Origin of the sequence: Sphingobium sp. CCH11-B1 (assembly GCF_001556865.1) — a bacterium.
In the GTDB taxonomy this organism is placed as follows: Bacteria; Pseudomonadota; Alphaproteobacteria; order Sphingomonadales; family Sphingomonadaceae; genus Sphingobium.
In genome coordinates this window covers 1-43432 of the sequence record NZ_LSJY01000187.1, presented here as the reverse complement: position 1 = coordinate 43432, position 43432 = coordinate 1, and the positions used below count along the sequence as shown (strand labels likewise).

Sequence of the window (43432 nt, the reverse complement as noted above, 5' to 3'; positions counted from 1 at the left end):
AAAGGGGGTCCCTCTTCGACGCCGATCGGGGGTCCCTTTTGAACGCCGTTTGACACTCGGCTGACAATGAGAAGCGCGCCATGATCGGCAAGAAATGCTCGAAGGGCGCTCTTCGTAACAGGTTTAAGGTTCCCATCGGGAAGTCGCTCGACGCATGAGATGTCGCCGCTGGCGATCTGTTTCCGAAAGTCGTCAAGCGCCCGCAGATTACGCGCAAGCATTTCATCCGGCTCGGTGAGGATTTCCTCGATTTCCGGTTCATCGCGCACCTTGGCGCGTTTGCGCGCCCATATGAAGGTGCAGCCCCCGGCAAAAAGCAGAACCAAGCCGCCGCCGTGTGCGATCCGATCCTGAGCAGCGATCACGACCACAGCTAGCAATACGACGACCACCGAGGCCAATTGCGCAAGGTGAAGTCCGTTGCGACGTTTGCGCCCGCGCCTCGCCGCTGATGCCATCGCATCGCGAACGGTATCCGAAATGACGGATTGCAGGGACGTTCCTGCGGGTTGCCTCAGAAACGCAATGAAGCCGTCCCGAATTTTGACGAACTCGGCGGGGCGAAGAGGCAAGGGTTCTCGCATCTATCCGCTGGCATAAGCACCGGGAGGCGAATCTTCAATCCGGAGGGTGTCCGCGATGTTCAATATCGGCGCGTCATGATGCGCAGCGTAGCCGGTGTCGAAATTAAATTTGCACCACCAGCGCACCACCAGAGCGATTTTGGCGGCCCCCGGCGGGGTAAAAATATCGGCTAAGTCATTGAAATATTGGTCGGGACGAGAGGATTCGAACCTCCGACCCCCACACCCCCAGTGTGATGCGCTACCAGGCTGCGCTACGTCCCGACCGGAGGGCGCCCTTTAGAAGCAGCGGCACGAAGTTGCAAGGGCTGTTGTCGACGCCGGGTGCAACTCGGCCCGCGCCCTAATCATATTGCCTCTTGCCCCCTGTCTGTGTTAGCCGCCCGCGCTTGATGCGTGGATGCCGCATGGCCTTCCGCGACCGACAGAAAACAAGGCGAAAGTCCCACCCATGTTCATTACTCCAGCCCTGGCCCAGACTGCGGGCGGGCAAGCGTCCGGCGCCGGCATCCTGGTGCAGATGGCGCCGCTGGTCCTCATCTTCGTCGTCTTCTATTTCCTGCTGATCCGTCCGCAGCAGAAGAAGATGAAGGAACATAAGGCCAAGATCGACGCGGTGAAGAAGGGCGACCAGGTCGTCACCGGCGGCGGCCTTGTCGGCAAGGTGGTGCGCGTGGACGACATCTATGTCGACATCGAACTGGCGCCCGGCATGAAGGTGAAGGCGGTCAAGTCCACCCTGGCCGAAGTGATCGATCCGGCCACCGCCAAGCCAGCGAACGACTGACCGCACGCATGCTGAACTTTTCCCGCTGGGCGATCTTCGGGATCCTCCTGCCGCTGGCGATCGGCGTGCTGTGCGCCATCCCGACCTTCCTGCCAGAAGCGACGGTGGCGAAGCTGCCCGGCTTCATGCAGACGCGCGTCAATCTGGGCCTCGACTTGGCTGGCGGCAGCCATCTGCTGCTGGAAGCCTCGACGCAGGATGTGGCGAAGCAGCGCCTTGCCAACATGGAGGAGCAGATCCGCACGGAGCTGCGCCGGACCGACCCCCGGATCGCGATCGGCGACATTTCCGCGCGCGACGGCAAGTTGAGCTTCATGGTGCGCGACGCGAGCCAGGTCGATGCCGCGGTCGAACGCATCCGTCCGCTGACGCAGGGCGCGGGCCTGACCGGTCAGCGCGACTTCAATGTCGAGGTGGTGAACAGCACGACCATCGTCGTCACCCCGACCGATGCGGGCATCGACAATGCGGTCAAGAGCGCGATGGAAGTCGCGACCGAGGTGATCCGCAAGCGCATCGACGAAATGGGCACGCGCGAACCCACCATCCAGCAGCAGGGCAGCAACCGTATCGTCGTGCAGGTGCCGGGTCTTCAGGATCCCAAGGCGCTCAAGGACTTGCTGGGCCAGACAGCGAAGCTTGAATTCAAGCTGGTCGATGTCAACGCCAATCCGTCCGAAGTGGCGCAGGGCCGCGCGCCGGTGGGCAGCGAAGTGCTGCCTTATCCCGGCAATCCTTCGGGTGCGCCGGTGATCGCGGTCAAGCGGCAGGTGATGGTGTCGGGCGAGGACCTGACCGACGCGACGCAGGGATATGACCAGAACAACCAGCCGATCGTCAATATCCGCTTCAACGGATCGGGCGGCCGCAAGTTCGGGCAGGTGACGTCGCAGAACGTCAACCGCCCCTTCGCCATCATCCTGGACGGCAAGGTGCTGTCCGCGCCCAACATCAACGAACCGATCCTGGGCGGCAGCGCACAGGTGAGCGGCAACTTCACGGTGGAGAGCGCCAACCAGCTCGCGATCGCGCTGCGGTCGGGCAAGCTGCCGGTCGATCTGACGGTGGTGGAGGAACGGACCGTGGGGCCGGGCCTGGGCGCCGACTCCATCCGCGCGGGCCTGATCGCATCGATCATCGCCGTGGTCGCGGTCGCCGCCTTCATGTTCGTAAGCTATGGCCGCTTCGGCATCTACGCCAACATCGCCGTCGCCATCAACGTGGCTGTAATCCTGGGCGTGATGGGGATGCTGGGGGCCACGCTTACGCTGCCGGGCATCGCCGGCTTCGTGCTGACCATTGGCACGGCGGTGGATGCCAACGTGCTGATCTATGAGCGCATCCGCGAGGAAAGGCGGCGCGGCCGCAACGTCGTCGCGTCGATCGAGCATGGCTATAAGGAAGCCAGCCGCACCATCTTCGAAGCGAACGTCACCCACGCCATTGCCGGGGGCATCATGCTTGCGCTTGGATCGGGGCCGGTCAAGGGTTTCGCCATCGTGCTGCTGATCGGCATCGCGACCAGCGTGTTCACCGCCGTCACCTTCACGCGCCTGCTCGTCGCCCGCTGGGTTCGCACCCACCGCCCGACCGAAATCCATATTTGACGGGGCGGGAGAGAAACCTATGAAACTGCTCAAACTCGTCCCCGACAATACCAACATCGGCTTCGTCGCGATGCGCAAATGGGCGTTCGCGCTCACCGCCCTGCTGACGGTGCTGGCGGTGGGCGCGACAGCGCACCGGGGCCTCAACATGGGCGTCGATTTCGTCGGCGGCCTGATGATAGAGGCGAAGTTCCCGCAGGATGTGGAAACGGACAAGGTTCGCTCCACCATCGCGGCCTTGAAGGTCGGCGAAAGCTCGCTGCAACAATTTGGCGATCCCAAGACGGTGCAGATCCGCCTGCCCCTGCCCGAACAGGGCGGCGCGGGCGCCGCCAACGCGGTGGTCGAAAAGACCCGCAAGGCGATGGAGGCGCAATTCCCCGGCGTCACCTTCTCCCGCTACGACACGGTATCGGGCAAGGTGTCGGGCGAACTGATCCAGACCGGCGTGCTGGCGGTCATGCTGGCGGTGATCGGCATCGCGATCTTTTCCTGGTTTCGTTATGAATGGCAGTTCGGCGTCTCGACCTTCGTCGCGATCATGCACGACGTTCTGATGACGCTGGGCTTCTTTGCCATCACCCAACTGGAATTCGACCTCAACATCGTGGCCGCGGTGCTGACGATTGTGGGCTATTCGATCAACGACAAGATGGTGATCGACGACCGCATCCGCGAAAATATGCGCAAATATCGCAAGATGGACATGAAGGCGCTCATTGACCTGTCCGTCAATGAAACGCTGCCGCGCACGGTCATGACCTCGGTCACCATCCTGCTGGCGCTGGGCGCGCTGCTGCTGTTCGGCGGCCATGTGCTGCGCGGCTTCACCGCCGCGATGATGCTGGGCGTGGTGGTCGGCACCTATTCGTCCATCTACGTCTCGTCCTCGTTGCTGATTTCGCTGGGGCTCACCCCGGCAGCGGCAGAAAAGAAGGCGTCGAAGAAGGGCTATGCCGGCAATGCCGAGCGGGTCGGACCACGGGATGACGGGGCGCGGCCCTGAGCGACGCCACTTCCGGTTCGGGGGGCATGCAGCTCCGCCGCGACGATAGCGGGCAGGGGCCGATCGTCACCGGCTTTCAGGGCCGGGGATTCCGGGTGCGGGACGATGTGTTTCCCGACGGCCTGCTGCTCAGCCCCGTCCGCGCGCTGGCGTGGACAGGCGCGCCGGCGGTGGATGCGTTGACGCCCGAAGCGCTGGGCGACCTGCTGGTGCTCGATCCCGCCCCTGAATTCCTGCTGCTGGGCACTGGCGGCGGATTGCGCCAGCCGCCCCGCGCCTTCGTCCGCATGCTGGAGAACAGGGGCATCGGCGTGGAAGCGATGGACAGCCGCGCGGCCGCGCGCGCATGGGGCGTGCTGCGCGCCGAGGATCGCTGGATCGTGGCGGCGCTGCTGCCGCTCTGACGGGACCGCGCCCCGCCTGCCTTGCGCCCGTGGCGATATCCGCTTAAGCATGGGGGCAAGTTCCGGTCCCGTTTCGGGTCTGGCGATCATAGAAAGTTACGGCCCTGGTGCAGCATAGCCGCCCATCGCCGCAGAGTTCCGGCCCATCCGGCCTCAAGACGGGCAAGCATGCCCGCTCCGGTCCGGACAATGGGAGCAAGGCTGCGGCCAGTCCTCCCCCGTCGAAGCGGGGCCTTGGCGCTCATGGGCCGCGTGAACGGCGTTCCTACGCCGCCATCGACCTTGGCACCAACAATTGCCGCCTGCTGATCGCCAAGCCTTCCTCGGACGGCTTCATCGTCATCGACGCCTTTTCCCGCATCGTCCGCCTGGGCGAAGGACTGGCGGCGACTGGCCGGATCAGCGACGCGGCGATCGATCGCGCCATTGCCGCCCTGTCGGTCTGCGCCGACAAGCTGCGCCGCCGCCATGTGACGCTGGCCCGGTCGGTCGCGACGGAAGCCTGCCGCCGGGCGTCGAACGGCGCGGAATTCATCCAGCGCGTCTATCGGGAAACCGGCATCGCGCTCGACATCATCAGCGCGCAGGAAGAGGCGCGGCTCGCCGTGCTGGGCTGCCATGCGCTGCTGGAACCGGGCGAAGGGCCGGCGTTGATCTTCGACATTGGCGGCGGATCGACCGAGCTGGTGCTGGTGGACGCGCATGGGGACGGCGCGCCGCACATCGTCGATTGGGTGAGCGCGCCCTGGGGCGTGGTGTCGCTGACGGAAAGCGAGGCGTTCGACCATGGCGATCCGGCGGAACGGCTCGCCGCTTACGGCCGCATGCGCGCACGCGTGGCCGAAGCCTTTTCGCCGCTTGCCCGGCGTCTACCGCGCGAGGCGGAGGGCATCCGCCTGCTCGGAACGTCGGGCACGGTGACGACGCTGGCCAGCCTGCATCTGGGCCTGCCGCGCTACGACCGGCAGGCGATCGACGGACTGATCGTGCCATGCGAATCGATGCGCTCCATATCGAACCGGCTGTCGGGCATGAGCCTTGCCGATCGGCAGAAGCTGCCCTGCATCGGCACTGAGCGCGCCGATCTGGTGGTGGCGGGATGCGCCATATTGGAATCCATCCTCGACATCTGGCCGGCGCAGCGGCTGGGCGTTGCCGACCGTGGCATCCGCGAAGGCATATTGCGCGGCCTGATGGACCGCGACGGGAGGGTAATGTGAGAGGGGCGGGCGCGGGCAAGGTCCGGGTCAAGTCCGCCAAGGGCCGGACCGCGCAATCGGTGCGCTGGCTGGAGCGGCATCTGAACGATCCCTATGTCCGCAAGGCGAAGGCGGAAGGATGGCGCAGCCGCGCCGCCTTCAAGCTGATCGAGCTGGACGAGAAATTCCACTTCGTGAAGGGATCGAAGGCGGTCGTGGACCTGGGCGTCGCGCCGGGCGGCTGGGCGCAGGTCGTGCGCAAGATGGCGCCAAAGGCCGCGGTGGTGGGCATCGACCTGCTGCCGACTGACCCGATCCCCGGCGTCACCCTGTTCGAAATGGACTTCATGGACGACAAGGCGCCCGACCTGCTGCGCGAGGCGCTGGGACAGGAACCGGACCTCGTCATATCCGACATGGCCGCCAACACCGTGGGTCATGCCCAGACCGACCATTTGCGCACCATGGCGCTGGTCGAGGCGGCGGCTTGGTTCGCGGTGGAAAATCTGCGCAAGGGCGGTGCCTTCGTCGCGAAAGTGTTTGCAGGCGGCACCGATGCGGAATTGCTGGCGCTGCTCAAGAAGCATTTCACCACCATCAAACATGCCAAGCCCCCGGCCAGCCGCAAGGGCAGCGTCGAATGGTATGTGGTGGCGCAGGGATTCAAGGGCAGGCCGCAAGCGCCCGCCGATCCGGGCTGACGATTAAGGGGGCAGGGGGCATTTGGTCGCAACGGTTTCGACGGTCGCCTATCTCGGGCTGGAGGCGCGCGGGGTCGAGGTGCAGTGCCAGCTGGTCCCTGGCCTTCCCAATTTCATCCTGGTCGGATTGCCCGACAAGGCGGTCGCCGAAAGCCGCGAGCGCGTGCGCAACGCCATCGCCGCCATCGGCCTGTCCTTGCCGCCGAAGCGCATCACGGTGAACCTGTCGCCGGCCGACCTGCCCAAGGAAGGATCGCATTTCGACTTGCCGATAGCGCTGGCGTTGCTGGGGGCGATGGGCGTGATCGACGCGGAAACGCTGGCCGGCTATGTCGTCGTGGGCGAATTGGGGCTGGACGGCCGCACCGCGCCGTCGCCCGGCGTGCTGCTCGCCGCCCTGCATGCCGGGAGCCGCGATCTGGGACTGGTCTGCCCCGCGGCGCAGGGGAGCGAAGCGGCGTGGGCGGGGCAGGTGGAGGTCGTCGCCACGCCCGATCTTTTGAGCCTGCTCAACCATTTCAAGGGCATGGCTGCTCTCTCGCCGCCGAAGCCCGGCGTCGTCGAGGCCCCGGCGCGGACGGCGGACCTCAAACAGGTGAAGGGGCAGGAGGTTGCCAAGCGCGCCCTGGAGATCGCGGCCGCGGGCGGCCATAATCTGCTGATGGTGGGGCCGCCGGGCGCAGGCAAGTCGCTGATGGCAAGCTGCCTGCCGGGCATCCTGCCGGACATGACGCCGGCCGAGGCGCTGGAAAGCTCCATGGTGGCGAGCGTCGCGGGCACGCTGGAAGGTGGACGGATCAGCCGCGCGCGGCCCTTCCGCAATCCGCATCACAGCGCGTCGATGGCGGCACTGGTCGGCGGCGGGCTGAAGGCGCGGCCGGGCGAGGTCAGCATGGCGCATCTGGGCGTGCTGTTCCTCGATGAACTGCCTGAATTCCAGCGCACGGTGCTGGATTCGCTGCGCCAGCCGCTGGAAACCGGCGAAGTGACGGTCGCGCGCGCCAATGCGCATGTGACCTTTCCCGCGCGGGTGCAGCTGATCGCGGCGATGAACCCGTGCCGCTGCGGTCATCTGGGCGATCCGGCGCTCGCCTGTTCGCGCGCGCCGCGCTGTGCTGCGGATTATCAGGCGAAGGTGTCGGGGCCGCTGCTCGACCGCATCGACCTGCATGTCGAGGTGCAGGCGGTGACTGCCGCCGATCTCGTCCTGCCGCCCCCGGCGGAAGGGTCCGCCGAGGTGGCGGCGCGGGTGGCGGCTGCCCGATCGGTGCAGCATGCGCGGTACGCCGGCAGCGCGACCCGGACCAATGCGGAGGTGGACGGGGAACGGCTGGAGGAGGTTGCAGGGCCGGATGAGGCGGGGCGGCAGTTGCTGGCGCAGGCCGCGGCCGCGATGAAGCTGTCGGCGCGGGGCTATACGCGCGTTCTGCGGGTCGCGCGGACCATCGCCGACCTGGGCGGCGCGGAACGGGTCGGGCGCGTCCATGTCGCCGAAGCGCTCAGCTACCGCCGCCGCGCACCGGTGAACTGACCGGCTGTCCAGAGGGACATTGGCGCGCGTCGGGCGGGCATGTTAGGCTTGGTCCATGCCAGCCCGCCTCATTCTGCCACCCCTGATGTTCGGCCTAGTTGTCCTGGCGCTGCTGACGGCGGGGGACGCGGCCTTCTGGACCTTGCGGCATGCGCTCTACGAACTGCCGGCGCGCGCTATCACGGTGGCGGTGCTCGTCGGTCTCTGGCTGGTGCGGGCCTATAAGCGGCTGGACCGCTAGCGACGGCTTGCCTTCGCTGTCAGCCCCGGCCGCCCAGATCGGCGACGCGCGCGGTGGCGATCCGCTGGGTTTGCAGCGCGTCCGTGCGCGCCTCCAGGAAACGGCGTGGATTGATCGGCTGGCCGTTCAGCCGGACTTCGAAATGGAGATGGGTGCCGGTCGATCGGCCGGTGGAACCCATGCGCCCGATCGTGTCGCCCCGCGCGATCCTGGCGCCGGTGCGGACGACGAACCCGGACAGATGGGCGTAGCGGGTCATGAGGCCGTTGCCATGCTCGACCTCCACGACATTGCCATAGCCCTGCCGCTGGCCGACATAGGTGACGCGTCCGGCGGCCGCGGCGTTGATCGGCTGGCCGTAACGGCCGGGGAAGTCGATCCCGGCATGGAAGGCGGCATGGCCGTTGAAGGGATCGCGGCGATAGCCGTAGGAACTGGTCATCATCGGCGCGGCGGTGGGCTGGCCCGATGGAATGGCGAGCAGGCTGCGTTCCAGAAATTCCATCCGGCTCATGGCGTCCGCCAGATGCTCCAGCTCGCCCGACATCGCGCCCTTTTCTCCCTTCCAGGGCACGAACGGACCACCCTGCGCCCTCGCGGCGGTGCGTGCGAGCGTCTCGGGGTTGAGCCCGAAGCTGCGGATCGCGGCGGCGGCCTTGTCGGACCGGCGCTCGACCGCGCGGGTCAGCAATTGGGCGAAGCGGCGCTGCCTCTGCTCCAGCCTGACCAGCGGCGCGGCTTCCGGGGCCATGCTGATCCTGGTGTGGAGCGTCGCGCTTTTCTTCACTGTGCGCGCGTCGTCCTTCTCCGCGCCGATCAGGTCGGCGCCGGCATCCTTGCCGTCATCGCCGAAATGGGCGCGGTAGAGATCGTCCATGAAATCCTGCCGCGCTTCCAGTTCCTGCGCCAGCGCCTCGACGGACTTGCGATAGCCGGCCACCTTGTCCGCCGCCTTCGCGACGGACCTGCCCTCCCTGGCGAGCGCGGCGCGCTGCGCGTCGATCTCCGCGCTGTTCGCCAGCATCGCAACCGTCACGCCACCCCAGCCGATCAGGGCGGCCGACAGCAACCCGGCGCCGATGATCTGCGCGCGGCGCGATATGCGGATGAATTTGACTTCGCCACCGGATCGCAGGAAGATTTCCCGCTCAGGGCAAAGGGCGTTCAGCCGGTCCCGAAGGCCAGCCAGACCCTTCTTCTTCTGCTGCGACAAAATGACCCCATGACTCTTATGCGACGAGTCGGGGCGCTAGCAAAGCGCTGCCGCTCGCGCGAATCCGCCTGCGCGGACTCGTGACGAACGGGATCACTGGTGCGGTGAAATGAAGATGCGGCCTTTTGGTTCCCGGCCGATAAAAAAATTTCCCGTCACGCGCGGCATCGTGTGACATTGGCGCGCAGCGCCGCTTCCGCCTGCGTGGCCGGCACCGCTGCCCCGAAATGATAGCCCTGCCCGACATGGCATCCTCCGGCGCGCAGATAGTCGAGCTGCATGGGGGTTTCCACGCCTTCCGCCACGGTGCGGATGCCAAGGCTGTAGGCAAGGTTGAGCACCGTGCGGACGATCGCTGCGTCCTCCGGGTCGGTATGCAGGTCGCGGACGAACTGCCGGTCGATCTTGATCACGTCGATCGGAAACTGCTTGAGGTGCGACAAAGAGGCATAGCCGGTGCCGAAATCGTCGAGCGCGATGGTGAAGCCTGCGTCGCTGAAGCGGTGCAGCGCGCGGGCGACCCGGTCGGCGTTGCGGCCCAGGAACACCGACTCGGTTACCTCCAATTCCATCATCGACGGCGGCAGGCCCGCGGACGCCAGTCGTCCCAGCAACCAGTCGGCAAAGGCTTCGTCATTGAGGTCCGCGCCCGACACGTTCACGGCGACATGCCCGAAATCCAGCCCCGCGCGCCGCCAACGCACGCAGTCGCTCAGCATGCCCTCGATCATCAGCCGGGTGACGGCGGGCCCCAGTTCGGGATGTTCGAACGCTGCGGCGATGTCGCCGGGCATGATGACCCTGCCGTCTTCGGTCGGGCACCGGAACAGCGCTTCGAACCCGACGATCCTGCCGGTGTCGAGCGCGACCTTGGGCTGGTACCAGGGGCAGGGTTTTTCCTGCGCGATGACCTGGCGCGCCCGGTCGAGCATGGCCGCTTCCCGGTTCCAGTTGTCGAGCAGCGCGTCATTGAACAGCGTGGCGCGGCCGCGGCCGTTATTCTTCGCGTCGTACAGCGCGATGTCGGCATGTTTGACGAGCGTTTCGACGTCGCTGCCATGGTCGGGATAAAGTGCCACGCCCACGCTTGCCCGGCTGTCGATCGACCGGCCGCGATACTGGACCGGCGCGTGAAGCAGGTCGGAAATCCGGGTCAATATCCGCGCCACGACATCGTCGCCGGGAAGGGAGGTGAGCAGCACCGCGAACTCGTCGCCGCCCATGCGCGCGACGATGTCGCCGGGCCGTACCGCCTGTTGCAACCGTTCGGCGACGGCGCAGAGCAGGGCGTCGCCCGCATCATGGCCGGCGGTGTCGTTGACCCGCTTGAATTCGTCGAGGTCGATCAGCAGCACCGCGAAGCGGGACGGCCGCTCGCCCGCCGGTTCCGCCGGGTGGCAGGCGCGGGTCAGGGCACGCAGGAAATGCGCGCGGTTGGGAAGGCCGGTCAGCGCATCGGACAGGGCCAGCCGCTCCAGATGCCGCTCGCCCTCCTTTCGCTCGGTAATGTCCACCACGCTCGTCATCACGCATGCTTCGCCGTCGATCTGGATGGCGCGCGCGGACAGCAGCACGTTGCGGGCAAGGCCGTCGCCGCGACGGACGCGGCATTCAAATGCATCGATCGCCTCGCCCTGCTTCAGATGCGCGAACAGCGCGTCGCGCGCGGCCATGTCGACATAGGTGTCGCCCACATTGTCCAGCACGGCGCCGCTGCCCGCCGCATAGGCGTCCACGGCGGCGCGGTTCTGCCGGATCACGGTCCCGTCCTGCCGGGTGACCAGCAGCGGCACGGGCACAGCCATGAACATGCGCTCCAGCGTGTCGCGGCTGTTGGCGAGGGCAGCCTGTGCCTCCCGCGCTATGCGGCCGGCGGTCCACGCCCTGCGCTGCAGGCGGTTGCCGCGCGCGATGGCCATCCACATGCCGCAATGGAGGATTGCCACGGCCATCACCATGCCCGGCACGGTGGGGGAGAGGGGCGCGGGCACCGAATAGCCGATCAGCAGCAATATGCCGCAGCCAAGGCCGCCGCCCACATTGCCGCGAAAGCTGGTCGGAACCACCAGGTAGAAGACGAGCGGCAGCATGACGAGCACGAAGATGGCGATGTCGCTGCGCGAACTGACCAGGAAGGCGACGCCGACGGCGGTCACTAGCTGCCAGGCAAAGCAGATGCGTTCGACGGCGCGGAAACTGGTCATCCGGTCGGTCAGGGACAGGCAGAAAAGCGACCACAGCACCACCGCCACGCGCGCGGGCACGGCCACCCAGAAATGCGGTGTCCCGGCAAAACGCCAGTCGCTGATCAGGAAAAGGGCGTTCAAAAGAGCGGAGAGCATGAAAAGCAGCCGCGCATGGCGGCGGGATTCCGGCAGGTGATCGGCCTGAAACGCCGATTCCCTGGTGCGATTGCGGAACTCGCCGGTAAAGGAAGAAATCTGGGTCACGGGTCGCCTGTGCTGAAGTAGCGGAAACGCTAGGCCGGCATGGTTACCATTTCCCTAATTCATTGTATTTTCGCGGCTTGGCGCGTCGTCTGCGCCGTCGCTTGACCGTCTGCCCGCGCATCGCTATAGGCGCGGCTGCCCAGCGGCCTGCCGTGCGAAGACTCGTCTCCCTGCGACTATCGGCTGAGCGACATTAGAGCTGAACATTGCCGGGTGCTCTTGCGGCTCCAGGGGGCTTATGCCCACCGGGGCCTTTGCTGTTTGGAGGAATCCTCTTCCTCCGGGCGGCATGCAAACGCGGGAATGCCGGTAAAGTAACTGAAAAAGGTGAAGGGCTTCATGCCAACGATCAACCAGCTGGTCCGCAAGGGCCGCGAATTGCAGAAGACCAAGTCCAAGGTCCCTGCCATGGAAGCGAACCCGCAGAAGCGCGGCGTTTGCACCCGCGTCTATACGACGACCCCGAAGAAGCCGAACTCGGCGCTCCGCAAGGTGGCGAAGGTGCGTCTGGTCAACCAGCGCGAAGTCATCACCTATATTCCGGGCGAAGGCCACAATCTTCAGGAGCACTCGGTGGTGCTCATCCGTGGCGGCCGCGTACGCGACCTTCCCGGTGTGCGTTACCATGTGCTGCGCGGCGTTCTGGATACCCAGGGCGTCAAGGATCGCAAGCAGAGCCGTTCCAAGTACGGCGCGAAGCGTCCGAAGTAAGAAGGGGAGACCAGAAATATGTCACGTCGTCGTCGCCCCGAAAAGCGCGTCATCCTGCCGGATCCCAAGTTCGGTGATGTCGTGCTGTCGAAGTTCATGAACAGCATCATGCAGGACGGCAAGAAGGCCGTTGCCGAATCGATCGTCTATGGCGCTCTCGAAACCGTCGAGACCCGCGCCAAGAAGGATCCGATCGGCATGTTCCACGATGCGCTGAACAATGTGAAGCCGGGCATCGAGGTCCGCAGCCGCCGCGTTGGTGGTGCGACCTACCAGGTTCCCGTCGAAGTGCGTCCGGAACGCGCGCAGGCGCTGGCCATCCGCTGGCTGATCACCGCCGCGCGCAACCGCAGCGAAACCACGATGGCCGCGCGCCTGTCGGGCGAACTGCTGGACGCTGCCAACAACCGCGGCAATGCGGTCAAGAAGCGCGAAGACACGCACCGCATGGCGGAAGCGAACCGCGCCTTCTCGCACTACCGTTGGTAAAAGGGCGGGCGGGCACCTATATGTCCGCCTTCTCAATCAGGTTTCTGAAAGTCGGTCCGTTCGCCAAGGGTGCTACCCATGGCGGACGGATTGGTTTAGGGGCCTCGCGCACATCCTAAACGAATCCCCAACCGCCGGCGCGCCGGCAACGGAGAAGCATCATGGCCCGCAGCCATCCGCTCGAACGCTATCGCAATTTCGGTATCATGGCGCATATCGACGCCGGCAAGACCACCACGACCGAGCGTATCCTTTACTACACCGGCAAGTCCTACAAGATCGGCGAAGTCCATGACGGCGCCGCCACGATGGACTGGATGGAGCAGGAGCAGGAGCGTGGCATCACCATCACGTCGGCTGCGACCACCTGCTTCTGGAACGACCACCGGCTGAACATCATCGACACCCCCGGCCACGTCGACTTCACCATCGAAGTCGAGCGCAGCTTGCGCGTGCTCGACGGCGCGGTCGCCGCGTTCGACGGCGTTGCGGGCGTGGAGCCCCAGTCGGAAACCGTGTGGCGCCAGGCGGACAAGTATAAGGTTCCGCGGATGTGCTTCATCAACAAGCTCGACCGCACCGGCGCCAATTTCTATTATTGCGTGCAGACGATCATCGACCGCCTGGGCGCGACCCCGGCCGTCCTGTACCTGCCCATCGGCGCGGAAAGCGACTTCAAGGGCCTGGTCGACCTGGTCGAAAACCGCGCGATCATCTGGAAGGACGAGAATCTGGGCGCCGAATTCTCCTATGAGGAGATTCCCGCCGATCTCGCCGACAAGGCCGCCGAATATCGCGAGAAGCTGATCGAGCTTGCCGTCGAGCAGGACGACGAGGCGATGGAAGCCTATCTCGAGGGCAATGAGCCCGACGTCGCGACGCTGAAGGCGCTGATCCGCAAGGGCACGCTGGGCCAGGCCTTCACGCCTGTGCTGTGCGGCTCCGCGTTCAAGAACAAGGGCGTTCAGCCCCTGCTCGACGCGGTCGTCGACTATCTGCCTTCGCCGCTCGACATTCCCGACGTGCAGGGCATCAACCCCGACACCGAGGAACCCGACACCCGCAAGACCGCGGACGACGCGCCCTTCTCCGGCCTGGCGTTCAAGATCATGAACGACCCGTTCGTCGGCTCGCTCACCTTCCTGCGCGTCTATTCGGGCACCCTGACCAAGGGCAGCTACCTGAACTCGGTCAAGGACAAGAAGGAAAAGATCGGCCGCATGCTCCTCATGCACGCCAACTCGCGTGAGGACATCGATACGGCTTATGCGGGCGACATCGTCGCGCTCGCCGGGCTCAAGGAAACCACCACCGGCGACACGCTGTGCGCCGAGCGCCAGCCGATCATCCTGGAGCGGATGGAATTCCCCGAGCCGGTCATCGAACTGTCGGTGGAGCCCAAGACCAAGGCGGACCAGGAAAAGATGGGCGTCGCCCTCAACCGCCTGGCTGCCGAGGATCCGTCCTTCCGCGTCTCGACCGACCATGAATCGGGCCAGACCATCATCAAGGGCATGGGCGAACTTCATCTCGAAATCCTGGTCGACCGCATGAAGCGCGAGTTCAAGGTCGAGGCGAATGTCGGTGCGCCGCAGGTGGCCTATCGCGAATATCTCAAGAAGCCGGTCGACATCGACTACACCCACAAGAAGCAGTCGGGCGGCACCGGCCAGTTCGGCCGCATCAAGGTGAAGCTGACGCCGGGCGAGCGCGGCGCTGGCATCATCTTCAAGGACGAGATCAAGGGCGGTAACATTCCCAAGGAATATATCCCCGCGATCGAGAAGGGCATGCGCGAGACGGCGGCCACCGGGTCGCTGATCGGCTTCCCGATCATCGACTTCGAAATCCTGCTCTACGACGGCGCCTATCACGACGTCGACTCGTCGGCGCTGGCGTTCGAAATCACGGGTCGCGCCGCGATGCGCGAAGCGGCCCAGAAGTCGGGCATCACGCTGCTCGAACCGGTCATGAAGGTCGAAGTCGTCACCCCGGAGGAATATCTGGGCGACGTCATCGGCGACATGAACAGCCGTCGCGGCCAGATCCAGGGCACCGACACCCGCGGCAACGCGCAGGTGGTCGAGGCCATGGTGCCGCTGGCCAACATGTTCGGCTATGTGAACTCGCTGCGGTCCTTCACCCAGGGGCGCGCGAATTACTCGATGATCTTCTCGCACTATGACGAAGTGCCGCAGAATGTGGCGGACGAAGTCAAGGCGAAGATGGCCTGACGACTTTCTCCGGCCAGGCCGTGAAAACGGCTCGGTTAGGGGCTGGTAATATCGAAATTTGCTGCTATGGACGCGCCTTCGCAAGGCGCGGCCGAGCGGTCAAACCACACGGATTTGATTAGAAGGTAGGAAAAAATGGCTAAGGCTAAGTTTGAGCGGACCAAGCCGCACTGCAACATCGGCACCATCGGTCACGTCGACCATGGCAAGACCTCGCTGACCGCGGCGATCACCAAGGTGCTGGCCGAAACCGGCGGCGCGACCTTCGTCGACTATGCCAACATCGACAAGGCGCCCGAAGAGCGCGAGCGCGGCATCACCATTTCGACCGCGCACGTCGAGTATGAGACCGAAGCGCGTCACTATGCGCACGTCGACTGCCCGGGCCACGCCGACTACGTCAAGAACATGATCACCGGTGCCGCCCAGATGGACGGCGCGATCCTGGTCGTTTCGGCCACCGACGGCCCGATGCCGCAGACCCGTGAGCACATCCTGCTCGCCCGTCAGGTCGGCGTGCCGCAGCTCGTCGTGTTCATGAACAAGGTCGATCTGGTCGACGACGCCGAAATCCTCGAGCTGGTCGAGCTGGAAATCCGCGAGCTGCTGAGCTCGTACGACTTCGACGGCGACAACATCCCCGTCATCGCCGGTTCGGCCGTGAAGGCGCTGGACGGTTCGAACGACGAGATCGGCAAGCAGGCCGTTCTGAAGCTGATGTCGGCCGTGGACGAATTCATCCCGCAGCCCGAGCGTCCGGTCGACAAGCCCTTCCTGATGCCGATCGAAGACGTGTTCTCGATCTCGGGTCGCGGCACCGTCGTCACCGGCCGTGTCGAAACCGGCATCATCAAGGTTGGTGAAGAAGTCGAGATCGTCGGCCTGAAGAACACCGCCAAGACCACCGTCACCGGCGTGGAAATGTTCCGCAAGCTGCTCGACGAAGGTCGCGCGGGCGACAATATCGGTGCGCTGGTGCGTGGCACGAAGCGTGAAGAAGTCGAGCGTGGTCAGGTTCTGGCCAAGCCCGGCACCATCACCCCGCACACGGAATTCGACGCGGAAGTGTACGTCCTGTCGAAGGAAGAAGGCGGCCGTCACACCCCGTTCTTCGCGAACTATCGTCCGCAGTTCTACTTCCGCACCACGGACGTGACCGGCGAAGTCGTTCTCCCCGAAGGCACCGAGATGGTCATGCCCGGCGACAATGTGAAGCTCGGCGTCAAGCTGATCGCTCCGATCGCCATGGACTCGGGTCTGCGCTTCGCCATTCGCGAAGGCGGCCGCACCGTCGGTGCAGGGGTTGTCGGCACGATCTCGAAGTAATATAGGACCGCAGCGGCGCGGATCGCCTGATTCGCGCCGCTCGGTATTTCTGCCGCCCCGGATCGCCTTTCTCCGGCTCTGACGAGCTAGAAGGGCAAACGGGGCGGATATTTTTTGTTGGAGCATTTTCATAAATCATCGGCTGCTCCGGCTGATTTAGAAAATGTTCCAGGTTTTTGGCTCTTTCGCATCGGTACAGGAACAATGGACAGCAATATCCGCATTCGCCTCAAGGCGTTCGATCATCGCGTGCTCGATCAGGCGACCGGCGACATCGCCGACACCGCCCGCCGCACCGGCGCCCTCATTCGCGGTCCGATTCCTCTTCCGACGCGCATCGAAAAGTTCACGGTCAACCGTGGCCCGCACATCGACAAGAAGTCGCGCGAGCAGTTCGAGGTCCGCACCTACAAGCGCATGCTTGACATTGTGCAGCCGACGCCGCAGACGGTCGACGCGCTGATGAAGCTGGATCTGGCTGCCGGCGTGAACGTGGAAATCAAGTTGGCCTGACGCCGACAAGTCCCTGCCACCCGCAAGGAGGGCAGGGTATCGGGTATCGCGCCGAGGCGTGAGCTCAAACGACACTAGGGATACCGCATGGACCATCCGGTGAACCGGAAAGTCCATGGTCGCAAGGTCCCCCGTCGCCTTCCCCGAGAGGGGTCGGCATCCAACCCTGACGGGGTGATCGCATTATTTGGGTTGGACCGCGCGGGAGAGATTCCGAGCGGTTTTTTCGTTGGATACGCCCGCTGCTACGGCGGGCCTCTATGGGAGTAATCAGTGATGCGCACAGGCGTGATCGCTAAGAAAGTCGGGATGACCCGTCTGTTCCAGGAGGACGGACGTCATATACCGGTTACGGTTCTGGCCCTTGAGGGCAATCAGGTCGTGGCCCGCAAGGAAAGCGATCGTGACGGCTATGTCGCGGTTCAGCTCGGCGCGGGTGCCGCGAAGGTCAAGAATGTCGCCAAGCCGCAGCGCGGCCACTTCGCCAAGGCGGAAGTGGAGCCGAAGGCGCGTCTGGTTGAATTCCGCGTCGCCGAGGATGCGCTCCTCGATGTCGGCGCCGAGATCGCGGCCGATCACTTCATCGCCGGCCAGCTGGTCGACGTTGCCGGTCACACTCAGGGTAAGGGTTTCGCCGGTGCCATGAAGCGCTGGGGCTTCGGGGGCATGCGCGCCACGCACGGCGTGTCGATCAGCCACCGTGCCCACGGTTCGACCGGTAACCGCCAGGATCCGGGTCGCGTCTTCAAGAACAAGAAGATGGCGGGCCACATGGGCGACCGCGAGCGTACCCAGCAGAATCTGGAAATCGTGCGCACCGACGTCGAGCGCGGCCTGCTGTTCGTCAAGGGCAGCGTTCCGGGTGCCAAGGGCACCTGGCTGACCGTCTGCGACGCGGTCAAGGTCAAGCGCCCGGCCGACGTGCCGTATCCGGCCAGCCTGAAGCAGGCTGCCAACAGCAACAATGCTCCGGCCGAAACGCCTGCTGAAGAAGCAGCCGCTCCCGAAGCGACCGAAGGCCAGGAGGGCTAAACCATGAAGGTCAATGTACAGACCCTCGACGCCGCAGCCGCCGGTGAGCTGGAGCTGAACGATGCCGTGTTCGGCGTCGAGCCCCGCACCGACATCCTGCACCGCGTCGTCACCTGGCAGCTGGAAAAGCGCCGGGCTCCCGCCCGCGCCACCCGTGAGCGTTCGGACGTTGCCCGCACCGGCAAGAAATTCGGTCGCCAGAAGGGCGGCGGCACCGCTCGTCACGGCGATCGCAAGGCCCCGATCTTCATCGGCGGCGGTAAGGCGCACGGCGCCCGCGCCCGCGAGTTCGGCCACGACCTCAACAAGAAGGTGCGTGCGCTGGGTCTCAAGATGGCGCTGTCGGCGAAGGCCAAGGACGGTTCGCTGATCGTCCTCGACAATCTCGACGTGGCGGAAGGCAAGACCAAGGCTCTGGTCGCGCACCTCGCCAAGCTGAACCTCAACAAGGCGCTGTTCATCGACGGCGACGCGGTGAATGTCAGCTTCGCGAAGGCTTCGGCGAACATCGTCGGCGTGGACCTGCTGCCGGCCGTCGGCGCCAACGTCTACGACATCCTTAAGGCGGATTCGCTGGTGCTGACGCGCGCCGCGGTCGAAAAGCTGGAGGCGCGTTTCAATGGCTAAAAAGGAAGCCGCGACCGTGGACAACCGTCATTATGACGTCGTTGTCGCGCCGGTCATCACCGAGAAGTCGACGCTTCTCTCCGAAAACAACGCCGTGGTCTTCAAGGTCGCGAACGACGCGTCCAAGCCGGAGATCAAGGCCGCGATCGAAGCCATCTGGGGCGTGACCGTCAAAAGCGTGAACACGCTGGTCGCCAAGGGCAAGACGAAGCGCTGGAAGGGCAAGCCCTACAAGCGCAGCGACGTGAAGAAGGCGATCGTTCGCCTGGCTGACGGCCAGTCGATCGACATCACCGAAGGAGTGCGCTGATCATGGCGCTTAAGAGCTACAACCCGACCAGCCCCGCCCAGCGCGGCCTGATCCTCGTCGACAAGTCGAGCCTGCACAAGGGCAAGCCTGTCAAGGCGCTGACCGAGGGCAAGCGCAAGACTGGCGGCCGCAACAACAAGGGCCATGTGACCTCGCGCGGCATCGCCGGCGGTCACAAGCAGCGCTACCGCATCATCGACTTCAAGCGTCGCCTGTGGGACGTGGAAGGCACGGTCGAGCGTCTGGAATATGACCCCAACCGCACCGCCTTCATCGCGCTGGTCAACTATCCCGACGGCACCCAGGCCTATATCCTGGCTCCCCAGCGCCTTGCGCCGGGCGACAAGGTGATCGCGGGCAAGAAGACCGACGTGAAGCCCGGCAACGCGATGGAACTGGGCCAGATGCCGGTCGGCACCATCATCCACAATATCGAGATGAAGCCGGGCAAGGGCGGTCAGCTCTGCCGTTCGGCGGGCACCTACGCCCAGCTCGTCGGTCGCGATCGCGGCATGGTGATGGTCCGCCTGTCATCGGGCGAGCAGCGCTACATCCGTTCGGACTGCATGGGCACCATCGGCGCCGTGTCGAACCCCGACAACGCCAACACCAATCTCGCCAAGGCCGGCCGCAATCGCTGGCTGGGCAAGCGCCCGCTGACGCGCGGCGTGGCGAAGAACCCGGTCGATCACCCGCATGGTGGTGGTGAAGGCCGGACCTCGGGCGGCCGTCATCCGGTCACGCCCTGGGGCAAGCCGACCAAGGGTGCGCGCACCCGCCACAACAAGGCGACGGACAAGTTCATCATCCGTAGCCGCCACGCGAAGAAGAAGAGGTAAGCGAGATGGCTCGTTCCGTCTGGAAAGGTCCGTTCGTGGACCTCAGCCTTCTGAAGAAGGCGGAAGTGGCGCAGGACGCCGGTGGCCGTTCGGGTCCGATCAAGACCTGGTCGCGCCGTTCCACCATCCTGCCGCAGTTCGTCGGCCTGACGTTCAACGTCTATAACGGCCGCAAGCATGTGCCGGTTTCGGTGAACGAGGATATGGTGGGTCACAAGCTGGGCGAATTCGCCCCGACCCGCTACTTCCCCGGCCACGCGGCCGACAAGAAGGGCAAGCGCTAATGAGCAAGGAAAAGGCTCCCCGTCGCGTCGCCGACAATGAAGCGCTCGCCGTCGGCACGCAGATCCGCGGTTCGGCCCAGAAGCTGAACCTGGTCGCCACGCTCATCCGCGGTCGCAAGGTCGAGGACGCGCTGAACATCCTCGCCTTCTCGAAGAAGGCGATGGCGGTCGATGTGCGCAAGGTGCTGGCTTCGGCCATCGCCAATGCGGAAAACAACCACAATCTGGACGTCGACGCACTGGTCGTTGCGGAAGCATCGGTGGGCAAGAGCTTCACCATGAAGCGCTTCCACGCCCGCGGCCGCGGCAAGTCGACCCGGATCCTCAAGCCCTTCAGCCGCGTGCGCATTGTCGTGCGTGAAGCTGGCGAAGACGCGGAGGCGTAAGAATATGGGTCACAAGAGCAACCCCATCGGTCTGCGCCTGCAGATCAACCGCACCTGGGACAGCCGCTGGTTCGCGGAAGGCCAGGACTATGGCCGGCTTCTGCTGGAGGATCTCAAGATCCGCCAGTATATCATGAAGAACCTGCCGCAGGCCGCGATCTCGAAGGTCGTGATCGAACGCCCGGCCAAGCTGTGCCGCGTGTCGATCTACGCCGCCCGCCCCGGTGTCATCATCGGCAAGAAGGGCGCGGACATCGAAAAGCTGCGCAAGAAGCTGGGCAGCCTGACCTCTTCGGACGTCAGCCTGAACATCGTCGAAATCCGCAAGCCGGAAATCGACTCCAAGCTCGTGGCTCAGGGCATCGCCGACCAGCTGGAACGCCGCGTTGCATTCCGCCGCGCCATGAAGCGCGCGGTGCAGTCGGCCCTGCGTCTGGGCGCCGAAGGCATCAAGATCACCTGCGGCGGCCGTCTGGGCGGCGCGGAGATCGCGCGCGTCGAATGGTATCGTGAAGGCCGCGTTCCGCTGCACACGCTGCGTGCGAACGTCGACTACGCCGAAGCCGAAGCCCACACCGCCTATGGCGTGTGCGGCATCAAGGTCTGGATCTTCAAGGGCGAAATCCTTGGTCACGATCCGATGGCCACCGACCGGCTGATGCTGGAGGCTCAGACCTCCGGCGTGCGCCCGGCGCGCTGAGATAAGAAGGTACAAGCGTCATGCTGCAACCGAAGAAAATGAAGTTCCGCAAGGCCTTCAAGGGCAAGATCAAGGGCGACGCCAAGGGCGGTTCGGCCTTGAACTTCGGCTCTTATGGCCTGAAGGCCCTGGAACCCGAGCGCGTCACCGCCCGCCAGATCGAGGCGGCCCGCCGCGCCATCACGCGTCACATCCGCCGTCAGGGCCGGTTGTGGATCCGGGTGTTCCCCGACGTGCCGGTTTCCAAGAAGCCTGCCGAAGTCCGTCAGGGCAAGGGCAAGGGTTCGGTCGAATATTGGGCGGCCCGCGTGAAGCCCGGCCGCATCCTGTTCGAACTGGACGGCGTGCCCGGTCCGCTCGCAGCAGAGGCCTTCTCGCGCGCCGCGATGAAGCTGCCCATCAAGACGAAGGTCGTTGCCCGCCTCGGCGACACCTCGCACCTGGAGGGTTAAGCCGTGGCGAACGTCGCAGACCTCAAGACCAAGACGGACGACGAACTGTCGACCGAACTCAACAACCTGAAGCGCGAGCAGTTCAACCTGCGTTTCCAGGCGGCCACCAACCAGCTGGAAAAGCCCAGCCGGGTGCGTGAAGTTCGCCGGTCGATCGCGCAGATCAAGACCCTTCAGTCCGAGCGTTCGCGCTCGGCTGCGAAGTAAGAAGGAAATCACACGATGCCCAAGCGCGTGCTGACGGGAACGGTGGTTTCCGACAAGACCGACAAGACGGTGGTGGTTCGCGTGGAGCGCAAGGTTAAGCATGCGCTCTACGGCAAGATCATCCGCCTGTCGAAAAAGTATCACGCCCATGACGAGGGCAATGTCTACAAGGAAGGCGAGACGGTCCGCATCGAGGAAACCGCCCCGATTTCCAAGCTCAAGACCTGGAAGGTCATCGAGCGCGTGGACACGCACAAGTCGCCGGAAGTCTCCCACTAAGGGCAAGCCTTTCGGTCTTGTGACCAGTCACTGATCCTGCGGGATCGAAAAAGTTCGGACGCGGGCTGGCCTTTTCCCTTCGGAGAAGGTACAGGCCCGCGCTTCGCGCATTTCGATTCACCGGGTCGAGCGCATGAAATTCGGAACCGCCGGGAATTGTCCCGGTAGGCCAAATGAGAAGGAACCGGATCTATGATCCAGATGCAATCCAATCTTGACGTCGCTGACAACAGCGGCGCCAAGCGCGTCCAGTGCATCAAGGTGCTGGGCGGGTCGAAGCGCCGCTTCGCCGGCGTGGGCGACATTATCGTCGTCTCGATCAAGGAAGCCGCGCCCCGCGGCAAGGTGAAGAAGGGTGACGTGCATCGCGCCGTCATCGTCCGCACCGCCAAGGACATCCGCCGTCCCGACGGTTCGGTGATCCGCTTCGACGGCAACGCCGCCGTGCTGATCAACAAGAACCAGGAGCCGATCGGCACCCGTATCTTTGGCCCGGTGGTTCGTGAGCTGCGCGCAAAGCAGCACATGAAGATCATCAGCCTTGCTCCCGAGGTGCTGTAATGAGCGCTGCCAAGATCAAGAAGGGCGACAAGGTCGTCGTCCTGGCCGGCAAGGACAAGGGCCGTACCGGTTCCGTCCTTCAGGTGATGCCCAAGGATGACAAGGTGCTCGTCGAGGGCATCAACATCCATGCGCGCCACCGCAAGCCCGATCAGTCGAACCCGCAGGGTGGCATCGACCGCAAGCCGGCGCCGCTCCACATTTCGAACGTGGCCGTGGCCGACAAGGACGGCAAGCCGACCCGCGTCCGTTTCGAGGATCGCGACGGCAAGAAGGTCCGCGTCGCCGTCAAGTCCGGTGAGGTGCTGTAATGGCCGACAAATATATCCCGCGCTCCAAGGCGCTCTATGACGCCGAAATCGCCAAGGCGATGACCGAGAAGTTCGGTTACAAGAACGTCATGGAAGTCCCCAGGATCGAAAAGATCACGCTCAACATGGGCGTGGGCGAAGCGACCCAGGACAAGAAGAAGGTGACCTCGGCCGCCGAGGAAATGGAACTGATCGCCGGCCAGAAGCCGGTCATCACCAAGGCCCGCAAGTCGATCGCACAGTTCAAGCTGCGCGAAGGCATGCCGATCGGCGCCAAGGTGACGCTGCGCCGCGAGCGCATGTACGAGTTCCTGGATCGCCTGATCAACATCGCGCTCCCCCGCGTGCGCGACTTCCGTGGTCTCAACCCGAAGAGCTTCGATGGCCGTGGCAACTATGCCTTCGGCATCAAGGAGCAGATCATCTTCCCCGAGATCAACTATGACCGCATCGACAAGGTGCGCGGCATGGACATCATCGTGACCACCACGGCGAAGACGGACGATGAAGCGCGCGAACTGCTGCGCCTCTTCGGCTTCCCCTTCCCGATCGAAGAGAAGCAGGCGGCCTGAAGAGGCCCCGCTTCTCTCCCAAACGCTAAGCTAAGGAAGAGAACTTAAGTCATGGCGAAACTGAGTTCGATCAACAAGAACGAGCGCCGCAAGAAGCTGGTGAAGAAATATGCCGGCCGCTATGCGAAGCTCAAGGCGATCGCGAATGATACCGCGGCCGACGACAGCGATCGTCTGATCGCGCGTCTGAAGATGGCGGAGATCCCCCGCAACGGCAACCCGACCCGCATTCGGAACCGCTGCGAGCTGACCGGGCGTCCCCGCGCTTATTACCGCAAATTCCGTCTCTGCCGCGTGCAGCTGCGTGATCTGGCCAACAAGGGCCTGATCCCCGGCGTCACCAAGTCGAGCTGGTAAGGATCATTTGAGATGGCATTGACCGATCCCCTGGGTGATATGCTCACCCGCATCCGCAACGGGCAGCAGGCGAAGAAGGACAGTGTGGTTTCCCCCGCGTCCAAGCTGCGCGCCCGCGTGCTCGACGTGCTCCAGCGCGAAGGCTATATCCGCGGCTATTCCGAGGAAGCCCTCGGCAAGCATGCCGGCCTTCGCATCGAGCTGAAATATTTCGAGGGCCAGCCGGCGATCAAGCATGTCGCCCGCGTGTCGAAGCCCGGCCGCCGCGTCTATTCGGGTTCCAAGGAACTTCCGGTGATCCGCAACGGCCTTGGCATTACCATTGTCTCGACGCCCAAGGGCGTTCTGTCGGACGCCGAAGCGCGCGAGCAGAATGTCGGTGGCGAAGTGCTGGCGGAGGTGTTCTGATGAGCCGCACCGGTAAGAAGCCGGTCACCGTGCCTTCGGGCGTGACCGCATCCATCGCTGACGGGCAGCTGTCGGTGAAGGGGCCCAAGGGCACCCTCGCCATGCCGCTGGCCGATGAAGTGACCTACAGCGTCGAAGACGGCAAGATCGCCGTGCAGCCTGCCAACGACACGAAGCGCGCCCGCGCTTTCTGGGGCATGCAGCGCACGCTGATCCAGAACCTGATCACCGGCGTGACCGAGGGCTTCTCGAAGAAGCTGCTCATCACCGGTGTCGGCTACCGCGCCAACGCCCAGGGCAAGACCCTGAAGCTGCAGCTCGGCTATTCGCACGATGTCGACTTCGCGGTTCCGGAAGGCATCGAGATCAAGACCCCGGACAACACCACGGTGGAAATCACGGGCATCGACAAGCAGAAGGTCGGCCAGGTCGCCGCCGAAATCCGTCGCTGGCGCAAGCCCGAACCCTATAAGGGCAAGGGCATCAAGTATGACGGCGAGTTCATCTTCCGCAAGGAAGGGAAGAAGAAGTAAGATGGCAAAGCTTTCCCTCTTCGCGCGGCGTCGTCGCCGCGTCCGCACCGCGCTCAAGGCGGTCGCCGGCCACAAGCCGCGCCTCAGCGTCCACCGTTCGGGCCGTCACATCTACGCCCAGGTCATTGACGACGTCGCCGGTACCACCGTCGCCGCCGCCTCGACCCTGGACAAGGATGTGCGCGGCAAGACCGGCGCCACCGCCGATGCCGCTGCCGATGTCGGCAAGCGGGTCGCCGCCGCGGCGACCGCCGCCGGCGTCACCAAGGTCGTGTTCGACCGCGGTGGCTTCCTGTTCCATGGCCGCGTCAAGGCGCTGGCCGATGCCGCCCGCGAAGGCGGGCTGGAGTTCTGATTATGGCTGACGAAAACGAAATCCAGGCGCAGGCGGGCGCTCCCGCTGCCGTCGAAGGCGGCGAACAGCCGACGGAAAACCGTGGTCCCGGCCGTGGTCGTGGCAATCGCGGCGGCGGTGACCGCAATCGTGGCGAGCGCGGTGGCCGTGGCCGTCGCGACGATCGCCGCGGCGGCAACCGTGACGAGGAGCAGGGCGAGGAGCTGATCGAAAAGCTGGTCCACATCAACCGTGTCTCGAAGACGGTGAAGGGCGGCAAGCGCTTCGGTTTCGCGGCTCTGGTCGTCGTGGGCGACGGCAAGGGTCGTGCCGGCTTCGGCCATGGCAAGGCGCGCGAAGTGCCCGAAGCGATCAGCAAGGCGACCGCTTCGGCCAAGAAGGCCATGGTCCGCGTTCCGCTGAAGGAAGGCCGCACCCTGCACCATGACGGCAAGGGCCATTTCGGCGCTGGCAAGGTCACGGTGCGTTCGGCCCCGGCCGGTACCGGCATCATCGCTGGCGGTCCGATGCGCGCCGTGTTCGAAAGCCTCGGCGTCGCGGACGTCGTGACCAAGTCGAACGGCACGTCGAACCCCTACAACATGATCCGTGCGACTTTCGAGGCGCTGGGCGAACAGACCAGCCCCAAGTCGGTGGCGCAGCGCCGTGGCAAGAAGGTCGCCGACCTTCTGCGTCGCGGTGGCGCCTCGGCCGAAGTCGCGCAGGCCGACGCCGAAGCGATTGCGGAGTAAGACGACATGGCGAAGATCAAGATCAAGCAGATCGGTTCGCCGATCCGCCGCCCCGCAGACCAGAAGAAGATTCTGATCGGCCTGGGCCTTGGCAAGATGCACCGCGTGGTGGAGCTGGAAGACACGGCGGAAGTCCGCGGTGCCATCAAGAAGCTGCCCCACATGGTGGAAGTGGTCGACTGACGACCGTCATCCCAGCGCAAGCTGGGATCTCAGGCCGCTGGGCGCATCCCCTCACGGGATATGCCTGGCCCCACGAGGCCCCGGCATGCGCTGGGGCTCCGGCCCGATCCCGGTGGATCGGGCCTTAGCGCGAACATAGCGAAAGCGAGTGCACGACATGAAGCTCAACGAACTCAACGATAATGCCGGTGCCCGCAAGGGCCGGATGCGCGTCGGCCGTGGTATCGGCTCGGGCAAGGGCAAGACCGCCGGTCGCGGCCAGAAGGGTGCGAAGGCGCGTTCGGGCGTCAGCATCAACGGCTTCGAAGGCGGCCAGATGCCGCTCCACATGCGTCTGCCTAAGCGCGGCTTCAACAACATCTTCGCCAAGGATTACGCGATCGTGAACCTGGGCGCGGTGCAGAAGGCGATCGACGCCGGCAAGCTGGACGCCAACGCCACCATCGACCATGCAGCGCTCAAGGCCGCAGCCCTCGCCCGTGGTGGCAAGGACGGCGTGCGCCTGCTCGGCAAGGGCGAGCTGACCGCCAAGATCAACCTGCTGGTCGCCGGCGCGTCGAAGGGCGCGATCGAGGCGGTGGAAAAGTCCGGCGGCAAGGTCGAGGTGATCGAAGTCGTCTCCGCCGCCGAAAAGGCGAAGGCAAAGAAGGGCAGCACGCTCGCTGCCAAGAAGGCCGCCAAGCAGGGCTGATCCGCCTCGCCGAACGCTTGTAACATCGACCCCGCTGCCCGATATAGGTCGGCGGGGTCATGTGCGTTAAGGGGGTGTCGTTTGTCGCTTATGTGACAACTCCCGTTCGACATGGCCAATTCGTCCCGCTAAGGGGATGAGCGATTCCGACCGGAGCCCCGGCTTCCGGCAGAGTGATTTGAAGGGCAGCCACCATGGCATCGAGAGCCGACCAGCTCGCATCCAATCTCAGCCTGGCGAAGTTCAGCCAGGCGACCGACCTCAAGAAGCGCCTGTGGTTCACGCTGGGTGCGCTGATCGTCTTCCGGTTCCTGAGCTTCGTGCCGCTGCCCGGCGTCGATCCGACGGCCCTGTCGCAGCTCTACAGCCAGACCAACGGCGGCATCCTCGACATCTTCAACACCTTCTCGGGCGGTTCGCTGTCGCGCATGAGCCTCATCGCGCTCGGCGTCATGCCCTATATCACCGCGTCGATCGTGGTGCAGCTGGCCGCCAGCCTCTCGCCGCAACTCGCGGCGATCAAGAAGGAAGGCGAAAGCGGCCGCAAGAAGCTCAATCAATATACCCGTTACGGCACCGTGGGCCTGACCGCGGTGCAGGGATATTTCATCGCCGTCGGGCTTGAAGGCTTCGGCGCGCAGCAGGGGCTCCAGGCGGTGGTCGATCCCGGCCTGCTGTTCCGCCTGACGGCGGTCATCTCGCTGATCGGCGGCACGATGTTCCTGATGTGGCTGGGCGAGCAGATCACCTCGCGCGGTATCGGCAACGGCACCTCGCTCATCATCATGGCGGGCATCGTGGCGCAGCTGCCCGTGACGCTCAGCAACCTCTTCAAATCGGGCAGCGAAGGGTCGATCTCGGGTCTGCTGATCTTCGTGATCGTCGCCGCGCTCGCGGGCCTGGTGCTGCTGATCTGCTTCATGGAACGCGCCCAGCGCCGCGTGCTCATCCAATATCCCAAGCGCCAGACGCGCCAGGGGCTGATGCAGGCGGACCGCAGCCATCTGCCGCTCAAGGTGAACACCGCCGGCGTCATCCCGCCGATCTTCGCCAGCTCGCTGCTGCTGATGCCGCTCACCATTTCGCAATTTGCGGGCAACACCGTGGCCGGCGAAAGCAAATGGGGCGATTTCGTCCTGACGCTGAACCAGTATCTGGCCCATGGCACGCCGCTCTACATGGCGCTCTACGGCCTTGGCATCGTGTTCTTCTGCTTCTTCTACACCGCCGTGGTGTTCAACCCGGAAGAGACGGCCGACAACCTCAAGCGCAATGGCGGCTTCATCCCCGGCATCCGCCCGGGCAAGAACACCGAAAATTATCTGGATTATGTGCTGACGCGCATCACCGTCATCGGTGCGGCCTATCTGGCCTTCATCTGCCTGGTGCCGGAATTCGCGATCGCGCGGGCGGGCATACCATTCTACCTTGGTGGGACTAGCCTGCTGATCGTGGTCAATGTAACGGTCGATACCGTGACCCAGATCCAAAGCCATTTGCTTGCCCATCAATATGGCGATCTGATCAAGAAGGCGAAGCTGAAAGGGCGGCTGCGCTAGGCAGCGTCCTTTTACATAGCGCACGAACAGGGGAGTATGCGCGCGATGAACATCATTCTGCTTGGTCCTCCGGGCGCCGGCAAGGGGACGCAGGCGACACGTCTGGTGGAAAGCCGGGCCATGGCGCAGCTGTCGACGGGCGACATGCTGCGCGCCGCTGTCAAGGCGGGAACGCCGATCGGCCTCAAGGCCAAGGCAGTGATGGAAGCGGGTGAACTTGTCTCGGACGAGATCGTGTCCGGCATCATCGGTGAGGCGCTGGATGCGTTGTCGCCGGAAACGGGCGTCATCTTCGACGGTTATCCCCGGACGCAGGCGCAAGCCCATTCGCTCGACACGATCCTGTCGACGCGCAACCGCTCGCTGGACCATGTGATCGAACTGGACGTCGACGAGGACGCGCTGGTGGAACGCATCACTGGCCGCTTCACCTGCGCCACCTGCGGCGCGGGCTATCATGACAGCTTCCACAAGCCCAAGGTGGAAGGCGAGTGCGACAAGTGCCACGGCCATGAATTCAAGCGCCGGCCCGACGACAATGAGGAAACGGTGCGCACCCGCATGGCCGAATATCGCGCCAAGACCGCGCCGATCCTTCCGATCTACGAAGCACGCGGTATCGTGGCGCGGGTCGACGGCATGGCCGACATGGACGAGGTGACGGCAGACATCGCCGCCATCTTGGACGGCACACCGGCCTGAGCTATCTTCCTCCCTCACGAATGTGAGGAGGGGGCATATGCGCATCATGGCAATCCTGGCAGGGGTCGGAGCGGCGATGGCCGTCCCGGCCCCTGCGGCCGTTACGAGCAGTAGCGAGTGGGGCTTCGCGACCGAAAGCCAGGTGGAAATCGCGGCGGGGGCGGACGCCGTCTATGCCTTGCTGGCGCAGCCCGGTCGCTGGTGGGAGGACAGCCACACCTATAGCGGTGATTCGGCCAACATGACGATCGCCCTTCATGCAGGTGGCTGCTTCTGCGAGGCGCTGCCGGCAAAGACGGGGCCTGCCGGAACCGTCGAACATGCGCGTGTCGTCCAGGCCATGCCGGGGCAGCGGCTGCGCCTGTCCGGCGCGCTGGGTCCGCTCCAGGGCGAGGGGGCGACCGGCACGCTTGATGTAGCCATCGCTCCGTCGGGCAAAGGCGTCAAGGTCGTGATGACCTATGTCGTGGGCGGCTATATTCGCGGCGGTCCGGCGGCCATCGCGCCTGCCGTCGATCAGGTGCTGAAGGCCCAGTTGGCGGGCCTCAAGCGCGCTGCGGAAACGCCGGCGGACTGAGACGCGCCATATCGGCACAGAAAATGTTCCGCAGGCCCCGGATTAACCACGATCTTGGGGGCTTCATTGCTGTGTTGTTGCTATGACGTTTCCCATGGACGCGCTTCGTCATCGTCATGGCCGCCTGTCGGAACTGGACGCGTTGCGCGGCCTTGGCGCGCTGTGCGTGCTGATCTTCCACTATTCCACCCGCTTCCACGAACTGTTCCCTCAGGCCGCCCATGTGCCTTTCAGCTTCCCCGGCGGCAATTACCGGGTGCTGCTCTTCTTTACCATTTCCGGCTTTGCGATCTTCTTCACGCTCGATCGCATCCACACCGTGGGCGACTTCGTCGTCAACCGCTTCGCCCGGCTCTATCCTGCCTATCTGACGGCGATGGTGCTGACGCTGGGCGTCGAATATCTCGCCCACGCGACCCGCCTGCTGATCGGCCCGGCAGCGATCCTCGCCAACGTCACTATGTTGCAGGGGTTCGCCTTCATGCCCGAAGTGGACGGCGCCTATTGGACGCTGACGGTAGAGATCGCCTTCTATTTCTGCATGATCGGGCTCTGGAAGTTCGTTGGGCTGCGCCGCCTGGAACCGGCGCTTGCGGGCTGGCTGGCGCTGCGCTGGCTCTGGTGGCTATGGCCCGACATGCCCGAGCGGCTCATCATGCTGCTGGTGCTGCGCTACGCGCCCTTCTTCATCCTGGGGATGCTCGCCTACCGCCTCTGGTCGGGCCAGCGCACAGCATGGCAGCAGGCACCCTATGCCGCGCTTGCGCTTCTGTCGCTGGCGACGATGGAAACATGGGACGTGGCGCTGATGGGCGTCGTGCTGCTCGTCACCTTCCTCGCGCTGATCCGGGGACGGCTGCGCTTTCTGGCGTTTCGCCCGCTGCTCTGGCTGGGCGGGATCAGCTATTCCTTTTACCTGATCCACCAGCATGTCGGATTTGTCGTGATGCTGGAACTGGCGCAGGCGGGCTACAGCCCCTGGATCGGATTCGCCGCCGCCTTCCTTGTCGCGCTGTCATTGGGGTTTGCGATCAACCGGCTCGTCGAGCGTCCGGCGGCGGAGGCGATCCTGGGCTGGTGGAAGCGCCGTCGCCATGCGCGCCTTCAGGTCGCGCGGGCCCTGCCTACCGGGGGCTGAAGGATTGGGAGGCGCTGCCAGCCGGCCACGCCCCCCAAGCTCTTCCTTATTTCGCGACGGGTGCCGCAGCGGCGGCATTGTCGGGCAGGCCGCCCATCTGCGTCACCATCTTGGTATAGGCGTCCAGATAAGCGAGCACGATCACCTGGCCGATGTCGGTATTCTGGTAGCCGCCGCCGCCGACCGCGGCGAGGCCGCCCATCCAGCCCAGCCCGCCGCCGCCGCCGAAGCTGAGGTCGGACTTGCGGAAATAGCCCTCGGCCATCACTTCTTCCTCGGTGGTGCGCGCGTTCACCACCGACAACATGACATTGGCCTCGCTCTTCTTGATGGAGATGCCGCCCGCCAGCGCGCCAAGCGTGCGCCCGCCCAGGAAGCCGCCGACCAGGCCGCCGATGGAATTGCCGCCGCTATTCCGGTTGGTGGTGACGATGTCGGGCTGGATGAAATAGTCCGCCGCCTTCACCTGTCCCTTGCCCAGGTTCGACCCCGCCTGCAATTCGCCGGAATCGGCCATCGCGCGTTCCATGTTGCGGCTCGCCATGGATCGGCCGCGGTTGACGATGCCAAAGCAGCCGGACTGCTGCACGAACAGCTTGATGATCGCTTCCGGGCTGCCCAGGTTGAATTCGCGCCACCACTGATTGTCGGGTTCGACGATCGCGACCGTGCCCAGCCGCTTGGTGCAATGGGGGATTTCCATCTGTTTCTTGACTTGCGCCTGCCGGCCCGACGATCCTTTCTCGGCGGCCAGTACAGGCGACGTCGCCGTCGCGAAGCAGACCGCTGCCGCGGCCAGCATCTTCAATCCACGCATGATAAAAACCCCCATTTCCTTGTCTAGAAGGATGATTTGACGCGTCCCTTGTTATGAGGCCGGCCTACCATAAAGCGGCTTGGCTTCCAAGCGGCGCGCCGGCCCGCGCCGCGCGAGGGCGCAGGCGTGCGATCCTGCTGACAGCGCGCGGAATCGCTGCTATCGGCGCGCGATGACCGACCTCAGCCATATCCGCAACTTTTCCATCATCGCGCATATCGACCATGGCAAATCCACCCTGGCGGACCGCCTGATCCAGCGCACCGGCGGCCTTTCCGACCGGGAGATGAGCGCGCAGGTGCTCGATAACATGGATATCGAGAAAGAACGGGGCATCACGATCAAGGCCCAGACCGTGCGTCTCGACTATGTCGCGAAAAATGGCGAGACCTACGAGCTCAACCTCATGGACACGCCCGGCCATGTCGACTTCGCCTATGAAGTGTCGCGCAGCCTGGCGGCCTGCGAGGGCGCGCTGCTGGTCGTGGACGCGGCGCAGGGGGTGGAGGCGCAGACGCTCGCCAACGTCTATCAGTCGATCGAGCATGACCATGAGATCGTGCCCGTGCTCAACAAGATCGACCTGCCCGCCGCCGAACCGGAAAAGGTCCGCGCCGAAATCGAGGAGGTGATCGGCCTCGACGCGTCGGAAGCGGTGCTGGCGTCGGCCAAGTCGGGCATCGGCATCGACGAGGTGCTGGAAGCCATCGTCGCCAAGATTCCCCCGCCCAAGGGCGACCGCGACGCCCCGCTGGAGGCGATGCTGGTCGATTCATGGTACGACCCCTATCTCGGCGTCGTCATTCTGGTGCGCGTGGTGAACGGCGTCATCAGGAAGGGTCAGAACATCAAGTTCATGATCGGCGGTACCGAGCATCTGATCGACCGCGTCGGCTGCATGCGCCCGAAGATCGAGGCATTGCCGGAGCTTGGCCCGGGCGAAATCGGCTTCATCACCGCGCAGATCAAGGATATCAGCCAGACCCGCGTCGGCGACACCATCACCACGGTCAAGAACCCGGCCGCCGCGCCGCTGCCCGGCTTCAAGGAAGTGCAGCCGGTGGTCTTTTGCGGCCTCTTCCCGGTCGACGCCAATGATTTCGAGAAGCTGCGCGATTCGATCAGCAAGCTGCGCCTGAACGACGCCAGCTTCTCCTTCGAGATGGAAACCAGCGCCGCGCTTGGCTTCGGCTTCCGCTGCGGGTTCCTCGGCCTCCTCCATCTGGAGATCATCCAGGAGCGCCTGACCCGCGAATATGATCTCGACCTCATCACCACCGCGCCGTCGGTCGTCTATGACATGCACATGAAGGACGGGACGGTGAAGCATCTGCACAACCCGGCCGACATGCCCGATCCCAACCATATCGAGATGATCGAGGAGCCTTGGATCGAGGCGGTGATCTACTGCCCCGACGAATATCTCGGCTCGATCCTGAAGCTCTGCCAGGACCGGCGCGGCATCCAGAAGAACCTCACCTATGTCGGCGGCCGCGCGCAGGTGACCTATGAGTTGCCGCTCAACGAAGTGGTGTTCGACTTCTACGACCGGCTGAAGTCGATCTCGCGCGGCTATGCGAGCTTCGACTATCACCAGATCGGCACCCGTGAAGGCGACCTCGTCAAGATGAGCATCCTCGTCAACAACGAGCCGGTGGACGCGCTCAGCATGATCGTCCACCGCTCCGCCGCCGAAGCGCGCGGCCGCCACATGTGCGAGCGGCTGAAAGACTTGATCCCCCGCCACCTGTTCAAGATTCCGATCCAGGCGGCGATCGGCGGCAAGGTGATCGCGCGCGAGACGATCGCGGCGATGCGCAAGGACGTCACGGCGAAATGCTATGGCGGCGACATCACCCGCAAGAAGAAGCTGCTGGAGAAGCAGAAGGAAGGCAAGAAGCGGATGCGCGAATATGGCTCGGTCCAGATTCCGCAGGAAGCCTTCATCGCCGCGCTCCGCATGGGCGACGAAAGCTGATCCACCGGCGGCTTGACGGCCCTGGCCGCGCATGATGATGTCGGCATGACAACCTGAGGAGGCGGTTCTGAGCGACACCTGGCTGTATGACGAACATCCCGCGATGTTCCGGGCGCATCCTTTCCTCTTCCTGCTGTTGCTCGTGTCGGTGGTCGGCATCCTTGCCATCGGGGTATGGTGGGTGATGCACAAGGGGGAGCGGCTTGCCCTGTCCGACCGGGAAGTGCTGCTTGAACGGGGCCTGCTCGCCAAGCAGCGGACGGAAATAGCGCTTGGCTCCATCCGGTCCGTGCGCATCACCCAGACGCTGGGACAGCGTCTGTTTGGCGTTGGCCATGTGGAACTCTTCAGCGCGGGCGACATTGCCGAAATCGCCATCAAGAACATGCCCCGTCCCGACCGTATCCGGGCCATCGCGGCGTCCCGCAATCTCGACCTGCTGCCGCAACGCTGACCTGTCGGCAACGGGCGAACGCCTCACTGCGACACACTATTTCCATCAGCCCCTTGACTTTGGTTCATATATTCCAACGATAGCCGCAGCGGGCACCGGCAGAGGCCCGATCCAGGAGGACGCCAGAACAGGATCACCCGGTCGCAACGGTGCGGGCGGGGGCGAAAAGGGGTGTCGCCATGGTGGGCTTGCGAGTGATGCCGTCCGTGCCGGACTTGACGGCTGAGCAGCGCGCGGAGGTGCGTCACGCCTGCGGTTTCGCCTGCGTGCGCTGCGGCGTCACCATCTACCGCTATCTGCGCCTGCCCGACGGGCCGGGCGCGACGCTGCTGTGCCCCACCTGCCATGGCCTGGTCGAAGAAGGGCGGCTGACATCGACGCAGGTGCACAGCTTCCATGCCAATCCCGTCGTGCGGCAGCGGCATTTCGCGCGGGATCGCCTGCCTTTCTCGGCGGAGCTGCCGCAATTGATCGTGGGCGGATCGCGCATGTTGCGCGATACGCCGATACCCATCGCCCTCAATGGGGAGCCGATCCTGATCTTCTCGCCGCCACGCCGCTCCAACGGCGCCACGCGCATCAGCGTGCGGCTGGGCGCGCCGGACGGGGAGCCGATGCAGATCGTCGATGGCAATGAATGGATGCCGATGGACGGCGGCTGGCATTTCCTGCTGCGCGGCGACCGCTATTCGATGATGGCGGCGCGCGGAGACGGCCTGTGCGTCCTGCGCATCGTGGCGCGCAACCGGATCGCGGTGGAACATCTGCGCACCACCATTCGCGGGCGTCGGCTGGAAGTGACGCCCGATTGGCTGGAAATCGACGGCAAACGCTATGTCGATCGCATCGGCAGCGGCACGTTGGTGGGGCTGGAGCTTTAACGCTTCAGCTTGATCTCGAACAATTTGGGCCAGTTCTTGCCGGTGATGAAGATACGGTCCTTCGCCGCGTCATAGGCGATGCCGTTCACCACCGCTTCCGTATCGTCGACGCCCGCCGCCTTGCGCAGCGCGGCGACGTCGATCCAGTCCTTGACCGCGCCGGTGGCCGGATCGATCCGGGCGATCTTCGTGTCGTACCAGATATTGGCCCACACCTCACCCTTCACATATTCCAGCTCATTGAGCCGCTCTACCGGTCGCCCGTTCCAGGTGACGGTGACGCGCCGTTGTTCGGCCAGGCTTTCCGGGTCCAGGAAGCGCAGCTGCGCGGTCCCGTCGCTCATGATGATATGGCGGCCGTCCTGGGTCAGTGCCCAGCCTTCGCCTTCGTAGCGGAAGCTGGACAATGGCCTGAAATCGGCGAGCGACCAGACGAAGCCCTGCCGGTGCCGCCAGGTCAGGCTCACCAGCCGGTCCTTCCAGTTTACGATCCCCTCGCCGAAATAGCGGCTGTCCAGCACGCGCCGCTGCACGACCTTGCCGGTCTTGAGCGTCACCTTGCGGATGTCGGACTGTCCCTCCAGCCCGGTGCTCTCATAGAGCATGCCATCGAGGTAGAAGAGCCCTTCGGTAAAGGCGGCCGGATCGTGCGGATAGGTCGCGACCAATGTCCACGGCGTGTCGGCGCGCGCGGGGGATGACAGGAGCAGCGCGCCCGCCAGGGCGACGATCAGGCGCTTCATTCGGCGGCCTGCGCTGCAATCGCCGTTGCCAGCCAGCCCGGCAGCGCCGCCGGGTCCAGCGTCTCCACCCGCCGCAGTTCGATCGACAGGCCCATGTCGGCCAGCACAGCCCGCTGCCTTTTCTCGTCGGCCTGGTCCAGCGGCACCGCCACCAGCCGCCGGCTCACCTTGTTGCGATAGTGCATCCGCGCCGTATTCTCCTGCCCGACATAGCAGCCCTTGTCATAATCCACGCCGTTCAGTTCCTCGGCATTGGCCTCCAGCCACAGGACCGCGTCCTGGCCCAGTTCCGCCACGCCCTCGAACACGCCCAACGACAGGCGATGCGCGCGGAACGCGGCGGCACCGCCGGCCCCGTCCCGCTCGTCGCCGCCCGCCGCAGCGAGCCAGCGATGGCCGAGCGCCGGCAGGCGCGGGTCGAGCGGCTGCCCCTCTGCCTCCAGCGCCCAGTGCGCCGCCAGCGCCTCTTCCCGCGCGATCGTCACCTTGCGGCGCAGGCGATAGAGCGTCAGCCGCTTCGCCAGCCTATCGGCCTGATCTTGCTCGCAATCGATCAGCACGTCGTTGCCATCCGCCCACAGGATGAAATCGAACAGCGCCTTGCCCTGCGGCGTCAGCAGCCCGGTCCAGCGGGGCTGGCCTTCCGCCAGCGTCAGGACGTCGCGGGTCAGCAGTCCCTGGAGAAAAGGGCGGGCCTCTTCGCCCGAGATTCTGAGGAGAGCGCGGTCGGTGAGGGTGGTGCCGGTCATCGCCTTTAGGTAGGACGGCGACACGACTTAGCCAAGCCATTCGCGCAGTGGCAGCCGACAGGAGTTCCTCATGCCCCAGACCCTCGACCTGATCCTCAAGAACGGCACCGTCCACACTCCGGGCGGCGCGGAACGCGTGGATGTGGGGGTGCGCGGCGGCCGGATCGCGGCGATCGGCACGGCGCTGGGCGCAGGCTCAGGTGGGGCGGGCGAGGTGATCGACTGCACCGGACTCGATATCCTGCCCGGCTGCATCGACAGCCAGGTCCATTTCCGCGAACCGGGGCTGGAGCATAAGGAAGACCTTGAATCGGGCAGCCGCGCCGCGGTGCTGGGCGGCATCACCGCCGTGTTCGAAATGCCCAACACCAATCCCAACACCGACACGGCCGAGCGCGTCCATGACAAGCTCGCCCGCGCGCATCATCGCATGTGGTGCGACCATGCCTTCTATGTCGGCGCGACGGCGGACAATGCCGAACAATTGAAGGAACTGGAACGCATCCCCGGCACGTCGGGCGTGAAGATCTTCATGGGCGCGTCGACCGGCAGCCTGCTGGTCGACGATGACGACGCCCTGTCGCGCGTGCTGGGGTCGGGCACGCGCCGCGTCGCCATTCATGCCGAGGACGAAGCGCGGATGAACGCGCGCAAGGATTTTCGCGTCGAAGGCGATCCTTCGTCCCACCCCATCTGGCGCGACGATGAAAGCGCGATGATCGCGACGAAACGGATCATCGCGCTGGCCCGCAAGGCGCGCCGCCGCATCCATATCCTGCATGTGACGACTCCGGCCGAACTGGAATATATCGGTCAGAACAAGGATATCGCCACCTGCGAGGTGACGCCCCAGCATCTGACGCTTGCCGGTGAGGATGCCTATCCGCGCCTTGGCACCTATGCGCAGATGAACCCGCCGATTCGGTCCGCGGCGCATCGCGACGGCCTGTGGTCATGGCTCAACAAGGGCGTGCCGGACGTGCTGGGCAGCGATCATGCCCCCCATACGATCGAGGAGAAGGCGAAGGCCTATCCCGCCAGTCCCAGCGGCATGCCCGGCGTCCAGACGCTCGTGCCGCTGCTCCTGAACCATGTCGCGGAGGGCCGGCTGTCGCTGCGCCGTTTCATCGAACTCACCTCATCGGGGCCGCAACGCGTGTTCGGCCTGGTGGGCAAGGGGCGGATCGCGATCGGCTATGACGCCGACTTCACCGTGGTCGACCTCAAGAAGCGATGGACTGTGGGCAAGGACTGGCTCGCCTCGCGCTGCGACTGGTCGCCGTTCGACGGGATGGACCTGACCGGCAAGGCGGTCGGCACCATCATCCGCGGCAACCGGGTGATGTGGGAAGATGCGCTCGCCAACGCCGCGATTGGCGAACCCGTCCGCTTCGAAGCGACCGAGTTCAACTAAACGACACGCCTCAGGCCGCCGCCACCCGGTTCCGCCGGGCGGTGGCGATGCCGTCGCTGGCGAAGAGGATGAGGCCGACCCAGATCAGGCCGAAGCTCAGCATCTGTCCCAGACCCAGCCTCTCGCCGAACAGCAGCACGCCGCACAGGAATTGCAGCGTGGGCGCCATATATTGCAGCAGGCCCAGCGTCGCGAGCGGCAGCCTCCGGGCCGCGACCGCGAACAGCACCAGCGGCACCGTCGTCACCGCGCCCGACAGGATCAGGAGCGTGGTGGTCGGCGCATCCTTGCCGAAGCCGACGCCGCCATGGCTCATTTCCCACAGCAGATAGGCGATGGCGAGAGGCGTCAGCAGCGCCGTCTCCACGCCCAGCCCCGTCATCGGCGCGACCGGGGTCAGCTTGCGCACCAGCCCGTAGAAGGAAAAGCTCAGCGCCAGGCTGAGGCTGATCCACAGTGTCGTCAGCGCCGCCGCAGCCAGGATCGCCACTCCCGCCGCCGCCACGCCGATGGCCAGCATCTGCATCGGCCGCAATCTTTCCTTCAGTACCACCATCCCCAGCAGGACGACGATCAGCGGATTGAGGAAATAGCCCAGGCTCGCCGCCACCACATGGCCCTGGTTGACGGCCCAGACGTAGGTCAGCCAGTTGATGCCGATCAGCAGCGCCGATGCGGCCAGCGGCACGACCAGCTTGCGGTCGCGCATCGCTGCCGCAAAGGCCGGCAGGTCGCGCCGCGCCATCAGGACGAACAGGATCAGCACCAGCGACCACAGGATGCGCTGCGTCACGATCTCGGTCGGGTCGACATGGTGCAGCAGCCGGAAGAAGAGCGGCAGCAGCCCCCACAGGCCATAGGCCGCCGCCCCCGCGATCAACCCCTCGCGCGCCCGGCCTTGATCCTGCGTCAGAATATGCCTCCACCCAGGAACAGCCGCAACGCGCCGAAGGCGGCGACGATCAGGCAGAAATTCTGCCCCCCTTTCTTCGACGACATCAGCCCCACGAACGCGCCGAACAGCGCCATGGGCACCAGGATCCAGTTGAGCGCCCCCAGCAGCGGAAAGACCGCGGGGATCATGAGGATCAGCGTGACGAGGCCGATGAAGCCGGAAAGGATGTTGAGCATCCCCTGTAAATGACCTTCATTCCGTGCCAGGACAAGACAGGGAAGGAGGCCAGCCCGGAAAAGCTGGCCTGCCCGCCAAAAACAGGGGCGATTCACCAAATATCCTAACGCAATATTAACTTTCCCTCTTCATCGCTCGTTTACGAAGGAGTGAAGAATGGCCTCTCTGTCGTCTGTTGCCGCCACTATTGGCACATTGTCGCTGGCTTTCGCGCTCGCGGCCTGTGGCAAGGGCGAAAAGGAAGCCAATCTCGCCACGCTGGATGCGCAGCTCACCAACAATGCCGTCGATCCGGCGGTCAAGGGGGCGCTGGGCGATCCGATCGTCGTCGATCCGCAACTGGTCGGCCAGTCCAACCGCAACGCCGTGCGCTCCACGCCGCGCCCGGCGGACGGCGCGTTGCCGGTCCTTCCGGCCGATGCGGCAAAGGCGCAGGCGGACGCCGTGCGCCGCGCGGGCGGCAAGCTGCTGACCGCACCCGCCGCCACGGCCGGCGCGGCGCTCGATTCCACCGTCACGCTGGGCGCGGTGGCGCGGGGCAGCGGCAATGCGGGCTGCGCCAGGAAGCTGGTCTATGGCCCGGAATGGGCGCAACGCCTGCCCGAAGCCTTCGGGCTCTACCCCGGTGCGCAGCTGACCGAAGCGGCGGGCGCGGATCGCGACGGCTGCACCCTGCGCGCGGCCAGTTTCGTCACCGCCGCGCCGAAACAGGGCGTGATGGACTTTTACTACACGCTGGCTCGCCGCGCGGGCTATGACGGCGAGCATAAGGTCATGGGCGGCGATCATGTCCTGGGCGGCAATCGCGCCGCTGACGGCGCGGCCTATTTCATCCTGCTGACCGACGCGCCGGGCGGCCGGACCAGCGTCGACATCATCGCCGACAAGGGCCGCTAGGGCCGCGCGCCGCGTACCGCTGCCCCAGGCGGCGGGAATGCGGCCTTTCCCCATCGGCGGATTCGCGATAGGGGCTGGCCCATGACCAATATGTTTCTCGTGATGGGCGGGGGCGCGGTGGGCGCGGCCCTGCGCTATCAGCTCGGGCGCTTCGCCGGCCAGATCGCGCCGGGCACGGCCTGGCCCTGGGGCACTTTCGCCGCCAATCTGATCGGCGGCTTCGCCATGGGCCTGCTCGTCGGCTGGCTGGCGCGCGGCGGGCAGGGCGCGGGCGAACCGATGCGCCTGCTGCTGGGCGTTGGCGTGCTTGGCGGCTTCACCACCTTTTCCGCCTTCAGCCTGGAAACCATGCTGATGCTTCAGCGCGGGCAATCGGGCCTCGCGCTCGCCTATGTCGTCGCGTCGGTTGTTGGCGCGGTCGGTGGCGTGGCGCTGGGCATGGCGCTGGTGCGGAGCGTCGTCGCATGAAGGGCCGTCCACCCGGCAAGGGCGCCGGCCCCCGCGGCGCAAAGCCGTCCGGTTCGCGCAAGCCGTCGGCGCCGCGCAAGGACGCGCCGCCGCGCAGGGACGGCAAGCCCGCCTTCAAGCCAAGGGCGCCCGCCGCCACCAAGTCTGCCGCGAAGCCCGCTCCGGCAAAGGCCGCCGCGCCCGTCAAGCCTGGTCCTGCCAAGTCCGGTCCCGCCAGGGGCGTCTCGCTCGATGTCCGCCAATTCCGCGTCGGCGCGGACGATGACGGCATCCGCCTCGACCGCTGGTTCCAGCGGCATCTGCCCGATGTCGGCTTCAACCTCGTCTCGCGCTGGTCCCGCACTGGCCAGCTGCGCGTCGACGGCGCGCGCGCCGCGCCCGGCGACCGCATTGCCGAGGGGCAGATGATCCGCGTGCCGCCCGCCGAACAGAAGCCGGAGGCTGCCGACAAGCCCAAGCGCGTCCGCGTCGTCGATCTGACGCCGGACGAGATCGCCTATGCGCAGGAGATGGTGATCCATCGCGACGGCCAGGCCATCGTCATCAACAAGCCGCCCGGCCTCGCCACGCAGGGCGGGACGAAGACCGACGCCCATGTCGACAAGCTGCTCGACGCGCTGCTCTACGATCTTGAAAGCCGCCCGAAGCTCGTCCACCGGCTTGACAAGGACACGTCCGGCGCGCTGCTGCTCGCCCGCACCAGCCGCGCAGCTGCCCATTTCGCCAAGGCCTTCTCCAGCCGGACCGCGCGGAAGGTCTATTGGGCGCTGGTCATGGGTGTGCCCAGCATCGAAGACGGCATGATCGAACTGCCTATCGCCAAGCAGCCAGGCACCGGCGGGGAAAAGATGCATGTCGATCAGGAGGAAGGACTGCCCGCCCGGTCGCGCTATCGCGTGATCGAGCGCGCGGGCAACCGTGCCGCCTGGGTGGAATTGCAACCCTATACCGGGCGGACCCACCAGTTGCGCGTCCATATGGCCGCGATCGGCCATCCGATCGTTGGCGACGGCAAATATGGCGGCAAGGAAGCGTTCCTCTCCGGCACGATCAGCCGCAAGATGCACCTCCACGCCCGCCGCATCCGGGTCGATCATCCCGATGGCGGCCGTGTGGACGTGACGGCCGAGCTTCCCGCCCACTTCGCCAACAGCCTTGCCGAACTCGGCTTCGACCTCAATCTCGGCGACATGCCGCTCGACGACGAGATCGACCGGACCCCCACGCGCGAGGATGAGAAGAAAGCGGCGCGCCAGCATGCCAAGCAGATCCGCAAGGGCCGCAAGGGCGAACGCCGCGCCCGGGGAGGCGCGCGCCGGGCATGACCAATCGCCTCGTCGTCTTCGATTGCGACGGCACGCTGGTGGACAGCCAGCACAGCATCTGCGCCGCCATGACCCGCGCCTTCGAAGATGTGAAGCTGGCCCCGCCCGAACGCCTTGCGATCCTTTCGGTCGTCGGCCTGTCTCTGCCCAACGCCATGGCGCAGTTGCTGCCCAACGCGGAAAGCGATTTCCACGATCATCTGGCCGATCGCTACAAGCGCGCCTTTCAGGGGCTGCGCCGCGACCAGGGCGTGCAGGAACCGCTCTATCCCGGCATGGCCGACCTGATCGTGGAGCTGGACGCGGCCGGCTGGCTGCTGGGCGTGGCCACCGGCAAGTCTGACCGGGGCCTCAACCTCTGCCTCACCCATCATGGCGTCATCGACCGGTTCGTCACGCTCCAGACGGCGGACCGTCACCCGTCCAAGCCGCATCCCTCCATGCTGCTGACGGCGATGGCGGAAACGGGCGCAGCGCCCGAAACCACCGTGATGATCGGCGACACCAGCTTCGACATGGACATGGGACACGCCGCCGGGGTCCGTGCCATCGGCGTCGGCTGGGGCTATCACCGGCCCGACATGCTGCTCGCGTCCGGGGCGCAGGCCGTCGCCATGGACAGCGCGCAGCTTCGCGCCCATATCGGCGCGCCATGACTGACCGGATTCCACCTGTCGACCCCGACAAGGTCGCGCGCCAGCGCCACTTCGCCATCTCGCTCTTCCGCCTGTCGGGGGCTTTCATCGTCATGTTCGGCTTCCTGGCGATCATGCAGCGCTTTTCCTGGGTGCAGGGGACGAAGGCCAAGGCGTTCGGCACGATCATGGTGCTGACCGGCCTGTTCCAGTTCGTCCTGGTGCCGCGCCTGCTGCTGGCGCTGTTCCGCAAGGGGCCGCCGCAATGAAGCGCTTCTACAAGGATGCCGCCCTTGTCCCGGCGGAGGATGGCTGGTCGATCGGTCCGCACGCCGGCGCGCGCGCTCCTGTCGCTGCCGACACCCCGCCTTGCCGAGGCGGTTGCGGACGAATGGCGCGGGCAGGGGGATGAGGTGAACCCTGCCTCCATGCCGATGACCGGCCTTGCCAACGCGGCGATCGATCATGTCGCGACCAACCTTGCGGATTTTGCCGCGGGGGTCGCCCGCTATGCGCAGTCCGACCTGCTCTGCTACCGCGCCGACGGCCCCGAAGCGCTGGTCGCGCGGCAGGCGGCGGCCTGGGATCCGCTGCTCGATTGGGCGCGTGGGCGCTACGATGTGGGCTTTACCGTCACGCAGGGGATCATCCCCGTGCCGCAGCCGGACGAGACGCTGGCCCGGCTGGGCACGGTGGTCGCGGCGCTCGATCCCTTCACCCTCACCGGCCTTTCGACGCTGGTGACGCTCAGCGGGTCGCTCGTTTGCGGCCTTGCCGTCGTGGAGGGCGGCCACGACCTCGATGCCGTCTGGCAGGCGGCGGAGATCGATGAGGCCTGGCAGCTGGAACAATGGGGCGAGGATGCGGAAGCCGCTGCCCGCAGCGCCCGTCGCCGCGCGGATTTCGCCGTCGCCGGAGCCTTCTGCGCGATGAGCCGCATCCGAAACGATTAGGAACCCGGTCGCGGGTTCGGGCATTATCGTGAGTGAAAAAGAGGGCGGAGGATTCGCCCCGCCCTTTTCTGTCTTTCACGAGGAGATACGACGTTGGCCCAGTTGCTGACCAAGGCCGTTCTGCCCGCGCTGCTGCTTCTGGGCGCTGTGGCTCCGGTCCACGCCCAGATCGCCGATATCGAACCGCCCCAGGCCC

Annotated in this window: 53 protein-coding genes, 1 tRNA gene and 2 pseudogenes; 47 read left to right on the top strand and 9 right to left on the bottom strand. The window is 65.2% G+C overall.

Going from position 1 to position 43432, the window contains the following annotated elements; genetic code table 11:
• Positions 1-584 (bottom strand): annotated as a pseudogene (locus AX724_RS19155) (hypothetical protein); the annotation flags it as partial.
• Positions 585-771: 187 nt separating this feature from the next.
• Positions 772-848: transfer RNA gene (locus AX724_RS19150), tRNA-Pro, on the bottom strand.
• Positions 849-1035: 187 nt separating this feature from the next.
• On the opposite strand from AX724_RS19150, the gene yajC reads away from it, so the two are divergent.
• The 8 genes from yajC (at position 1036) to AX724_RS23690 (ending at position 8060) form a co-directional block, all read left to right on the top strand.
• Positions 1036-1371: a preprotein translocase subunit YajC gene (gene yajC, locus AX724_RS19145; protein WP_066769689.1), complete on the top strand. Its 336-nt coding sequence runs from the start codon at positions 1036-1038 to the stop codon at positions 1369-1371.
• Between the two features lie 8 nt (positions 1372-1379).
• On the top strand, positions 1380-2978 hold the full coding sequence (gene secD, locus AX724_RS19140) for a protein translocase subunit SecD (protein WP_066769687.1): 1599 nt from the start codon (positions 1380-1382) through the stop codon (positions 2976-2978).
• Between the two features lie 19 nt (positions 2979-2997).
• Entirely contained in the window at positions 2998-3984 is a 987-nt protein-coding gene (secF, locus tag AX724_RS19135) for a protein translocase subunit SecF (protein WP_066769684.1), read from the top strand.
• A 26-nt stretch (positions 3985-4010) separates the two neighbouring features.
• Complete coding sequence (locus AX724_RS19130) at positions 4011-4388, top strand: MTH938/NDUFAF3 family protein (protein WP_082733604.1); 378 nt, start codon at positions 4011-4013, stop codon at positions 4386-4388.
• 104 nt (positions 4389-4492) lie between these two features.
• Positions 4493-5608, top strand: coding sequence for a Ppx/GppA phosphatase family protein (locus AX724_RS19125; protein WP_066769681.1), 1116 nt, complete (start codon positions 4493-4495; stop codon positions 5606-5608).
• Positions 5605-6288, top strand: coding sequence for an RlmE family RNA methyltransferase (locus AX724_RS19120; protein WP_066769675.1), 684 nt, complete (start codon positions 5605-5607; stop codon positions 6286-6288). The genes AX724_RS19125 and AX724_RS19120 overlap by 4 nt, the downstream gene beginning before the upstream one ends.
• Before the next feature lie 22 nt (positions 6289-6310).
• On the top strand, positions 6311-7819 hold the full coding sequence (locus AX724_RS19115; protein ID WP_066769672.1) for a YifB family Mg chelatase-like AAA ATPase: 1509 nt from the start codon (positions 6311-6313) through the stop codon (positions 7817-7819).
• Positions 7820-7904: 85 nt separating this feature from the next.
• Positions 7905-8060, top strand: a complete 156-nt coding sequence (locus AX724_RS23690; protein WP_197421632.1) for a hypothetical protein — start codon at positions 7905-7907, stop codon at positions 8058-8060.
• Between the two features lie 19 nt (positions 8061-8079).
• Here the strand turns inward: AX724_RS23690 and AX724_RS19110 are convergent, their stop codons facing one another.
• The gene (locus AX724_RS19110) at positions 8080-9273 is read right to left on the bottom strand and encodes a peptidoglycan DD-metalloendopeptidase family protein (RefSeq protein WP_066769664.1); all 1194 of its coding nucleotides are present in this window, start codon (positions 9271-9273) and stop codon (positions 8080-8082) included.
• 155 nt (positions 9274-9428) lie between these two features.
• Complete coding sequence (locus tag AX724_RS19105; protein WP_066769656.1) at positions 9429-11723, bottom strand: putative bifunctional diguanylate cyclase/phosphodiesterase; 2295 nt, start codon at positions 11721-11723, stop codon at positions 9429-9431.
• Positions 11724-12062: 339 nt separating this feature from the next.
• Here AX724_RS19105 and rpsL point away from each other — a divergent pair, with 339 nt between their 5' ends.
• The 29 genes from rpsL (at position 12063) to AX724_RS18960 (ending at position 30790) form a co-directional block, all read left to right on the top strand.
• Positions 12063-12434, top strand: a complete 372-nt coding sequence (rpsL, locus tag AX724_RS19100; RefSeq protein WP_007686591.1) for a 30S ribosomal protein S12 — start codon at positions 12063-12065, stop codon at positions 12432-12434.
• An 18-nt stretch (positions 12435-12452) separates the two neighbouring features.
• On the top strand, positions 12453-12923 hold the full coding sequence (gene rpsG, locus AX724_RS19095; RefSeq protein WP_066769654.1) for a 30S ribosomal protein S7: 471 nt from the start codon (positions 12453-12455) through the stop codon (positions 12921-12923).
• A gap of 161 nt (positions 12924-13084) precedes the next feature.
• Positions 13085-15157: an elongation factor G gene (fusA, locus tag AX724_RS19090; RefSeq protein ID WP_066769652.1), complete on the top strand. Its 2073-nt coding sequence runs from the start codon at positions 13085-13087 to the stop codon at positions 15155-15157.
• 135 nt (positions 15158-15292) lie between these two features.
• Positions 15293-16483, top strand: a complete 1191-nt coding sequence (tuf, locus tag AX724_RS19085) for an elongation factor Tu (RefSeq protein ID WP_066769646.1) — start codon at positions 15293-15295, stop codon at positions 16481-16483.
• Positions 16484-16687: 204 nt separating this feature from the next.
• Positions 16688-16996, top strand: coding sequence for a 30S ribosomal protein S10 (rpsJ, locus tag AX724_RS19080; RefSeq protein WP_007686587.1), 309 nt, complete (start codon positions 16688-16690; stop codon positions 16994-16996).
• Between the two features lie 276 nt (positions 16997-17272).
• The gene (rplC, locus tag AX724_RS19075) at positions 17273-18028 is read left to right on the top strand and encodes a 50S ribosomal protein L3 (protein WP_066769644.1); all 756 of its coding nucleotides are present in this window, start codon (positions 17273-17275) and stop codon (positions 18026-18028) included.
• 3 nt (positions 18029-18031) lie between these two features.
• Positions 18032-18655: a 50S ribosomal protein L4 gene (gene rplD, locus AX724_RS19070; RefSeq protein ID WP_066769642.1), complete on the top strand. Its 624-nt coding sequence runs from the start codon at positions 18032-18034 to the stop codon at positions 18653-18655.
• Positions 18648-18965, top strand: coding sequence for a 50S ribosomal protein L23 (locus AX724_RS19065; RefSeq protein ID WP_066769640.1), 318 nt, complete (start codon positions 18648-18650; stop codon positions 18963-18965). The genes rplD and AX724_RS19065 overlap by 8 nt, the downstream gene beginning before the upstream one ends.
• A gap of 2 nt (positions 18966-18967) precedes the next feature.
• Positions 18968-19804 (top strand): 50S ribosomal protein L2, encoded by an 837-nt coding sequence (rplB, locus tag AX724_RS19060; protein WP_066700952.1) that lies wholly within the window; start codon positions 18968-18970, stop codon positions 19802-19804.
• A gap of 5 nt (positions 19805-19809) precedes the next feature.
• Positions 19810-20088 (top strand): 30S ribosomal protein S19, encoded by a 279-nt coding sequence (rpsS, locus tag AX724_RS19055; RefSeq protein ID WP_007686576.1) that lies wholly within the window; start codon positions 19810-19812, stop codon positions 20086-20088.
• The gene (gene rplV, locus AX724_RS19050) at positions 20088-20474 is read left to right on the top strand and encodes a 50S ribosomal protein L22 (RefSeq protein WP_066769635.1); all 387 of its coding nucleotides are present in this window, start codon (positions 20088-20090) and stop codon (positions 20472-20474) included. The genes rpsS and rplV overlap by 1 nt, the downstream gene beginning before the upstream one ends.
• A gap of 4 nt (positions 20475-20478) precedes the next feature.
• Positions 20479-21174 carry a 30S ribosomal protein S3 gene (rpsC, locus tag AX724_RS19045; protein WP_066769631.1) on the top strand — a complete coding sequence of 232 codons (696 nt, stop codon included), beginning with the start codon at positions 20479-20481 and terminating at the stop codon, positions 21172-21174.
• Between the two features lie 20 nt (positions 21175-21194).
• Positions 21195-21626 carry a 50S ribosomal protein L16 gene (gene rplP, locus AX724_RS19040; RefSeq protein WP_066769627.1) on the top strand — a complete coding sequence of 144 codons (432 nt, stop codon included), beginning with the start codon at positions 21195-21197 and terminating at the stop codon, positions 21624-21626.
• A 3-nt stretch (positions 21627-21629) separates the two neighbouring features.
• Complete coding sequence (rpmC, locus tag AX724_RS19035; RefSeq protein ID WP_013847759.1) at positions 21630-21833, top strand: 50S ribosomal protein L29; 204 nt, start codon at positions 21630-21632, stop codon at positions 21831-21833.
• A 15-nt stretch (positions 21834-21848) separates the two neighbouring features.
• Complete coding sequence (rpsQ, locus tag AX724_RS19030) at positions 21849-22112, top strand: 30S ribosomal protein S17 (protein WP_066700947.1); 264 nt, start codon at positions 21849-21851, stop codon at positions 22110-22112.
• A 192-nt stretch (positions 22113-22304) separates the two neighbouring features.
• Positions 22305-22673 carry a 50S ribosomal protein L14 gene (gene rplN / locus AX724_RS19025; protein WP_066769620.1) on the top strand — a complete coding sequence of 123 codons (369 nt, stop codon included), beginning with the start codon at positions 22305-22307 and terminating at the stop codon, positions 22671-22673.
• Entirely contained in the window at positions 22673-22984 is a 312-nt protein-coding gene (gene rplX, locus AX724_RS19020) for a 50S ribosomal protein L24 (protein ID WP_066769617.1), read from the top strand. The genes rplN and rplX overlap by 1 nt, the downstream gene beginning before the upstream one ends.
• Positions 22984-23556: a 50S ribosomal protein L5 gene (gene rplE, locus AX724_RS19015; protein WP_066769614.1), complete on the top strand. Its 573-nt coding sequence runs from the start codon at positions 22984-22986 to the stop codon at positions 23554-23556. Before rplX ends, rplE begins: the two co-directional genes overlap by 1 nt.
• 51 nt (positions 23557-23607) lie before the next feature.
• Positions 23608-23913 carry a 30S ribosomal protein S14 gene (gene rpsN / locus AX724_RS19010; protein WP_009820643.1) on the top strand — a complete coding sequence of 102 codons (306 nt, stop codon included), beginning with the start codon at positions 23608-23610 and terminating at the stop codon, positions 23911-23913.
• 12 nt (positions 23914-23925) lie between these two features.
• On the top strand, positions 23926-24321 hold the full coding sequence (gene rpsH / locus AX724_RS19005) for a 30S ribosomal protein S8 (protein ID WP_066700943.1): 396 nt from the start codon (positions 23926-23928) through the stop codon (positions 24319-24321).
• On the top strand, positions 24321-24854 hold the full coding sequence (gene rplF, locus AX724_RS19000) for a 50S ribosomal protein L6 (RefSeq protein WP_066769611.1): 534 nt from the start codon (positions 24321-24323) through the stop codon (positions 24852-24854). Before rpsH ends, rplF begins: the two co-directional genes overlap by 1 nt.
• Before the next feature lies 1 nt (position 24855).
• Complete coding sequence (rplR, locus tag AX724_RS18995) at positions 24856-25209, top strand: 50S ribosomal protein L18 (protein WP_066769608.1); 354 nt, start codon at positions 24856-24858, stop codon at positions 25207-25209.
• A gap of 2 nt (positions 25210-25211) precedes the next feature.
• Positions 25212-25940 carry a 30S ribosomal protein S5 gene (gene rpsE, locus AX724_RS18990; RefSeq protein WP_066769605.1) on the top strand — a complete coding sequence of 243 codons (729 nt, stop codon included), beginning with the start codon at positions 25212-25214 and terminating at the stop codon, positions 25938-25940.
• A gap of 6 nt (positions 25941-25946) precedes the next feature.
• Positions 25947-26123, top strand: a complete 177-nt coding sequence (gene rpmD, locus AX724_RS18985; protein ID WP_066769602.1) for a 50S ribosomal protein L30 — start codon at positions 25947-25949, stop codon at positions 26121-26123.
• A 157-nt stretch (positions 26124-26280) separates the two neighbouring features.
• Positions 26281-26814 carry a 50S ribosomal protein L15 gene (rplO, locus tag AX724_RS18980; protein ID WP_066769595.1) on the top strand — a complete coding sequence of 178 codons (534 nt, stop codon included), beginning with the start codon at positions 26281-26283 and terminating at the stop codon, positions 26812-26814.
• Between the two features lie 194 nt (positions 26815-27008).
• Positions 27009-28373 carry a preprotein translocase subunit SecY gene (gene secY / locus AX724_RS18975; RefSeq protein WP_066769593.1) on the top strand — a complete coding sequence of 455 codons (1365 nt, stop codon included), beginning with the start codon at positions 27009-27011 and terminating at the stop codon, positions 28371-28373.
• A gap of 45 nt (positions 28374-28418) precedes the next feature.
• The gene (locus AX724_RS18970; RefSeq protein ID WP_066769705.1) at positions 28419-29075 is read left to right on the top strand and encodes an adenylate kinase; all 657 of its coding nucleotides are present in this window, start codon (positions 28419-28421) and stop codon (positions 29073-29075) included.
• A 37-nt stretch (positions 29076-29112) separates the two neighbouring features.
• Positions 29113-29652, top strand: coding sequence for an SRPBCC family protein (locus AX724_RS18965; protein ID WP_066769591.1), 540 nt, complete (start codon positions 29113-29115; stop codon positions 29650-29652).
• Between the two features lie 94 nt (positions 29653-29746).
• Positions 29747-30790, top strand: coding sequence for an acyltransferase family protein (locus tag AX724_RS18960; RefSeq protein ID WP_066769702.1), 1044 nt, complete (start codon positions 29747-29749; stop codon positions 30788-30790).
• 46 nt (positions 30791-30836) lie between these two features.
• Here the strand turns inward: AX724_RS18960 and AX724_RS18955 are convergent, their stop codons facing one another.
• Positions 30837-31607, bottom strand: coding sequence for a CsgG/HfaB family protein (locus AX724_RS18955; RefSeq protein WP_066769699.1), 771 nt, complete (start codon positions 31605-31607; stop codon positions 30837-30839).
• A gap of 172 nt (positions 31608-31779) precedes the next feature.
• Here AX724_RS18955 and lepA point away from each other — a divergent pair, with 172 nt between their 5' ends.
• From lepA to AX724_RS18940, 3 genes are all read left to right on the top strand, one after another.
• Positions 31780-33585 carry a translation elongation factor 4 gene (lepA, locus tag AX724_RS18950; protein ID WP_066769696.1) on the top strand — a complete coding sequence of 602 codons (1806 nt, stop codon included), beginning with the start codon at positions 31780-31782 and terminating at the stop codon, positions 33583-33585.
• A gap of 67 nt (positions 33586-33652) precedes the next feature.
• The gene (locus AX724_RS18945; RefSeq protein ID WP_066769589.1) at positions 33653-34039 is read left to right on the top strand and encodes a PH domain-containing protein; all 387 of its coding nucleotides are present in this window, start codon (positions 33653-33655) and stop codon (positions 34037-34039) included.
• 179 nt (positions 34040-34218) lie between these two features.
• Positions 34219-34920 carry a hypothetical protein gene (locus AX724_RS18940; protein ID WP_066769586.1) on the top strand — a complete coding sequence of 234 codons (702 nt, stop codon included), beginning with the start codon at positions 34219-34221 and terminating at the stop codon, positions 34918-34920.
• On the opposite strand, the gene AX724_RS18935 is transcribed toward AX724_RS18940, so the two are convergent.
• Together AX724_RS18935 and ygfZ are read right to left on the bottom strand one after the other, a co-directional pair.
• Positions 34917-35663: a glutaminyl-peptide cyclotransferase gene (locus AX724_RS18935; RefSeq protein WP_066769583.1), complete on the bottom strand. Its 747-nt coding sequence runs from the start codon at positions 35661-35663 to the stop codon at positions 34917-34919. The genes AX724_RS18940 and AX724_RS18935 overlap by 4 nt on opposite strands.
• Positions 35660-36412 carry a CAF17-like 4Fe-4S cluster assembly/insertion protein YgfZ gene (ygfZ, locus tag AX724_RS18930; protein ID WP_066769580.1) on the bottom strand — a complete coding sequence of 251 codons (753 nt, stop codon included), beginning with the start codon at positions 36410-36412 and terminating at the stop codon, positions 35660-35662. The genes AX724_RS18935 and ygfZ overlap by 4 nt, the downstream gene beginning before the upstream one ends.
• Positions 36413-36482: 70 nt before the next feature.
• On the opposite strand from ygfZ, the gene AX724_RS18925 reads away from it, so the two are divergent.
• Positions 36483-37826: a dihydroorotase gene (locus tag AX724_RS18925; protein ID WP_066769577.1), complete on the top strand. Its 1344-nt coding sequence runs from the start codon at positions 36483-36485 to the stop codon at positions 37824-37826.
• 10 nt (positions 37827-37836) lie between these two features.
• On the opposite strand, the gene rarD is transcribed toward AX724_RS18925, so the two are convergent.
• Together rarD and AX724_RS18915 are read right to left on the bottom strand one after the other, a co-directional pair.
• Positions 37837-38706, bottom strand: a complete 870-nt coding sequence (gene rarD / locus AX724_RS18920) for an EamA family transporter RarD (RefSeq protein ID WP_231736759.1) — start codon at positions 38704-38706, stop codon at positions 37837-37839.
• A 29-nt stretch (positions 38707-38735) separates the two neighbouring features.
• Complete coding sequence (locus AX724_RS18915; RefSeq protein ID WP_066769574.1) at positions 38736-38957, bottom strand: hypothetical protein; 222 nt, start codon at positions 38955-38957, stop codon at positions 38736-38738.
• Positions 38958-39114: 157 nt separating this feature from the next.
• Here AX724_RS18915 and AX724_RS18910 point away from each other — a divergent pair, with 157 nt between their 5' ends.
• From AX724_RS18910 to AX724_RS18885, 6 genes and pseudogenes are all read left to right on the top strand, one after another.
• On the top strand, positions 39115-39855 hold the full coding sequence (locus AX724_RS18910; protein WP_066769570.1) for a hypothetical protein: 741 nt from the start codon (positions 39115-39117) through the stop codon (positions 39853-39855).
• Positions 39856-39936: 81 nt separating this feature from the next.
• The gene (crcB, locus tag AX724_RS18905; protein ID WP_066769567.1) at positions 39937-40323 is read left to right on the top strand and encodes a fluoride efflux transporter CrcB; all 387 of its coding nucleotides are present in this window, start codon (positions 39937-39939) and stop codon (positions 40321-40323) included.
• Positions 40320-41648, top strand: coding sequence for an RluA family pseudouridine synthase (locus AX724_RS18900; protein ID WP_066769564.1), 1329 nt, complete (start codon positions 40320-40322; stop codon positions 41646-41648). The genes crcB and AX724_RS18900 overlap by 4 nt, the downstream gene beginning before the upstream one ends.
• Complete coding sequence (locus tag AX724_RS18895) at positions 41645-42304, top strand: HAD-IA family hydrolase (RefSeq protein WP_066769561.1); 660 nt, start codon at positions 41645-41647, stop codon at positions 42302-42304. The genes AX724_RS18900 and AX724_RS18895 overlap by 4 nt, the downstream gene beginning before the upstream one ends.
• Complete coding sequence (locus tag AX724_RS18890; protein ID WP_066769553.1) at positions 42301-42552, top strand: hypothetical protein; 252 nt, start codon at positions 42301-42303, stop codon at positions 42550-42552. Before AX724_RS18895 ends, AX724_RS18890 begins: the two co-directional genes overlap by 4 nt.
• Positions 42549-43236: pseudogene (locus AX724_RS18885) on the top strand (ATP12 family chaperone protein). Before AX724_RS18890 ends, AX724_RS18885 begins: the two are co-directional and overlap by 4 nt.
• Positions 43237-43432: the final 196 nt, after the last annotated feature.

Bases quoted from the DNA above. Each gene is read 5' to 3' on its own strand.
- yajC (WP_066769689.1), top strand. From the start codon at position 1,036: ATGTTCATTACTCCAGCCCTGGCCCAGACTGCGGGCGGGCAAGCGTCC.
- secD (WP_066769687.1), top strand. From the start codon at position 1,380: ATGCTGAACTTTTCCCGCTGGGCGATCTTCGGGATCCTCCTGCCGCTG.
- secF (WP_066769684.1), top strand. From the start codon at position 2,998: ATGAAACTGCTCAAACTCGTCCCCGACAATACCAACATCGGCTTCGTC.
- AX724_RS19130 (WP_082733604.1), top strand. From the start codon at position 4,011: ATGCAGCTCCGCCGCGACGATAGCGGGCAGGGGCCGATCGTCACCGGC.
- AX724_RS23690 (WP_197421632.1), top strand. From the start codon at position 7,905: ATGTTCGGCCTAGTTGTCCTGGCGCTGCTGACGGCGGGGGACGCGGCC.
- rpsL (WP_007686591.1), top strand. From the start codon at position 12,063: ATGCCAACGATCAACCAGCTGGTCCGCAAGGGCCGCGAATTGCAGAAG.
- rpsG (WP_066769654.1), top strand. From the start codon at position 12,453: ATGTCACGTCGTCGTCGCCCCGAAAAGCGCGTCATCCTGCCGGATCCC.
- fusA (WP_066769652.1), top strand. From the start codon at position 13,085: ATGGCCCGCAGCCATCCGCTCGAACGCTATCGCAATTTCGGTATCATG.
- tuf (WP_066769646.1), top strand. From the start codon at position 15,293: ATGGCTAAGGCTAAGTTTGAGCGGACCAAGCCGCACTGCAACATCGGC.
- rpsJ (WP_007686587.1), top strand. From the start codon at position 16,688: ATGGACAGCAATATCCGCATTCGCCTCAAGGCGTTCGATCATCGCGTG.
- rplC (WP_066769644.1), top strand. From the start codon at position 17,273: ATGCGCACAGGCGTGATCGCTAAGAAAGTCGGGATGACCCGTCTGTTC.
- rplD (WP_066769642.1), top strand. From the start codon at position 18,032: ATGAAGGTCAATGTACAGACCCTCGACGCCGCAGCCGCCGGTGAGCTG.
- AX724_RS19065 (WP_066769640.1), top strand. From the start codon at position 18,648: ATGGCTAAAAAGGAAGCCGCGACCGTGGACAACCGTCATTATGACGTC.
- rplB (WP_066700952.1), top strand. From the start codon at position 18,968: ATGGCGCTTAAGAGCTACAACCCGACCAGCCCCGCCCAGCGCGGCCTG.
- rpsS (WP_007686576.1), top strand. From the start codon at position 19,810: ATGGCTCGTTCCGTCTGGAAAGGTCCGTTCGTGGACCTCAGCCTTCTG.
- rplV (WP_066769635.1), top strand. From the start codon at position 20,088: ATGAGCAAGGAAAAGGCTCCCCGTCGCGTCGCCGACAATGAAGCGCTC.
- rpsC (WP_066769631.1), top strand. From the start codon at position 20,479: ATGGGTCACAAGAGCAACCCCATCGGTCTGCGCCTGCAGATCAACCGC.
- rplP (WP_066769627.1), top strand. From the start codon at position 21,195: ATGCTGCAACCGAAGAAAATGAAGTTCCGCAAGGCCTTCAAGGGCAAG.
- rpsQ (WP_066700947.1), top strand. From the start codon at position 21,849: ATGCCCAAGCGCGTGCTGACGGGAACGGTGGTTTCCGACAAGACCGAC.
- rplN (WP_066769620.1), top strand. From the start codon at position 22,305: ATGATCCAGATGCAATCCAATCTTGACGTCGCTGACAACAGCGGCGCC.
- rplX (WP_066769617.1), top strand. From the start codon at position 22,673: ATGAGCGCTGCCAAGATCAAGAAGGGCGACAAGGTCGTCGTCCTGGCC.
- rplE (WP_066769614.1), top strand. From the start codon at position 22,984: ATGGCCGACAAATATATCCCGCGCTCCAAGGCGCTCTATGACGCCGAA.
- rpsN (WP_009820643.1), top strand. From the start codon at position 23,608: ATGGCGAAACTGAGTTCGATCAACAAGAACGAGCGCCGCAAGAAGCTG.
- rpsH (WP_066700943.1), top strand. From the start codon at position 23,926: ATGGCATTGACCGATCCCCTGGGTGATATGCTCACCCGCATCCGCAAC.
- rplF (WP_066769611.1), top strand. From the start codon at position 24,321: ATGAGCCGCACCGGTAAGAAGCCGGTCACCGTGCCTTCGGGCGTGACC.
- rplR (WP_066769608.1), top strand. From the start codon at position 24,856: ATGGCAAAGCTTTCCCTCTTCGCGCGGCGTCGTCGCCGCGTCCGCACC.
- rpsE (WP_066769605.1), top strand. From the start codon at position 25,212: ATGGCTGACGAAAACGAAATCCAGGCGCAGGCGGGCGCTCCCGCTGCC.
- rpmD (WP_066769602.1), top strand. From the start codon at position 25,947: ATGGCGAAGATCAAGATCAAGCAGATCGGTTCGCCGATCCGCCGCCCC.
- rplO (WP_066769595.1), top strand. From the start codon at position 26,281: ATGAAGCTCAACGAACTCAACGATAATGCCGGTGCCCGCAAGGGCCGG.
- secY (WP_066769593.1), top strand. From the start codon at position 27,009: ATGGCATCGAGAGCCGACCAGCTCGCATCCAATCTCAGCCTGGCGAAG.
- AX724_RS18970 (WP_066769705.1), top strand. From the start codon at position 28,419: ATGAACATCATTCTGCTTGGTCCTCCGGGCGCCGGCAAGGGGACGCAG.
- AX724_RS18965 (WP_066769591.1), top strand. From the start codon at position 29,113: ATGCGCATCATGGCAATCCTGGCAGGGGTCGGAGCGGCGATGGCCGTC.
- AX724_RS18960 (WP_066769702.1), top strand. From the start codon at position 29,747: ATGGACGCGCTTCGTCATCGTCATGGCCGCCTGTCGGAACTGGACGCG.
- AX724_RS18955 (WP_066769699.1), bottom strand. From the start codon at position 31,607: ATGCGTGGATTGAAGATGCTGGCCGCGGCAGCGGTCTGCTTCGCGACG.
- lepA (WP_066769696.1), top strand. From the start codon at position 31,780: ATGACCGACCTCAGCCATATCCGCAACTTTTCCATCATCGCGCATATC.
- AX724_RS18940 (WP_066769586.1), top strand. From the start codon at position 34,219: ATGGTGGGCTTGCGAGTGATGCCGTCCGTGCCGGACTTGACGGCTGAG.
- AX724_RS18935 (WP_066769583.1), bottom strand. From the start codon at position 35,663: ATGAAGCGCCTGATCGTCGCCCTGGCGGGCGCGCTGCTCCTGTCATCC.
- ygfZ (WP_066769580.1), bottom strand. From the start codon at position 36,412: ATGACCGGCACCACCCTCACCGACCGCGCTCTCCTCAGAATCTCGGGC.
- AX724_RS18925 (WP_066769577.1), top strand. From the start codon at position 36,483: ATGCCCCAGACCCTCGACCTGATCCTCAAGAACGGCACCGTCCACACT.
- AX724_RS18915 (WP_066769574.1), bottom strand. From the start codon at position 38,957: ATGCTCAACATCCTTTCCGGCTTCATCGGCCTCGTCACGCTGATCCTC.
- AX724_RS18910 (WP_066769570.1), top strand. From the start codon at position 39,115: ATGGCCTCTCTGTCGTCTGTTGCCGCCACTATTGGCACATTGTCGCTG.
- crcB (WP_066769567.1), top strand. From the start codon at position 39,937: ATGACCAATATGTTTCTCGTGATGGGCGGGGGCGCGGTGGGCGCGGCC.
- AX724_RS18900 (WP_066769564.1), top strand. From the start codon at position 40,320: ATGAAGGGCCGTCCACCCGGCAAGGGCGCCGGCCCCCGCGGCGCAAAG.
- AX724_RS18895 (WP_066769561.1), top strand. From the start codon at position 41,645: ATGACCAATCGCCTCGTCGTCTTCGATTGCGACGGCACGCTGGTGGAC.
- AX724_RS18890 (WP_066769553.1), top strand. From the start codon at position 42,301: ATGACTGACCGGATTCCACCTGTCGACCCCGACAAGGTCGCGCGCCAG.